This is a genomic window from Vicinamibacterales bacterium (assembly GCA_036504215.1).
Taxonomy (GTDB): Bacteria; Acidobacteriota; Vicinamibacteria; order Vicinamibacterales; family Fen-181; genus FEN-299.
In genome coordinates this window covers 1-53,040 of the sequence record DASXVO010000087.1, presented here as the reverse complement: position 1 = coordinate 53,040, position 53,040 = coordinate 1, and the positions used below count along the sequence as shown (strand labels likewise).

37 protein-coding genes and 1 other RNA gene are annotated in these 53,040 nt (G+C 65.9%); 9 read left to right on the top strand and 29 right to left on the bottom strand.

The genetic code is table 11. The annotated features are described in order from the left end of the window. The coding region (locus VGK32_23550; protein ID HEY3384748.1) for a nucleotidyltransferase domain-containing protein at positions 1 to 195 on the bottom strand (195 nt) is incomplete at its 3' end. Between the two features lie 205 nt (positions 196 to 400). Between VGK32_23550 and VGK32_23545 the strand changes: the two genes are divergently transcribed. Further along, entirely contained in the window at positions 401 to 829 is a 429-nt protein-coding gene (locus VGK32_23545) for a hypothetical protein (protein HEY3384747.1), read from the top strand. A gap of 11 nt (positions 830 to 840) precedes the next feature. On the opposite strand, the gene VGK32_23540 is transcribed toward VGK32_23545, so the two are convergent. The 4 genes from VGK32_23540 to VGK32_23525 all read right to left on the bottom strand — a co-directional run bounded on the left by VGK32_23540 (position 841) and on the right by VGK32_23525 (position 18,712). Continuing rightward, entirely contained in the window at positions 841 to 10,710 is a 9,870-nt protein-coding gene (locus VGK32_23540) for a tectonin domain-containing protein (GenBank protein ID HEY3384746.1), read from the bottom strand. A gap of 10 nt (positions 10,711 to 10,720) precedes the next feature. After that, positions 10,721 to 13,273 (bottom strand): phospholipase D-like domain-containing protein, encoded by a 2,553-nt coding sequence (locus tag VGK32_23535; GenBank protein ID HEY3384745.1) that lies wholly within the window; start codon positions 13,271 to 13,273, stop codon positions 10,721 to 10,723. 2 nt (positions 13,274 to 13,275) lie between these two features. Further along, positions 13,276 to 17,289 carry a hypothetical protein gene (locus VGK32_23530; GenBank protein ID HEY3384744.1) on the bottom strand — a complete coding sequence of 1,338 codons (4,014 nt, stop codon included), beginning with the start codon at positions 17,287 to 17,289 and terminating at the stop codon, positions 13,276 to 13,278. 346 nt (positions 17,290 to 17,635) lie between these two features. Continuing rightward, positions 17,636 to 18,712, bottom strand: coding sequence for an integrase core domain-containing protein (locus VGK32_23525; protein ID HEY3384743.1), 1,077 nt, complete (start codon positions 18,710 to 18,712; stop codon positions 17,636 to 17,638). A gap of 484 nt (positions 18,713 to 19,196) precedes the next feature. Between VGK32_23525 and VGK32_23520 the strand changes: the two genes are divergently transcribed. After that, complete coding sequence (locus tag VGK32_23520; GenBank protein ID HEY3384742.1) at positions 19,197 to 22,022, top strand: DEAD/DEAH box helicase family protein; 2,826 nt, start codon at positions 19,197 to 19,199, stop codon at positions 22,020 to 22,022. Positions 22,023 to 22,031: 9 nt separating this feature from the next. Here VGK32_23520 and VGK32_23515 read toward each other — a convergent pair whose 3' ends face one another. The 6 genes from VGK32_23515 to VGK32_23490 form a co-directional block, all read right to left on the bottom strand. Beyond that, positions 22,032 to 22,271, bottom strand: coding sequence for a type II toxin-antitoxin system HicA family toxin (locus VGK32_23515; protein ID HEY3384741.1), 240 nt, complete (start codon positions 22,269 to 22,271; stop codon positions 22,032 to 22,034). Beyond that, positions 22,255 to 22,500 carry a hypothetical protein gene (locus VGK32_23510; protein ID HEY3384740.1) on the bottom strand — a complete coding sequence of 82 codons (246 nt, stop codon included), beginning with the start codon at positions 22,498 to 22,500 and terminating at the stop codon, positions 22,255 to 22,257. The genes VGK32_23515 and VGK32_23510 overlap by 17 nt, the downstream gene beginning before the upstream one ends. A gap of 653 nt (positions 22,501 to 23,153) precedes the next feature. Beyond that, positions 23,154 to 23,516: a hypothetical protein gene (locus tag VGK32_23505; GenBank protein HEY3384739.1), complete on the bottom strand. Its 363-nt coding sequence runs from the start codon at positions 23,514 to 23,516 to the stop codon at positions 23,154 to 23,156. Positions 23,517 to 24,075: 559 nt separating this feature from the next. Next, on the bottom strand, positions 24,076 to 25,320 hold the full coding sequence (locus VGK32_23500) for a type II toxin-antitoxin system HipA family toxin (protein ID HEY3384738.1): 1,245 nt from the start codon (positions 25,318 to 25,320) through the stop codon (positions 24,076 to 24,078). A gap of 781 nt (positions 25,321 to 26,101) precedes the next feature. Continuing rightward, the gene (locus VGK32_23495; GenBank protein ID HEY3384737.1) at positions 26,102 to 26,800 is read right to left on the bottom strand and encodes a hypothetical protein; all 699 of its coding nucleotides are present in this window, start codon (positions 26,798 to 26,800) and stop codon (positions 26,102 to 26,104) included. Continuing rightward, the gene (locus tag VGK32_23490; GenBank protein HEY3384736.1) at positions 26,760 to 27,236 is read right to left on the bottom strand and encodes a hypothetical protein; all 477 of its coding nucleotides are present in this window, start codon (positions 27,234 to 27,236) and stop codon (positions 26,760 to 26,762) included. The genes VGK32_23495 and VGK32_23490 overlap by 41 nt, the downstream gene beginning before the upstream one ends. A 674-nt stretch (positions 27,237 to 27,910) precedes the next feature. Between VGK32_23490 and VGK32_23485 the strand changes: the two genes are divergently transcribed. Together VGK32_23485 and VGK32_23480 are read left to right on the top strand one after the other, a co-directional pair. Next, positions 27,911 to 28,606 (top strand): neutral zinc metallopeptidase, encoded by a 696-nt coding sequence (locus VGK32_23485; GenBank protein ID HEY3384735.1) that lies wholly within the window; start codon positions 27,911 to 27,913, stop codon positions 28,604 to 28,606. 52 nt (positions 28,607 to 28,658) lie between these two features. Then, the gene (locus VGK32_23480; GenBank protein HEY3384734.1) at positions 28,659 to 30,125 is read left to right on the top strand and encodes a M48 family metalloprotease; all 1,467 of its coding nucleotides are present in this window, start codon (positions 28,659 to 28,661) and stop codon (positions 30,123 to 30,125) included. A 225-nt stretch (positions 30,126 to 30,350) separates the two neighbouring features. On the opposite strand, the gene VGK32_23475 is transcribed toward VGK32_23480, so the two are convergent. From VGK32_23475 to VGK32_23450, 6 genes are all read right to left on the bottom strand, one after another. Next, positions 30,351 to 30,731, bottom strand: coding sequence for a hypothetical protein (locus VGK32_23475; protein ID HEY3384733.1), 381 nt, complete (start codon positions 30,729 to 30,731; stop codon positions 30,351 to 30,353). A gap of 10 nt (positions 30,732 to 30,741) precedes the next feature. Then, positions 30,742 to 31,098, bottom strand: a complete 357-nt coding sequence (locus VGK32_23470; protein HEY3384732.1) for a hypothetical protein — start codon at positions 31,096 to 31,098, stop codon at positions 30,742 to 30,744. A 178-nt stretch (positions 31,099 to 31,276) separates the two neighbouring features. Further along, positions 31,277 to 32,140: a hypothetical protein gene (locus tag VGK32_23465; protein ID HEY3384731.1), complete on the bottom strand. Its 864-nt coding sequence runs from the start codon at positions 32,138 to 32,140 to the stop codon at positions 31,277 to 31,279. A gap of 103 nt (positions 32,141 to 32,243) precedes the next feature. After that, entirely contained in the window at positions 32,244 to 32,891 is a 648-nt protein-coding gene (locus VGK32_23460; GenBank protein ID HEY3384730.1) for a hypothetical protein, read from the bottom strand. Between the two features lie 529 nt (positions 32,892 to 33,420). Continuing rightward, positions 33,421 to 34,518 (bottom strand): hypothetical protein, encoded by a 1,098-nt coding sequence (locus tag VGK32_23455; GenBank protein ID HEY3384729.1) that lies wholly within the window; start codon positions 34,516 to 34,518, stop codon positions 33,421 to 33,423. Next, the gene (locus VGK32_23450; GenBank protein ID HEY3384728.1) at positions 34,481 to 35,932 is read right to left on the bottom strand and encodes a DNA-primase RepB domain-containing protein; all 1,452 of its coding nucleotides are present in this window, start codon (positions 35,930 to 35,932) and stop codon (positions 34,481 to 34,483) included. Before VGK32_23450 ends, VGK32_23455 begins: the two co-directional genes overlap by 38 nt. Positions 35,933 to 36,081: 149 nt before the next feature. Here VGK32_23450 and VGK32_23445 point away from each other — a divergent pair, with 149 nt between their 5' ends. Continuing rightward, positions 36,082 to 37,023 (top strand): HNH endonuclease signature motif containing protein, encoded by a 942-nt coding sequence (locus VGK32_23445; protein HEY3384727.1) that lies wholly within the window; start codon positions 36,082 to 36,084, stop codon positions 37,021 to 37,023. Continuing rightward, positions 37,020 to 37,172, top strand: coding sequence for a hypothetical protein (locus VGK32_23440; protein ID HEY3384726.1), 153 nt, complete (start codon positions 37,020 to 37,022; stop codon positions 37,170 to 37,172). Before VGK32_23445 ends, VGK32_23440 begins: the two co-directional genes overlap by 4 nt. Positions 37,173 to 37,183: 11 nt before the next feature. Here VGK32_23440 and VGK32_23435 read toward each other — a convergent pair whose 3' ends face one another. The 6 genes from VGK32_23435 to VGK32_23410 form a co-directional block, all read right to left on the bottom strand. Further along, positions 37,184 to 37,432 carry a GIY-YIG nuclease family protein gene (locus VGK32_23435; protein HEY3384725.1) on the bottom strand — a complete coding sequence of 83 codons (249 nt, stop codon included), beginning with the start codon at positions 37,430 to 37,432 and terminating at the stop codon, positions 37,184 to 37,186. A gap of 376 nt (positions 37,433 to 37,808) precedes the next feature. Further along, positions 37,809 to 38,163, bottom strand: a transfer-messenger RNA (tmRNA) gene (gene ssrA / locus VGK32_23430). Between the two features lie 31 nt (positions 38,164 to 38,194). Then, positions 38,195 to 39,007 carry a type III pantothenate kinase gene (locus VGK32_23425; GenBank protein HEY3384724.1) on the bottom strand — a complete coding sequence of 271 codons (813 nt, stop codon included), beginning with the start codon at positions 39,005 to 39,007 and terminating at the stop codon, positions 38,195 to 38,197. Further along, positions 39,004 to 39,780, bottom strand: coding sequence for a pantoate--beta-alanine ligase (gene panC, locus VGK32_23420; GenBank protein HEY3384723.1), 777 nt, complete (start codon positions 39,778 to 39,780; stop codon positions 39,004 to 39,006). The genes VGK32_23425 and panC overlap by 4 nt, the downstream gene beginning before the upstream one ends. Next, complete coding sequence (gene panB / locus VGK32_23415; protein HEY3384722.1) at positions 39,777 to 40,571, bottom strand: 3-methyl-2-oxobutanoate hydroxymethyltransferase; 795 nt, start codon at positions 40,569 to 40,571, stop codon at positions 39,777 to 39,779. Before panB ends, panC begins: the two co-directional genes overlap by 4 nt. Further along, positions 40,555 to 41,295, bottom strand: coding sequence for a DUF2520 domain-containing protein (locus VGK32_23410; GenBank protein ID HEY3384721.1), 741 nt, complete (start codon positions 41,293 to 41,295; stop codon positions 40,555 to 40,557). The genes panB and VGK32_23410 overlap by 17 nt, the downstream gene beginning before the upstream one ends. A 189-nt stretch (positions 41,296 to 41,484) precedes the next feature. Here VGK32_23410 and VGK32_23405 point away from each other — a divergent pair, with 189 nt between their 5' ends. Continuing rightward, positions 41,485 to 41,976: a hypothetical protein gene (locus tag VGK32_23405; GenBank protein ID HEY3384720.1), complete on the top strand. Its 492-nt coding sequence runs from the start codon at positions 41,485 to 41,487 to the stop codon at positions 41,974 to 41,976. A 217-nt stretch (positions 41,977 to 42,193) separates the two neighbouring features. Here the strand turns inward: VGK32_23405 and cysK are convergent, their stop codons facing one another. Beyond that, complete coding sequence (cysK, locus tag VGK32_23400) at positions 42,194 to 43,162, bottom strand: cysteine synthase A (GenBank protein ID HEY3384719.1); 969 nt, start codon at positions 43,160 to 43,162, stop codon at positions 42,194 to 42,196. A gap of 336 nt (positions 43,163 to 43,498) precedes the next feature. On the opposite strand from cysK, the gene VGK32_23395 reads away from it, so the two are divergent. Further along, on the top strand, positions 43,499 to 45,226 hold the full coding sequence (locus VGK32_23395; GenBank protein HEY3384718.1) for a GAF domain-containing protein: 1,728 nt from the start codon (positions 43,499 to 43,501) through the stop codon (positions 45,224 to 45,226). After that, positions 45,223 to 47,553, top strand: a complete 2,331-nt coding sequence (locus VGK32_23390; protein ID HEY3384717.1) for a transglycosylase SLT domain-containing protein — start codon at positions 45,223 to 45,225, stop codon at positions 47,551 to 47,553. Before VGK32_23395 ends, VGK32_23390 begins: the two co-directional genes overlap by 4 nt. On the opposite strand, the gene VGK32_23385 is transcribed toward VGK32_23390, so the two are convergent. From VGK32_23385 to VGK32_23365, 5 genes are all read right to left on the bottom strand, one after another. After that, positions 47,534 to 48,910, bottom strand: a complete 1,377-nt coding sequence (locus VGK32_23385; GenBank protein ID HEY3384716.1) for a hypothetical protein — start codon at positions 48,908 to 48,910, stop codon at positions 47,534 to 47,536. The genes VGK32_23390 and VGK32_23385 overlap by 20 nt on opposite strands. After that, a complete protein-coding gene (locus tag VGK32_23380; GenBank protein HEY3384715.1) occupies positions 48,894 to 49,361 on the bottom strand; it encodes a hypothetical protein in 468 nt (155 codons plus the stop codon). The genes VGK32_23385 and VGK32_23380 overlap by 17 nt, the downstream gene beginning before the upstream one ends. A gap of 25 nt (positions 49,362 to 49,386) precedes the next feature. Further along, a complete protein-coding gene (locus tag VGK32_23375; GenBank protein HEY3384714.1) occupies positions 49,387 to 51,081 on the bottom strand; it encodes a hypothetical protein in 1,695 nt (564 codons plus the stop codon). Positions 51,082 to 51,103: 22 nt separating this feature from the next. Then, entirely contained in the window at positions 51,104 to 52,744 is a 1,641-nt protein-coding gene (locus VGK32_23370) for a DUF6044 family protein (GenBank protein HEY3384713.1), read from the bottom strand. Between the two features lie 44 nt (positions 52,745 to 52,788). Then, positions 52,789 to 53,040 (bottom strand): hypothetical protein (locus VGK32_23365; protein ID HEY3384712.1); only part of this gene is annotated, 252 nt, incomplete at its 5' end.

The window sequence follows — 53,040 nt, the reverse complement described above, 5'->3', positions numbered from 1 at the left end:
CAGGTCTTCAGCCCCCACGCGATCACCGGTGACGACCACGAGTACGTCGAGATCAGAGTCCGGCCGAGAGTCGCCCCTGGCCTTGGAGCCAAACAGCCGAAGTTCCAGGAGATTTGAGCCGAGCGCCGCGCGGATGCGTGTAGAGAACTCGCGAACGGCTTCCATTTCGCGCTGCGAGAGGGGCCTATGTTTCATCGCCAACCTCCGATTCGGTTCATGATACGGCGCCGCCGTCTGCGCGGCCCACGCACCTCAGCCCTGCGGCGACAGAGAACACGAATTGGTCGGCGGAGCCCCTTGAATCGTCCCCCGTCGTGGAGACATTGTCGCTCGCAGCGGGAACCGTGGCCCATGCGTCCTGAACGGGCTACAGTGGGCGTGCTACGGAGGCTTGGCGGGCATGGAGGGTTGGGTCGCCGTCACCCACAACGGGTGGTTTGACTTCCTGTCCCGGAAGAGAACGTGGGAGGAGGTCAACTTTTGGACACCGTCGGACCACTATGCTTTCCTCGGCACGCCTGGCGCGCCGTTCCTGTTCAAGCTCAAGTCGCCGCGCAACGCGATCGCCGGGTTCGGATCTTTCTCCAGATTCGACAGGCTCCCAGAGTGGCTCGCGTGGGAGTGCTTCAAGGAAGGCAACGGGGCTGCGACGGTGGACGACATGCAGGCGCGTCTGGGCCACATCCGCGAACAACATCACATGGCCGTGCGTTCAGGAATCAGTCAGATTGGATGCATTCTCCTGGCCGACTCCGTCTTTCTTCCACCAGACATGTGGATCCCGCAGCCAAGCGATTGGCCGCCGCAGAACCTTCGGAACAAGCGGTAGGCCTTCAGGGTTCAGTTCACGCTCGTCCAGGGCACGTCGAGCGTCACCGTTTCGTCGCTCGTGTCGCCGCTCTGAGAGAGTCGCAGCAGCCCGGTTCCCTGGCGGCGATAGACGACACACCACCGATACTCGCCTGCGCCGAGCTGTGTTGATGTGCGCGGCAGCACGAACACACCCGTGCCATCGACCTTGCGCACGACCTGTGCGTCAACAGACACGGCGAACTCGGTGTCGGGAAGGAAGACGCGCGTGTGACCCGGCTGGCCATTTCGCGCGACGAATCGAAGCTGAACGCCACGCGCGGGGAACCGCGCCACCTGCGCAGCGTCGGAATCGATCTGCCGTTCGATCACGCCTGGTCGAGGCGTCGTGCCGGCGGCCGGCGCGGCCTGCGAAACGCGGACGCATGTGCCGGAGGGCAGTTGCCGCTCCGAACCAAACTGGTAGTGCGGCACCCAGACAGCCGGTGCAACCGAAAGCGAGGAGAACACCGCCCCCGCGCTCGCGTAGCAGAAGAGGCCGACACACCCGATGGCCACCGAGTGGTCCATCCCTCGAAACACTTCGACGCCATCCACGAATGCTGCCGCCTGATCGCCTTGAACATCGACGGTGACGAGGTACTCGCGACCCGCCGCCAGCGTCACACGATCTTCCCAGAGCGACGAGAACACCCCGTCGACGGCCTTGATGAGCCGCCGGACACCCGCGGCGAAATCGAGTTCGAATCGCAGGAAAGTGCGATCGTCCTTTCGTCGCACCTCGAGCCCCAGTGTGCCCGCAACCCTCGATCGGATGCCGACGCTGGCCCGGTAGTCGGTCCAAAGAGTGTCGCCGGCCACTGCGGTTGTGCCCAGTTTGTCCAGATGCGCCGGATTCGTGATGCCGTCGCCAATCGCCTCCGACTGGCCGAGCGCACCAGCGCCCGCGGTCCACTGAGAAGGCGCATTTGTCGTGCCCTCGTCCACGAACGTCCAGCGTCCCGGCACCAGCCTGTCGAAGGCGTCGCTCAGCAGCCAGGTATTGAACGCGCGATCGACGGGATAGACCGCCACTCTCGCAAACTCCGCCGTCGTGTCCGCGTCGCTGAAGAGGCCGATTCGTCCAGGGCCGGCCGCGATCGGCGTCGGACCAAATGCCGGTACGCCGTCGATGAAGCTCCGGACAGATTCGCCGTTCAGCAGCAGTTGAAGTACCAGTTCGCGACCTGGAGCAATCGTGATCGCCGTCGTCCATGTCGTCACGGCGACGCCGGACGTCACCTCAATCAACTCCGCGCGGCCCTGAGCGGAACTCAGCCTGAACAGCACGTAGTTCTTCTCGTCCTGATGCCGCACGACCACGCCCGCGCTTCCCGCGGTGTGCAGCGTCACGCCGGCGACAACCATCACGTCGCTCCGAAGATCACGGTCGATGATCGCGAACGATCGGGTGCGCGCGATCTCCGCCGCTGTGAGCCTGCGGCTCGAGCGTTTATCGAGCGTTCGCGTCAGCACGGACTGGCGTGCGACCCAGCGCGACACCCTGAGCGCGCCGCCACCGTCCACGAAGGTCCACGTCGACGTATCCTTTTCGGCGAACCGATCCCTGAAGAGCGCGGACGCAGCGAGCGGAAGCTCGCGGACTTCGAACGAATCAAGTTCGAACGAGTCGTTCCGGCAGCACGAAACGCCCGCCGCGCCTGCGGCAAACGTCGGGTCTGCGACGTCGAACAGACGCTCGCCGTTCAGGTACCCCACCAGGTTCGAGCCCGACGCCTCGACCATCAGCACCACCGGACCGCCGGGCGTGTATCCCCCCGGCGCCTGCCACAACGTGGAGGGCACGCCGGCCACGTGCCGGGTGAGCGTCCGCAGGTTGTGCTGCGCATCGACGGTCAAGCGATAGCAGTTGCCGTCGCTCCGATAGCAGAACACGAGTCCCAGAGCTTCGCCGGTGACGCACGACATCTTCGCGCTCACGCGATAGGCGGACCACGCGGGATCGCCCACGATGGCATCGGTTCCGATATTCGCGTTGGCGTCGGCTTCGCCGATGCGCGTGATCTGCGCAAGCGCGCCGCGGCGCACCCGCCACCAGGACGGAGCGCCGGTCGCGGTTTCGTCACGAATGGTCCACGGCCCGGCGGTTCTCCTGGAGTTGGTCACCACGACATTCTCGAACCTGGCGCTCGGGTTCGCGTACGCATAGAAGCCGACGCGGCCTGCGTCGTGATCGAAGTCCTGAACCGTGAAGAGCGCCACGCTGTCGATCGACACGGACAGCCAGCGGCCCTGCGCACAAATAGAGACGTCGTACGACCGTCCGGTCATGTACTGCGTGTGGTCTTCCCACAAAACTGTCACCGTCCCGTTGACCGCCTTGACGAGACGACGGTAGACGCCATCGTGGTCCATCGAGAACCGGTAGTAGTTGCCCTCGTCTCGATAGCGGAAGTAGAGGCCGATCGCACCGCCGGAGTCGGAACGAAGGCGCGCACGCAGATGAATGTCGCTCAGGCTCTGTGGCCCGCCGAGGGCGCTCGCGCCTGGCTTGGTGGCACGATTGCCAACCCACCGCGCGAGGCGTCGCGTGTTCGTCACCACCCAGGGATTTCCGTCGGGACCGGCCGCAATCGCGGTCGCGCCCTGGCCGGGCACCGCTTCCCAGGCGAACTGGTTCCATCGCGAAACGACGAACCCCCCGCCAGGTGCGGGTGTCGTTCCTGCAATCCAGACCGAGCCGTCAGCGCCGACGGCGATGTCTGTTGCCTCACCCGGCAGTTGCCGCCACGCCTGGGTCGCCCACTCGAATACCCATACTTGATGTCTGTCGTTCACCACCCACGGGTCGCCGGTGGGTCCCACCGCAATTCGGACCCCAGCCCCCGAGAAGGCGTGCCACGCGGGGTCGTTCCAGTAGAGCAGTTCGTAGCCATCGAGCTCCGGCTTTGTGCCGACGATGTAAGCGGGAGCACCCGGATCGCCGAGCCCGATGTCAACGGCGCGGCCGGCCAGTCGCTGCAACGCCGTGCCATTCCACCGGGCGATAGATCCTGTCGCGTCCACAATCCACGGCTTGCCTTCGCCGTCGACGGCCACGCGCACACCGCCGCCGCGCTTGCTCTCCCAGGCCAGCCCGTTCCATCGAGCGAGAACCGATCGGTTTCTCTGCGAGCGTGTTGACCACACCGATCCATCAGCGCCTACCGCGACGTCGTCGGCCGTTCCGGCGACCACCTCCCACGCGCCGTCATCGCCTGCCGTCGGCGCCGATTGAAGGACGACACCGCCGGCAACGGTCCAGATCGACGGCCCGCCGTGTGTCTGTGGCGCATCGAAGAACTGAAGTTCGTCGCTGGCCGCGAGCGGCGGCTCCCACAGTACCGGATCGGCTTCGAGCGATTCGACCTCGAGCTCCTCGAAGAACGCCTGGGTATTGCCCCAGCAGTAGTAGCCAGGCCGCCCGGCTGGCAGCTCGCTGTCGCGCACGTTGAACACCAGCGAGCCATCGACGTAGCCGATCAAGCGATCGTCGAAGGTCTCGATCGTCACGCGCACCGGCCGGCTCGTATCCGTCATCACGGTGTCTTCCCAGAGCACAGTGACAACGCCGTTGACGCGTTTGACGAGGCGACGGAAGCCACCGTTGAAGGACGGATCGAACCGGGAGAATGAGAAGCGATAGAAGTGCTCGCTGTCCGTGCAGCGGAACACCACGCCGACGTCACGCAGGCTTTGCGTCTGCAGAGTGAAGGCAATGCGAGCGTTGTCGAACGAGGTCTCGAGAACGGCCATGGTGCCCGGCCGTCTGGGCAGCACGTCGGCCATCGGCGAACCGCCCCGGTAGTCGTTACGCTCCTCGATTCGGCCGTTCGCGACGATCCAGCGCGAAGCGTACGAGGTCGGCGGAGGCTGCGGCGGCTCCAGGTCGATGACTTCGTATCGATCCAGTGCGTTGGGACCGAACGTCTCCTGGAACAACAACCCCGCATCGCTGCCGGTCGCGCGAATGATGAGGAGCACGTGAGGGCTCGCCGCGTCGGTGTCTGGTCCGGGAAGAGTGGAACGTTCGATTCGGCAGCCCGAGAGGTCCGCGGTGTTCAACAGAACGAGCGAGACGGAGTGCTGCGCGAGGTCGGTCGTCGCGAACGTGACGTCCGTAAGCTTGACGTCCAGCGGAGGCAACGGCGCGGCCACTCGACGATCCGCTGTCTTGAGCGTGAAGGATGTCCGAGTCCAGTCGAGAGGCTCCGGGCTTTCAACGAGGAAGCCCTGGGCCTGTCCGCCAGATTCAATCCGTGTGATCTGGATTCCGTGAGGCGCCTGGTTGGCCCGATCCCCAAGAACCGACTGCGCCGCGGCGGCATAGGCCCGGTGCTCGGCTTCCGTGGCCGTGTCGGCTGGCAGAGCGGCGTTCGTCCGAAGCGTTGCGAGATCGAGCGGGGCTCGCCACGTCTCGTCCGAGTAACTGTGCAGGTGGTGGAAGAAGTTGGCGAAGTCGGACGTGGTGAACTTGAAGCGGTACGCGGCCACGGCTCTCGGTCCGAAATCCTCGATGGCGACGTCGGCGAAGCACGGCGCAAGGCTCCCCCACGAATACAGGCCGAGCCGCCCCGCCGCGATCGTCGTGTCGGTGACCGAGAACACGAGGTCGCCGTCCTGATACACACGCAAGCTCGCGCCGATCGCCTCGATGGTGATTCGGTAGTCGACGGCCGTCTGCATCGCGAAGTCATCTTCGGCGAGCACGGTATGCGTGCCGTTGACGACTTTCACCAGCCGGCGATATTTCCGCTGCCCGTCCATGGAGAACCGGTAGAAGGTGCCGGCGCCCTGATACCGGAAGAGGATCCCGACCGCCCCGTCGCGGGCGGTTGCGCGAAGTATGACCATCGTCTGGTAATCCGACCAGTTGCCCGGCTGGGTCGGATCGCTCGACGGACGGCCGCTGTCGTCGCTCGCGAGCAAGAGCGCGCCCGGCTTCACGGGATCCTTGCCGTCGTCGGTGCCGCCGCGCACGTTGGCGGTCTGCGTCACCACGTGGGTCGGTGGCGTGCCGGTCTCCCGAATCGTCCAGCTCGACGCAGGACTCGCCGAGCTTTCGTTGACGGCAACCCACTTACCGATGGCACCAGTGCCGGGATTAGGTACGGCCCCGGCGTCGAGCGCCCCGAAATCCTCGTGCATGAGCCGCGGCGCCAGCCGCGCCTCGTACACCGTGTCGGCGTTGAGCACGACGCCCGAGATCGGCGCAACGAGCACGCCGGTATGAGGGATGCCAGATTCGTTGATAGTGGCGCACCCGGCGTCGTTGAGTGTCTTGACCAGGCGTTGGTCCGTTTCGCTCAGAGACAGTTGCTCGGTCCGGCCCCATCGATTGACGAGGGTGACGAGACGCCCGAGCGAGTCGCGAACCGGCTGCACGTTGGCGTCGTACAGCTGAAGGACGAGATCGCGGCGCGCAATCCGGTACATCAGATCGACGTAGTCCTCGTTGAACTCCACGCCCACGTCGTACGCCCGATAGACGGGCCTCGCCAGGAACGGCGCCTGTCCTGCTGCGGGCACCGTCGCTGGAATCGTCTGCTTGACGTACAGCGTGAGATTGTCGAGGCCGCAGGCAAACGGCACGTCGGCCGGCACTCCCTCCGGAGTGGAGAGGTCCGCCAAGCCTGGCGGGCCCATTGTCCGGAAGAAAGCGTATTGCTCCTGTTTTGGCGACGGGAGCAACTGATAGGCCGTGTTCGATCCCGAGGGTGCCGTGAATCCATTCAAGGAGAGATCGCTTTCGACTTGGACCTCGGTCACGATCTTCAGCCGATAGATGGTGGATGGTTCGAGCACGTCGCCTGTCTGAGACCAGCGAGCCGTTTCGTCGCGGAGATGATCGCTCATCGTCGCGCGGCGGTTCACGTCGTTCGGATCGGGCGGCCGCCTGATGCACACCCGTCCCGCGTCGGTTCCCGCTTCTACGGTGATGGTCACCGAACCGATGCCATTGCTTCCACCCGTCACAACGACACCTTCGTTGTTTCCTCCTCCGGTTCCTCCTCCGTTTCCTCCCGCGGTTGTCCCCAGCCTCGTGCCACGACCGTCGACGGCGTCGGTGACGCTCAACGACGAATACGTTTCGCAAATCTGATGCAACACGCCCTCGCCGCCCGAGCGGACGACCAGACGAACGATGCCGTCGCCGTTCAGTCGTACGTGCTGTTTCGAACCCGAGGAGATCCCGACGCGTCCGGCTGACGTCCCGTCGGCCTTGAAGCCGGCAAGCGAGGCGTTCGATCCCGCGCGACTAATCAGCGCTTCGATCGTCATCGCCGGACGCGGCAGCATGACTATCATCTCGGGTCCCAGCGCCAAGCCGGTGTCCACGCCGGGCACGGCGACGATCTGGCTGGAAGCGGCCGGGATCGGCACCCCGCCCGCCCCCGTGTGAACTTCGAATCGGAACCGATACTCGACGCGAGGGTTGGAGCCGACTCCCGGCAGCCGACCGCGGAAGTCGGCGCAGCAGCGGAGCAGGACGGCGTCGGTCTGCGAGGATGGGCGCACGCGGACGCCAGTGACATCGCCCGGCGTCGTGATGGAGATGACGGTTGCACCGTCGACCGTCGCGAACTGAACGGTGACGTCGGGGAATCCAGGCGGGTGCCACGGCGCGGACCCGATTCTCCCAGGATCGACATCTGAGAGATCGAAACAATCCTCCCGATCCGGAGCAGCCGGCACGCACGGGTAGTCGGGAAGAGCCGTCGCAGTCCATTCGTCCCAGGCGCGTCCTGCGTGTCGGGTGTAGTCGAACGGATTCTTCGACCAGAGCCACAACTTCACCTGGTCTACGCCGCCGGGCGCGCCGTTCGCCGTCGGCACCGGTGCCCACGAGCCGTACATCTGCTGCTGCGGGGTGGCGGGGGTTGGGTTCGGCGCCCACGCCACTTTCGTCCACCCCGACGCGGTGCGCTTCGCGAGAGTGATCTCCTGCAGGCTGAAGCGTGCTCTCGCGGGCCCCGTTCCACTGCTGGTATCGCCGATCTGATCCCACTCGGGCGTCGTCGGCTGCGGGTTCACACCCACCCTGGCATCGTCGTTCATCGGCCGGCCGAACGTCAGGTGCATCCTCGCGTCGAGCGGGATGATCGGCAGCACGCTGAAGTCGCTCGGCTCGGAGTAAACCGGCGGTGTATCGACGAGGAAGTCGTCGCCACGGTTGTAGTCGGGCCGCAGCAGTGGCACGGTCGCGTCGCGTTTCAAAGGCCACGTCGTGGTGACCTTCAAGTGCTCGGCGGCCACATCCTGAAGCGGGAGCGGGATCGGCGGCGGATCGGGGAACGGTCCCCATTCGGCGGAGAAGTCAACGCTGAAGTCTGGCAGCGGCCAAGGCAGATCGAGCGCGACGTGGAAGTCGAAGCGAATGTGTAGCGGGTCGAAGACGTCGGCGGCCGCGTGCGCGTGGACGATGAGGCGGAACCCCAGGCCGAACAGGCTGAGGCTCAAGCCGCCGTGCAACGTCAGTTCGCCGAAGAAGTGCACCGGCTTGCGGCTGACGACCGCGTCGGCTTCGATGAAGGCGCTGATCTCGAGCGCGGCCGGTCCGAACTTGTACTTGGCTTCGTATCCGATCCAGGCGCCGGTCTGGAAGAACGGATTCTTTCCATCCAGCATGAAGTACGAATTGGCCAGGAAGATCTGGAACAGGGTCGCGACGATGCGGCGCTCGCGTGGGTCTTTGCGCCCAATGTAGATGTGCCAGGCGCTCGCGTCCTGAAAACTGAAGAACGCTTCGGCGCTCCCGCGGATGTCGAGCAGTTCGCCCTTGGCGCCGTACTTGTAGCGTGCGTCGAGACCAATCGTCATCGTGCCAGCGCGCCCGTCGAGCACGGCGATGGCGCGGAAGAGCGGCTCGCTGGCGGTGCCGCCGCCCTCCTGCTGGCTGCGCTTCTTGAGCAGATCTCCCCGCCCCTCGAGCATGAGAATCGGCCCGGGCAGGATGAGCACGAACAGCAGCTTGCCGTGAAAGCTCTGACCGTTGTCGGGGAGTGTGCCGATCGTGGTGCCCGCACCGAGTGCGAGGCTGCCCGGCATCGGATCCCACTTCGTCTTCAGGTCCACGATGCCCGGTGTGCCGCGCTTGTACCAGCCCGGACCGCCGTCGGCGTTCTCGTACCAACCTTCCTCCGGTTTCCGGTTGGGTTCCATCTGCGTTGCAAACAGCCCGGCGAAGCCGTAGAACGCGAGGCCGGTCGCGCCCAGCGGAATGCCCGCCGGCAATTCGACGGCGACATAGATGGCGAAGAAGCCGTAGTTGCCGCGATCGCCCGTGGCCTGCCCGACGACCAACGTGGCGTCGAGGCTCATGTTGATGGCGAGCAGGTCGAGACTGATTGCACCGTCGAAGCGCTGAATCGTCTCGGTGCCGCCACTCGGCAGCGTGGCGGAAACGGGAAGCGTTCTGGTTTGAGGACCGCTGAAGTTGACGGCTCCTTTGAACCGGAGCACTTCCGGGATCTCGAACTCGATTCCGACGCCTTGAAGGGTGAGTCGGATCGGCGGCGTCCGTCCGTCTTCGTACCAGATGACGCGAAGACCATCGACCGACGCGCCGGCCGGTAGCCCCTCCACCAGCTTCAGGCCGCCGGAGAAGCCCACCCATTTTCCGCCGTCGTCCGTCTTCCCGAATCCGAGCTTGGTGATTTCGATGCGGAACCCGTGGAAGTCGAGGGCGTATTGGCTCGGCAGAGCCATCCACCCGCCGGCGAGCCGGACGTGACCCTTCGAGTCGATGGATAGCTCGTTGACAGTAAAGGTCGGCCACTTGATGCCGGCGATCAATGGCGTAAGCGATCCCGAAATCCTGGCGGTGAGCAACCCGTCGGCGATGTCGAAGCCGAGGCTGCTGAGCGTCATCGACAGCAGGTCGGCTCTCTCCAGGGTGAACAGGCCATTGGGCGCCGCCAGCTTGACGGTCAGTCGCCCGTCGAGGTTCAGGGCGATTTCAACGTCGGTGGGATGGTCGAAGAACGGCAGCAGCAGTTTGCCCGCGATCTTCGATTCGACGAGAGCACCGTGTTTGAGCTCGATCGCGATTTCGGTGAGCGCAAACGGAACCGTGAACAATTCGCCGGCGCCGCGGCCGCTGAACTGTTTCGCGTTCTCGTCGTACGTCGGCGTGTAGACGGCGGAGAGGCGGCCGCTGACACCGCCCGATCCGACCGCGCACTTCTGCAGGACGAGATCCTCCGGCGCGAGGGCGGGCAGGCCCTCCGGCAGCTCGACGCGGGCATTCCCGATGAAGACACCGATGAAGCTTTCGTCGAATCCCGCGGCCACCACCTCGGGAATGGTCTCTGTCGGCGACAGGTCGAGACGTACGTCGTCGGCCGAAATGACAATGCCGGTGTCGCCGATGGTGACCGGACTCAACGACAGCCGATCGAATCCCTGGAACCGTAGATTGAGCGCTTGGTCGATCGAGAAGCCGCCCCGCACGGCGATCTCTGCGTACGGCGCAGCCGTCCCACTGGGACCGGGAGCAGGCTTGAGAATATCCGGGGGGAGCCGCAGCGCGATTTCAACGTCGTCAACCTGGAACTCGAACGTGCCGGGCCCGAGTGCGATCGACGCCTCGAAAGCGGTGAGGCCGGCGCCGCTCGCGCCGCCAAACACCAGCGCCAGCCCGTCCACCCAAGGGATCGGAATCGCGAGTTCGCCCTCGATCAAGACCGTCAGCGACAGCCCCAGGCCTTGGGGCGTGGACCTCGAGGTGAAATCGACGTACGACACCGCCGCATCGATCGCCGCCAGCGTGTCGGCGTCGAGCGGAAGCACCTGATCGAGCCCAAACCCGGGCGGAAGCAGGGTGCTGAGCGGCGATGGATAGGAGTAGTCGGGGGCCATGATCGGTCGCTCAGGGTGCCGGAGGCGCGCTGCCGTCGGGCTCCCAGAGCGAGTCCCACGTCAGCATGTAGCCCGTGCCGGCGCCTGCGTTCAGATCGAATGGCAGAAGGCGCGACACGGAAGTCGGGGTCGTCAGATAACGAACCGCCTCGTCTATGTTGGCCAGGCGCTGATAGGAGTTCGCCGAGTCCGGCCAGCCAAGATGCTCGGCCCACAGGCGCACGCGAAGGTCGCGCGCGAACTTTCGTGCCCCATCCTCGATCTTGCCGTCGATGATGTTGGCGTTCGTTTCGGTGTCGTGCGTGTAGCTGCGGCGGCCCATGTTGGCCGATCCGACGGTCGCAAACACGTCGTCGACGATCACGGCCTTGGTGTGAATCTTGTACTCGGAGCCGTGGTTGCCGAGGCTGAAGACGTGCAGCTTCTCAGGAAAGGCCCGGTGGAGCGGGTCGAGGAACAGGTAGTGTGCCCGGTTCGATGGCGCGGCATTCGACTCGCCGCCGCTGTGATCCACGACGACGATCAGGTGATCGATGTTGGGAAGTGCGCCCTGCAGTGCGGCGCTGACATCGGCTGCCCAGAGGTACTGGTCTTCGATGTACACGTATCGTCGCGCCCGTCCGATGGCCTGCTTGATCGTCGCGACGATTGTGCGGTCGCCATTGGGCGCGTAGTTCGTGACGCCTGCCGGGATCGTTCGCGCGATCTGTACGAAGCATGTGGACCGGGAGGTTGGAGAGTTGATCGTCGGTTCGATCTTCGTGCCCGTGGCGCCGCTCGCGGGCGCGCCGATAGCCAACTGCCGCGCCGCCGGCTGATTGTCGGGATGATCGGCCCAGCGATCCACGAACACCTTTGTCAAATCACTCGCGGCGGGACCCCTGACGCGGCAGTGCACGTCGTGAAAGCGCGTGGCACTCGCGGCGTGCTCGCGGCTGTCCAGTCGATTGGAATTGAAATCCATCCCGCCGACATAGGCCACGGTGCCCTGCCGATTGCGGATGACGGCCGACTTCGTGTGATGGGTTCCCAAATGGTTCGGGCCGGTGGAGCCGGTCATAAGGTCGGCCAGGTGGGCGACCGCGCCTGCCGGGTCGTACAGAGCCCACGTCTGGGCCGCGACATACACGCCCGCGGGCGGAAAGAAGAAATGGTGGGTACGGCCGTCGAGGACCGCTTGTCCGTTCGCCAACGCATTCATGTACACGCATGCGCGGGCGTTGTCTGGCGAAAATGGCGTGGGCACAATGAGATCGGCGAAGTGGTTGAAGATCAGCGCTCGCGTCGGCGCGCCCGCGAGGTCTGCCTGTCTCATCAGCTTTTCGAGAGTCGAGTCCGCATCACCCGGCACCAGCTCGAACTGGTGCTCGGTCCACCAGTTGGTGAAGAGGAAGAAACCCGTCGAGGCATCGATCTTCTTCAAGTCGCTGACGATGAGCGGAAACGCCTCCAGGCCGTCGATGAGCGATTCCACTTCGTTGTCTTCCGTGAACAACGGGAGCTCGGTCGCCGATGTCGCGTGCGACGGCGTGGTTGGATGAAACCAGTCTTCCGGACGGACCGTGCCGATCACGTGGTGGGCGCCGGTCGTCGGGGTGATGAGCACGCTGTCCGAGGCAGTGAAGTCGCTCGTGGCCAGCGTCAGCTTGCGGCCCGCCAGCGTGATGCTATACGGGCCCGCGCCACCCGCCGGAAGCACGAACGTGCCCTGACGATCGACGGTGAGTGCGATCGACTGGGAGGTGACGCCATCCGACACGACGACCTGCTGCGTGGCGTCGATGAGCGGCGTGTTCCATTCATCGCGAATGGTGACGCTGGTGCGATCGGTCGTGGCGATGTCGAGCCACGAATCAGTCCGGTCGGCCGCATCGATGGCGTCCGCGCCGCCGGAGAGCTTCAACGCGGCGAGACGCGTGAAGAGGAGGGCGGGATCGAGAAAGTTGAGAGGCTCGGTTGTGGTGTCGAGTGCACCGCCTGAATTCGTTCGTACCGCGAATCCGACGCTTCGGTACCCCGAGTCCAGGCTCTTGGCGCTCACTTCGCCTATCGAGTCGCCGGCCGCGAGCGGAATCTGGAGCTTGCCGTCGCAGAAGGCAGCCCACTTGGTGTCGACCGGGATGTTGCTGCTGATCTGAATCAGACGTCCGGATCGTCGATCGAAGATCTTCCGATCGATCTGAGTCGCCAGGGTGGCCTTGACACTCGCGGCATCGATCCCGGCGTACACGAAGGCCGTCGGCATCTCGAACGCGGACTGATGGCTGACATCGTGAAGCGCCAGCGTGGGAGGCGGCAGGGGAATGAGCGTAAGGACGAACGACGCATCCGGATCCGTCGCGCTCGTTCCAGCCTGCGTGCCGCTCACTTTCAGCCAGCCCCCGCAGCACGCGCGAACCGTCCGCTGCGCGGACGGGGCCGTCTCCGCGATTTCGATCACGACGCCAACCGAAAAGCCCGCGCCGGTCGAAATGGTATAGGGCCCGTACGGCGTCTTCTCGCGAAAGACGGACGCGGCACTGGTCGCGGCCGGCGGCAGGAACATGGAGAACATCGTCGCCATGGCTACACCCTCGACTCGACGAAGAGGCGATTGACCCGCTGGCGATCGTCCTGCACGCGAACGCGGTACAGATAGTCGCGGCCGGGCACGCGCGTCGAGTCGGTCCACTCGCCGGTGCCGGCGGGCAGCCACGACGTCAGGTTGTTCCAGGCCGGAAGGTAGGCATCCGCGTCGCAACGTTGGACGAGGGGACGATGCGTTGGATCGGCGAGCACGAACGTCAGCCGCACATCGTTGCCGACCGTCGTGGTGGCACCCCACTGCGGAGGATCCGGCCGCTCGTCGTCATAGGCGCGGGCCAGGAGGCTCGCCGACGCCTCCGAGGCGTTGCCACTAGTGTCAGCGGCGACGACGCGATAGTAGAAGTTCTTGCCGCCGGCGACTGGTGTGTCGGTCCAAATCATCTCGGCGGGCTGCGCGGCAGGGCCGCCGGTGACAGGCGACACGATGCCAACGCTCGTCATCAGCCGAATGTCGCGCGCGTCGTGCTCGGTGTCGGAGCGATAGACGCGGTACTCGGCGAGGTCGCGCTCGCGGTTCGAGGCCCACTGCAGCGTGATGTGCCGATCGCCCCCGATCGCTTTCGTGATCGACGGCGTCAACGGTGCCGTGACGTCCGGGCACGCGACTGGTGGTGTGGACGGACTCAGCTGCGCGCTGCGGTTGTGCGCGGCGTCAACCGAGCCCGCGCGGTAGAAGTACCGGCTGCTCGAGCGCCCGTCGAGCGTGTCTTCGAACGCACGCAGCGCCGGATTCGCCGTGTAGCCGTCGGGGGAATCAGGTCCGCGACGATCGGAGACGGCCGGATCCGTCGAGTCGAGCGGCCGAATCGTGATCTGGCTGAACGCCCGCTCGTTGCCCGGAAGTCCGGCGAGGACGCGCTGGGCATCGTTGCTGAGGGCGCGATACGCCGCCAGAGCTGCGGCGCGAGTGGCCCCGGCGGCCTTCATGCCGGTGATCGCGTTCAGTTCGTCCGCCACTGCCTGACACTTCACGTCATCCCACCGAGGCTCGGCGGACGCACCCGGGAAGAGCGCGCGGTGAAGCGAATTCTGAACGGGATCGAGCTGGAGGCGCTCGGCAACCGGTTTCTCCCAGTCGGCGTCGAAGACCGATTCGTCGAGAGCCCGGAACACGTCGGTCTGCGTGTTCGCGATCGGGAGCCATCGGAAGGTGAAGAACGAATGTGCCAGGTAGTCGGCTCGAGTGGCGAGCAGTACGTCAGAGTCCGCTGGCGGCAGAGTCGGCGCTGGCGGAGGCTCGCGACGAACACGGAAGACAGTGGCCTTGTTGCCCACCGGGCTCTCGTTGCCGTTGCGATTGGCGAGGCGACCCGTCGTGCGTGCATCGCGCGCGTACGACTTCTGATCGGCGGCGCTCACGCTCACCTGGCCGTACGCCACAGGTCTTGCGAGGGGAGTGGCGAGCGAAATGCCGCTGTGCTCTGCGTCTGTCGCCAGCGGAAGCAGGACATCGTAGCTGCGCAAGGGGTAGACGATGCGCCACGCCGACAGCGCGCCAGCGGTATTCGGCGATCCGTCGACCTCAACCTGCTTGTTGGTATCGTCTACCGCGACAATCAGGTATGTGCGGTTCGTGCGATTCGTGTCGGCATCGAGCACGAGTTGCTCGCCGACGCCGGCCAGGCCCGACAAGTCCGGCAATCCGTCCAGACTGACGCGAGTGCCTGCGACGGCGGCTCCAACGCCGTCCAGGAGTACGCCGAGCGCGTCCGCTGCCGGAATCTGTACGGCCACTCCCCGCGAATCGGCGTACGGGACGATCGCAAAACGCTCCTCCCATGCCGTTGGATCGGTGTAATCCACGAACTCAACATGCCCCTCGGGGATGGCGATCGAACAGCTCTTGTTCGACTGCGGCGCAACATCTCTCAACGGGCCGATGTTGGTGACGCGCAGGCGAAGAGGTGAGCCTGCCTGCGTCGACTCGATCTTGAAGGCGTCGAGTCCCACGCGAATCGACGCGCCCGCAAACGTGTCGGCCGGTCGGTTGCCGGCAATATCGGTCACCAGATCCGATTCGGTCGCGGTGGCGGCGGTCACAGCGACGACCGTCCCCTGCAACACATCCACCTGGCCCGACTGGAAGTAGATGCGGAACTCCTGCACGTCGGGCGCCTGGCGCATGTGTGCGTGCGTCCACAGCCAGCGGACGCGGAGCCCGGTGAACGTGCGCTGCCCGTCGCTCGTCAGCGCCTGGAACCAGGCCGCGCCCACGATGGTTGCGCGCCACGTCGCATAGGCGGCGTCCTTCACCAGCGTGGGATCGGCATCGTCCAGCGCGAGCGCCTGGATGCCGGTCGGCGGCGGCGGCAGCGAGCGGTCGAGGAGTTGGATGGCGGTCGGGTGCACCACCATGTCGGCCGCAGCCGGCTGCTTGAAGTACCACGGCGCCGGGATGGGCGCCGGCGACCACTGGCGCCAAGGTGCAGGCGCGCTCGCCGCGCTGTGCCGGCCGAACAGGTCGACACCGCTCACCGTGTAGCCGTACCAGCCGTCCGCCAGCCGGAGATCGAAGTACAAGAGCGGATCTGGCGGCCAGTCGGGAGGTGGGGCGGGCAGTTGTGCCGGCGCGTCGGGCGCGACGATGACGACGGGGCTTTGAGCCGTGAGCGGCGTGTAGGTGCCGGGCGTCGCGGGTTGATCCGCAGTGCCGAGATCCGTCCGCCACACGTGATACATCACCGCGCGCGGATCGATGGCGCGTTGCCCCGGGCCTTTGAGATCCCACCGCAGCCCGACGTGGTTGCGATGAGACAAACCGGCGTCGATTGGCAGCAGGCCGCCGCTCGGCAGGGCGTAACATTCGCTGCCCGTCGGCGGAACGAGCTGAGGCGCGGGAGTGAGGAGACTCTTGTTCGAGATGACGCACGAATCAACGGTGCTGAGGCCATTCAGCCGCAGCCAGCGAAGCGCGTCAGCGGCGGTCGTGCCGAGCGATTGCTGGTGGGCGGCCACCAACATGTAGTCGTACACCGTTGTTGCGAACATCGGATCCTGGCCGGACGCCTTGGCCTGGTCGATCCAATAGACGCCGACGATCTGGGCCAGTGCGGGATTCAGTGCGCCAACGAGCACGAGATCGAGGGGGTAGTACGTGGGAACGGCGGGTTGCGCCGGCGGCGTCAGGATCGAGACGGACTTGCTGGCCATCGACGGACCTGTTGGACCGCCCTGGACGAGTGTGACCAACTGCGTGTGCAGATCCTGAAATCGAGTGCCGGCCCACGCGGTTGGCAAGCCGTACTCGACGCGAGCGAGTCCTTGTGCCTCGGCGGCGGAGAGGTTCACCGGTCCAGGCGACGCCGGGTAATCGGGGTGTGAGAGCGGAAGCGTAAACGGATACGAGATGCCCGGCACTTCCTTCCAGCCCACCAATGCGCCGTCACTCATCGGCACGAAACTGAGCTGTACCAGCACGCCGTCGCCCGTCGTGATCTGGATGGCGACGATTCCGTCCGCTTCGACAGAGGCTTCCACCACCGAGTTCGCCGGACCAGCGCTGTTGGCGGTGACGATCGGGATGCCGCCCTTGGATGGATCCTGCGCCCAGGCCGAAAGCACGATGGCGGAGGGCGGTGCTATCGTCGTGCGCAGGCCCACGCGGACAACCACGCGGCTCACGAGTTCTGACGGCGCGAAGCGCAGATAGGTGCGGCCGGATAGATCCAACCCGCGGGCCGCAGGAACACCCGGAGCCGTATAGTTCACGACTGCGAGGCTGCTGTCGCTCGAGAACTCGCCGTCGCTCGTGACTACGTTGGTGGCGCCCGGCTGAATCGCAAGGCTTTCCAGTGCCGGATGTCGAGCCTGCCGGTCCGCCGCATTATGGGAGCGGCGGAACAAGTAGTAGCCGTACCACGGGAAGCCCGCCGTGCGGTCGAATGACCACCGCAGATGGATCCCGTCAGGTAGCGGAGGTTGAAGTGTGTTTGCCGGCTGGTCCTTGACGATGGCCAGGGCATCGACGGCGAGCCGTGACGTTTGGAGCGCCATGGGGGTGTGAGGACATGATAGCGTGGATGGGTGGCCGCCATTGCACGTAAAGGCGGAGCGAAGTCGAGCGCGCCAGTCAGTAGGCCCTCGCCCCAGCCCATCTGGTCAGCCGCCTGAAAGCCGGCGACAGCTTCTCTCACAAGGAGAAACTGATGGACCAGGACCTGTTGCGATTCCGTCAAGCCGGCGCGCGCGAGAACGCGGGCCGTCCCGCCATTCGACGACGCTATTCACCCGAGCTGCAGCATCAACCCGTGGCCTGCTGCCAGGCGCGGTGCCAGCACGGCGACAGCCTCGGCCACGTAGCCGCGACCTTGGGCCGTGTGCGAAGACTCGGCCCATCGGGCTACGCGGCCTCGCGGTCATAGAACTTGAGCACGCCGCCAAGCCGGGCCCGGCACGTGACCGGGCCGGTGCCGATCGACGGTGTCTTGGGGGCGATGATCTCATTGCCCAGACCTTGGTGCGGCCGCTCCGCACGATAATGCTCGACAAACGCGCGGACGGCCGCCCGGAGGTGCCCTTCGCCAAGTGGCACGATCCGCTCCAGGCACTCGGATTTGACGGACCGCACAAATTGCTCGGCAAACGCGTTCAAATTGGGCCTCCAGGCCGGCAGGACCAGGGGCGTCACGCCACTGCGCCGGAGCAGGCGCCGAAAGGCGGCGGGGTAGAGCGGGTCGCGGTCCAGGATGAGGTGCGTCACGCCGCGCAGGAAGCCGTCGTGCGCGTCGGTCAGGTTCCGGGCGACCTGCATCATCCAGGCCTCGTCCGGCTGACGCGTGATCCCGGCGATCTTCACCGTGCGGGTCTTGAGCTTCATGACGAAGCAGACGACGTAGCGGACCAGTCCGCGCATGGTCAGCACCTCGACGGTGAAGAAGTCGGCCGCCGCGAGACCGTCCCAATGGGCGGCCAGGAATGTCTTCCAGGGCGTCTTCGTGCCGCGCTCCGGTGCGGGCTCGATGCCGTGGTCGTTGAGGATCGCCTTGATGGTGTTGCGCGCCACGGCGTGGCCGAGCCGCTTCAGCCCGCCGCGGATACGGGTGTAGCCCCAGGTCGGGTTCTCGGTCGCCATGCGGACGACGAGCGCGGCGATGTCCGGCGTGGTGGGCGGGCGCCCCGGGCGGCGCGTTTGTGAGCCGTCGTACTTCGCGGCGACGAGCCGCCGATACCACCGGAGGATGGTGTCGGGCGTGACGATGCCGGCGATGTCGGCGAGGCGGCGCCGGCCGAGAACCTGGCCTTTCACGGCCAGGCGGCGCCGCTGGTCGTCGGTGAGACGAAACCGTCGGGAACCGTGCGCGGCAGGGAGGACACGGTTCTCCTCGAGCAGGTAGTCAATGACGGCCTGCTGCTGCCGGTTGACCCAGCCGGCGAAGAGCAGGACGAAGAAGGCGAGCGGGGGAGGCAGCGTGTCCATGGCCCAAGCGTGCCCGCGGGGGCCGCCCCAAAATCAAGGGATGCAAGCCTGGGGTATCGTAGGCCCGCAGATCGGGCCGAGGTTCCCGAGGCGCAAGCTCCCTCGAAGCAGTCGACACGCCTATTTGTCGGAGATCCGTCCTCGGCCGAGTTTTCGCACCTGACGCGGACTGAGAGTGGAGATCTTGCCCTTCGACTCGCTCCCTTCGGTCGCTCGCTCAGGGCATTTTCCCACCGGGGGCCTGCCATGAGCGAGCCTGCGGCTCGCCGAAGGCAGGTGGCAGGCGAGTCGAATGGAGGCGGCGGGAGTCGGTCTTGACAGGGTTTTCAAGAACCGGGCTGTTTCTATGTCTTCTCCGAAAGTCGTGACCTCGCAACACGCGTGATCCGCTGATCCCGCGTTCCAACCCCCCAAATCAGCCCCAGCACGACGCCCCGGTCCTTGGAGCGGCACGCGGCAGCTGATCCCGGCTAGACTGATCCTCGTGCCGAGCAGACCGATACCGTTGCTCGCCTCGCGGACTTCACCGCCCCAGGAGAAGATCGCGCTCTTCCGTTCGCTCTTCCGCGGTCGAGAGGACGTGTATCCGCGCCGGTTCGAGAGTCGGCGGACAGGGAAGGCAGGCTATCAGCCCGCCTGTGGCAACGAGTGGGTGAGGGGCCTGTGCGAGAAGCCCCGGATCAAGTGCACGGACTGTCCACAGCGTCGCTTTCTTCCGGTGACCGACGACGTCATCAGTTGGCATCTGACAGGGAAGGACGCCGCAGGACTGCCATTCGTTGCGGGCGTGTACCCGCTGCTGCTGGACGAGACCTGCCACTTCCTCGCGATCGACTTCGACAAGGAGGGCTGGCAGGAGGATGCCGTCGCCTTCCTCGCGACCTGCCGGCGGTTCGATTTGCCGGCGGCCCTCGAGCGGTCTCGCTCCGGGCGAGGCGGACATGTCTGGATGTTCTTCGACCGGGCCATACCGGCGGCGCTCGCCCGCAGACTGGGATCCTTCCTGCTCACCGAGACGATGGAAGGGCGGCCGGACATCGGGTTGGATTCGTACGACCGGCTGTTTCCGAATCAGGACACGATGCCGCAAGGTGGCTTCGGGAACCTCATCGCCCTGCCCCTGCAGAAGCGAGCCCGCGACCAGGGACACAGTGTGTTTCTCAACGACAATCTGTCGCCCTGGTTGGACCAGTGGGCCTTTCTGGCAGGTGTCCGGCGAGTCAGTCGGGACCACGCCGAGCGGCTGGCGCAGGAGGCCGAACACAACGGTCGCATCCTCGGCGTACGGCTGCCGCCGGACGAGGACGATGACGACGCTCCGTGGATCGCACCGCCCTCACGTGGTCACAAAGACCCGCCGGTCACCGGGCTTCTTCCGAAGTCGATTGAGATCGTCCAGGCGAACCAGCTCTACATCCCGAAGGACGGCCTGAACCCCGGTCTGCGGAATCGGTTGCTGCGGGTGGCGGCCTTTCAGAACCCCGAGTTCTACGCGGCACAGGCGATGCGGTTCTCCACGTTCGGCAAGCCTCGCGTGGTGGCCTGTGCGGAGGACCATCCCCATCACATCGGTCTGCCACGAGGCTGCCTGGACGATGTGCGCGCGGTGCTGCACAACGCGGGCGTACGGACAGTGCTCCGCGACGAACGCCAGGCGGGCACGAATCTGGACGTGCGTTTCCAGGGAGAGCTGCGAGTCGACCAGCAGCGAGCCGCTGAAGCCATGCTGAGGCACGATACCGGCGTGTTGGCGGCCACGACGGCGTTCGGGAAGACGGTCATCGCGGCATGGCTTATCGCCAGACGCGGCGTGAACGCGCTTGTGCTGGTCCACCGCCGGCAACTCATGGATCAGTGGGTGGATCGATTGTCAACGTTTCTCGGCGTACCGTCGAAAGCGATCGGTCGGATTGGCGGCGGACGCGATCGAGCCACGGGCCGACTCGATGTCGCCATCATCCAGAGCCTGGTCCGAAAGGGCGTCGTTGACGATCGCGTTGCCGACTACGGTCACCTCATCGTCGATGAGTGCCACCACCTGTCGGCGCAGAGCTTCGAGAATGTCGCCCGCCAGTCGAAGGCCCGGTTCGTCCTCGGCCTCTCCGCCACGGTGATCCGCAAGGACGGGCACCACCCCATCATCTTCATGCAGTGCGGGCCGGTTCGGCATAGAGTCGACCCACGGACTCAAGCCGCCGCCCACCCGTTCGAGCACATCGTGCTTGTGCAGCCGACCGCCTTTCTGCCTCTGCGCGAGCCTGAGTCGGACAGACGCCTGGAGTTCCAGGCGTTGTACCAGGGCCTGGTGGAGGACGACCAGCGTAATCATCGCATCTGCGCCGACGTGGTGGAGGCGGTGAGCACCGGCCGGTCTCCGCTCGTCCTGACGGAACGGAACGAGCACCTCGACCGGCTCGAGGCCGGGATCGTCGGTCAGGTCGCTCACGTGATCATCCTCAGGGCCGGGCTCGGCAAGAAGCAGCGACTCGCGATGGCGGAACGCCTGACGTCGGTGCCGCCAGGCGAAGGGCGCGTCATCTTGGCAACAGGGAAGTACATCGGAGAAGGGTTTGACGACCCGAGGCTCGACACGCTGTTCCTGACGCTGCCCGTGTCGTGGCGGGGTACCGTCGCCCAGTACGCGGGTCGGCTGCACCGCCTGCACGATGGCAAGCGGGACGTGCGCGTGTTCGACTACGCCGATCTGAATGTGCCGATGCTGGCACGGATGTTCGACCGCCGGTGCCGGGGTTACGAAGCGATCGGGTATCAGATTCTCCTGCCGGCGAGTGCGATACCGGGCTGGCCCGCCGACGTGATCCTGCCGTCAGACCCCGTGTGGAAGCGAGACTACTCGGGGAGCGTCCGGCGCCTTGTCCGCGATGGCGTCGACGTGCCGCTGGCTAGTCTGTTCGTGCATGCGGCGCGTGCCGTGCCACCGGATGCCGAAGGAGCCGAGCGCGCCCGCAGCGCCACGGAGGAGTTCCTGTTCCGACGGTTGGAAACGCTGGTCGAGACCAAGGGGCGGTTCACGCTGAACGAGTGCTTACCGATTCCGTTCGACGGGCACGGGCGGCTGGAAGTCGACTTGCTCAGCGCTGAGACCCGCGTCGCTGTTGAGCTGGATGGAGGCCAGCACCTGGCAGATCCGGCGGCCTACCGGCGAGACCGCAGGAAGGACCAATTGCTGCAGGAGAACGGCTATTTCGTGCTGCGATTCCTGGCGGAGGATGTCGGGATGTGGCTCGACCAAGTCTTGGATGCGATCCTACGCACACTGTCTGGCCGGCGCAGGTCGAGCTCTATCTGAGGCGGACGGTCAACGGCGGAAATGCGGCTCGAGTTCGTCGGCGGCCACGAACCGGCTCGCCTGCCGAATGATGGCGCGGAGCGTGCCGGTATCCAGTTCCCGATGCGCGGGAATCGTCAGCACGTGACGCCCGGACGGCGAATCTCGGACGAGCTTGATGTGGCTGCCGTGCTGCGCGACGACACGAAACCCGAAACCGCGGAAGATACTAACGACCTCGTCGCCGGAAAGCCTACGAAGCTTTGGCATACGACGGCTGCACCTCGATCGTCACGAGCAGCGTCGGACAGTCTCGCAGGCCGAAGTCAGCGGGGTTTTCGCCATCAAGGTGGAGAGCGACCGCCCCGCGCAGGTTCTCGATGGTCTCATCGACGGTAGCGCCTTGCGTGACTACCGCAACTTCCAGGCACTCACCAATGAAACCGGACTGATCGCCGCGGCGAATTGTCGCGGTGATGTTCTGGCGCAGCTCAGGCATCGCTTCCCTCTGGACAATTGTAGCCCGCACGCCGGACGGCCGAACGCACATTCTGCCGAGTGCGTGGCATCATTGTGGGAGCCGGCGGAGTTGGGACCCTCGCCAGAGCTCGCTGGCGGGCATCGCGCGACGGTCGGGTTTGTTCAGCGATTGCAGCAGGACAGGCCAAACCCGTTCGGGTTCTGCGGAACATGCGGGTTTGGCGTCAGAAACTGGTGGAGGCGGCGGGAGTCGAAATCTCAGGAGCACCTTTTTCGCAACCCATTGATGGCGTGCGACTTCTGGTCTAAGTGCTTGCTAGAACAGCGACTTCCAGCCCGTCTCGACGTCCACCGGCGTCCTCTCCGGTCCTCTGAAGTCGACCCCCGTTGTGGAGATATCGTGGAGACGGTCGGCGGCGGCGGGTTCCCGCCGCCGGCCGTTTCTGGCGGCGGGCTCGGGACCCGATCCGGGATTTGGGGCTGATTGGGGCGGCGGGACACGGTGCTCTCCGCCGGCGCCGTCTCCAGGCTTCGGCCGCGAAACGACGTGTCAGGCCCGAAAACACTGGTCCAAACCTGAATCACCGTCTCCATATTCTCCACTCCCCCTAAAGCACGCCTGAGAAGTTCCAGTAGATCGCCCGCACGGACGGCGTGACGCGCGTTTGTCTGTTATGAAGGACCCAGCCCGGCAAGGGCCGCCAGGCGGCCCAGCAGAAGGGGCAGCCGTTGCTGAGTGGCAGGATCGGGCAGGAGGAATCCAGGGAGGGCGTCGACAAAGCGACTCGTGGCCAGCAACTGCCGGATGTCGGACGCAACATAGACGCGGACGTCAAACGGGGCCGTATGAACGTCATCGACGATCTCGGGACGGCCGTCGATCACCGCGATCACGTCTTCCAGATCGTGGCTGCCGCTGTAGTCGTCGTTACCGCGACCTCTGAAGGCATCCAGTTTCGTCGCAAGGAAGGAGACCGACGTGATGATCCGAATCCGGAGGTCCGCGATCTGTATGCGCTGCGCCGTCGCAATCATCGCTCGCTTGATGCCGCCGGCGGGCCGCGCGGGCCGAGGCCGTGCGGGCATCGACGCGGCAGGCCGGCGAGCAGTACACGTGCCCGCGGTCGCAGCGGCGACAGATCGTGAAGGGCTGAGTGCGCCGGGGATAGGTGCGGAGGCAGAGTGCGTCGTCCATGGAGCCGCACGCGGCCGCAGCTCCCACTGGCCGCCGGTGCCGATTCGTGGCACAAAGAAGGCGACTGCCTTGGGCCCATGGAGTCCGGGGGGGGCACCGGGGCCCGGAGGATCAGTCCGGGTCCCCACCTCATCACGGTCGGTTCAGCGTGCCGCAGCCTGCCGCTCCCGTCCATGCGCGGCGACAATTAGACCGGCAGAAGTAGTTGACGGCGCGCAGTCCACGCATGCCCGCTCTCCGCCGACACGCCAAGACTGTTTCACGGCGGGGCGCCGCGGCCCCTGCGGGGCCACGACGCCTGTCGGGGTCTTCAGAACGGATCGCGTCGTCTCGGTGAGATCGGTCGAGGGAAGTTCAGATTCGCGCGGTTCTACGCTCGCCCACACGTGGACCGGGCACTCAGAGACGTATTGTCTTCATGTGGCTTTCGATAGCTTCACGAATGCTGTCTGGTAGCGCTCGGACAGGTTCGTGTTGTGGCCAGAGATCACGAACAGCGTGTGCGGTTTCGCTTGCGATCTTCAACACAGCGCGAGTTGGCAAGCCAGCCTTCTCCGCGAAGCTCCGAAGCCGATCGATGTCTACTTCGCCGAACTCCTTCGTACCGCCGAGCGATAGAGCGAGGCGATCGTGTTGGATGAACGCGACGGTTCCGACGAGATCGTAGGCTGGTGCCAGAGCGGGCGTGCGGCGATCTGGGTAGATGAGAGACCAGTTCTTTAAGTGAGCGTCTCCGTTCCCAATGAGTACGTTGAACACCAGCCGGCGCACGAACTCGGATGCCCCTACTTCGCCGGTTTCCGCCCAAAGTACTTCGGCGATGTTGCTGTAGCTCGCCTTGCCGTACTTGTCGTCCGGATAGCGGTTGAACACCTGCGCGAAGTCCTCGATGTGGATTCGCTCTCCGCCCTCCGTTCGGTCGAAGCGGCGAACGGCAAGCGTCTGGCCAAAACGCTCTGGCAGACCGCTCGGCAGATCGCCGATCTCAGCAGTTGGCACAAGGCGGACTTCTGGCACTTGGACGCCGACTGCGGCGGCAAGTGTCATCATCGCGTACTCGGTCTCAGGGACGGAGTTGTACCGCGGCGAGGGCAATTTGGCTATCCAATCTCCGCCCACGCCTCCGACAGGGAGCGTCAGTCCTCCGGAGGTTTCCATCACCGCCGAGAACTTGAGCTGGACGCCTGCCAGCGAGAATCGAAGTGGCCGTTCTTCCTCGGCATGCGTCGGCTCTTCACCCTCAGCTCGAGGGGGCAAGGCACCGTCACTTGCTGCTGCGACGACCGCTCCGGGGAGATCGGCGCCGACGAGCCAGAGCAAGAAGAACTCTCGGTCTGGGTGGACTGCGCCGCGAGCCGCGAGATATTGGCGTAGATGTCCTTCGGGAAGGAGATTGGAGAAGAACGTGGGCAGCTTCGTGCGCGTCGGACGCACATTTTGTACAAGGTTGCCGTCGCGACCTTTGTAGCCGAGACTCAGGGTCGGGCGATTGTTGTCTTCGACGTATTCAGGGTCGAAGACAAACAGCGTAGCGTCATTCTGCAGGCGGGCAAGTGTGCCAACCGTGGTTTGCCCAAGACGCACTTCGAGGGTGCCCACAGGTGTGGAGATCTGACGGCGAGGTTCGCGTGCGACAGCCGTCATAGCAATCCTCAACTCGTTCAGCTGGTCTCCGAGTCACGGTCTTTGGTCTGCTGGCGGTCGTCATCCTCGTCCAGCGTATAGAGAGCCCGTTCTTCTGTCACGTTACCTCTGTTCCCCTCAACTAGCCCCTTGACGACTGGCACCAGCTGCCGCGGCACTAGCATCAGCTCTAGGTCCAAGACGCGAGCGACATCTTCGACCGTCGACAAGCGCGGGCTGACTAGTCCGCGTTCTAGGGTCGAGATCTGGCTTTGTCGCATGCCGAGTTTGTTGGCCACTTCCGCCTGCTTGAGGGCGTGGAGCAGGCGGCTCTGACGTAGCGTCTCAGCGATGGTCCTGTGAGGCATTGGATTATCTATTCGTGATGTGCACTGTAGCATATCACTAAAACGTGATTGTGGCAGCCCATTTGTTCCATGTAGGAATCATGTATACATAATACACTGCCAACGATATCACGTAAAAAGGATGTTGCCATTGCCGAGCCTATCTCGCTGTCGCCAGCTTGGAGGTTGAGCGTAAACTACGTCGAAGAGTCTGACAAGAGACCTCGGGAGCGCGTCGCAACTTCTAGTCCATCAAGCTGTTACGCAGATGATGGTCTGCTCGAGGTCCGCCGACCATCTCGGGCGTTTACGCTTCGGAGAAGAGCTGGGAGCGAACGAGCGCGAACAGAAGTAGTGCGGGTGTTCTTGTGGGAACGCGAAGAAGTGGGACCGATGTGCGATCCCGTCACGGGAGCCCGATCACCCACGCGGACGGCGGGGCGCGCGTTCGTCTGTTATGAAGGACCCAGCCCGGCAAGGGCCGCCAGTCGATCCAGCAGAAGGGGCAGCCGTTGCTGAGTGGCAGGATCGGGCAGGAGGAATCCAGGGAGGGCGTCGACGAAGCGCCCCGTGGCCAGTAACTGCCGGATTTCAGACGCAACATAGACGCGGACGTCAAACGGGGCCGTATGAACGTCATCGACGATCTCGGGACGGCCGTCGATCACCGCAATCACGTCCTCGAGATCGTGGCTGCCGCTGTAGTCGTCGTTGCCGCGAGCTCTGAAGGCATCCAGCTTCGTCGCAAGAAAGTAGACCGGCGTGATGAGCCGAATCCGCAGGCCGGCGATCTGAATGCGCTGCGCGGATGCAATCGCAGGTTTGTAGAAGCGATTGCTGAAGCCGAGAATGCGCTCATCCGTCGGCATCACATCGATCGCCAGGTCTCCATGTCGCCACCGGCAGGTCGGCGCGTTCTCGCTGTGATCTTCGCGCAGCTTCAAGGCGCGCAACCGTTCTGACAAGGTGACGTACTCGCCATACGACGGGACCTCGACGATGGTGTCCACATCGGTCGTGGGCCGAACACCCTCCGCTGCCGGATCGGTGATGAGGAGACCCGTTGCACAGCCGCCGACGAACACCAGGTCGTCAAGGAGCGGCTCGAGGAGCCTAACCGCGGCTTCGAGCAGACTCAGGTTCGGGTTGTTCATGGTCTCGAAGCCGGTGGACCAGTTCGCGTTCAGCGAGCGTTCGTTCCCGAGCGCGACCGTCTCGAAGCGCATCGATGAGAGACAACAGCTCGTACAGGAACGGATCGCGGAGCGCCGCAGCAGGAACCGTTCGGTACAGTGGTTCGAGCGTGACGCCTCGATGCTGTCCTTCGGGAAACGGCCAGACGGGCGGCAGGTCGGAGCCGGACTGGATCTGTTTGTTCAGCGGCGGTGCGGCATATGAGGTGGCCACGCCGCGCGTCACCTCTCCTCGCTTCGCGGGAAACGCGTATCTCAGGCCATGGACGAGGAACTCCTGGACGGGCTCGAGCAGCGGTCGGTTGCCGGTGTCACCACTCGACACGAGACGCGACAGCACGAGGCGCTTCAGAGCGGCATGAACTTCGGAGGAGCTGATCGACAGGTCGATGCCCATCTGGGCCATCGGCGGGCGAGGCCCGCGGTAACTCAGCAATTTCGCGAGAACCAGGACATCTTGCGGACGAAGAGTGGGTTGTGACATTCAGTATTCGCGATTCGCAAATACAGAATAGCACAACTCGAGGCGCGTGTCTCGCACCCTTCAAGGCGAGCGACGATCCGCGCATGGCCGTTTCCCGCAATGACCTTTATCAGGAAATCTGGGCCGAGCCGATGACGACGGTAGCCCGGAAGTACTGAGGTGTCGTCCAACTACCTGAAGCGCGTATGTGACGCGTTGGCGATCCCGTGTCCACCGCGCGGCTATTGGGCGAAGGTCGCCGCTGGGCAGGACCCAGCTGTTCCTCGACTTCTCCCTGCGCATCCGGGCCTGCCAGCCGCGTGGACGAATGGCGACACGGTCGCTGGCCAACTTCCCGTTCGCACGAGTGACGTCGCTGAGCGAAACGCGGCGGAACTAGGATCGCGCCCGCTTCACCACCCGCTGCCGCGAGCAGTCGCTGAACTCTACGAAGGCGGCAGGGTCAGCTTGACCTCACCTGTCCTGCCTGGCCGGTATCCTTCAGGTAGAATCTGCGGGATCGCGGGCGCGCCGACGTTTGGCGTTCCCCGCACGAGCCTGTCGATCGTGGTTGCGCCACAAAGTCTTGGAACAGGGAGGGCATTTCAGTGCACGCGATTGAGTTGATCTACGGTTCGCGAGTCTCCGAGGACATCGTTCTGCACGCGCCACAACACTGCACTGAATCGGTGAGTCACAGAGAGCCGCAGACGGCGACGCGTGCGGTCTCCTCTGGTACCGAATTGCCAGTGCAGGAAGACAGGACAAGGGGATGTCGGCACGTGGTGCCCCAGTTCGTGCGCCACCACGTAGGCCTGGGCGAATTCGCCCGGCGCTCCGAACCGCTGCCGCAATTCGTCGAAGAAACCGAGGTACAGGTAGACGAAGTGATCGGCGGGGCAATAGAACGGCCCCGTCGCCGACTCCACCGTGCCACAGGGCAGATGCTGCTCGGCATCGACCGGCGCGTGCGGGCGGCGCAACAGGCGCGCTCGTCCCAGGCCAACGCACTCTCGGTGGCGCTCGAGCTGCAGGCGGATTGCTTCGCGGGCGTCTGGGGGCACGCCGCGTCGCAGCCCGGTCGCGCCCAGCGGGGAGAAGTGGAACTGGACGGCGGCGATGCGGAGGCGCGACTACGGGCCGCGGCGGCCATCGGCGACGACCGTATCCAGCGGATGGCCACGGGCCGCGTGTTCCCGGAACGCTTCACACACGGCAGTTCCGAACAGCGGGTGACGTGGTTCAACCGGGGCTTGACCTCGGGGAGCTTGCAGGCCTGCAACACGCTGGGCGGCGGACAGTAGCCGGCCGCCGCCTCCGTTCGTTCCACGACGAAAGCACACTGGAGGCTTGATCATGGCTCGAGTGGGACTTGGGATCCGACGAGGCGTGATGACCGCTGCCCTGGCCGGTCTGGCGCTGTCGTGCGCCACGAATCCGGTGACCGGGAAGAAGCAGCTGGCCATGATCAGTGAATCGCAGGAAATCGCGATGGGCCGCGAAGCCGACAAGGCGGTTGCGGCCAGCTACGGGCTCTACCCGGACGACCGGCTGCAGCACTACGTCCAGACCCTCGGTACCTCGATCGCCTCGCGCACCGAGCGGCCGAGCCTGCCCTGGACGTTTCGGGTCGTGGACGACGCCGCGGTCAACGCGTTCGCGATTCCCGGCGGCTTCGTCTACGTCACGCGCGGCATCCTCACGCACCTCAACTCCGAGGCGGAACTTGCCGCCATCCTTGGCCACGAGATCGGCCACGTCACCGCGCGCCATTCAGTCAGCCAGATGAGCCAGCAACAGCTGGCGCAAGTGGGGCTGGTCGCGGGCATGATCGTGTCGCCGAAGGTCGCGCAGTTCGGCGGCCTCGCGCAGACGGGCCTTGGCCTGCTGTTCCTCAAGTTCAGTCGGGCGGACGAATCCGAGGCGGATAGCCTCGGCTTCCGCTACATGTTGAACGACGGTTACGACCCTCGGAAGATGGTTGACGTCTTCCGGATGCTGGAGGGCGTCAGCCAGCAGGCTGAGAGCCAGGGGCGGATGCCGCAGTGGCTGTCCAGTCACCCCAATCCCGAGAATCGCGAAGCCTGGGCGGCTCGCTCGGTCGCGTCGCTGAACCGCGACCCTTCGGGTCTCGCCGTCAACCGTCCCGCGTACCTGCGCCGGGTGGACGGTATCGTGTTCGGCGAGAATCCACGCGAGGGCTTCTTCCAGGGCAACCTGTTCCGCCATCCCGAGATGGCCTTCCGCATCCAGTTCCCGAACGGATGGAAGGGCAGCAACGAGAAGCAGGCGGTTGGCGCCGTGAGCCCGAACGAGGACGCGCTCGTCGTGCTGCGACTCGCCGCGGGGTCGAGCGCGCGACAGGCGGCGCAGAAGTTCTTCTCGCAGGAAGGTATCCAGGCGGGCAGCGAGTGGCGGCGCGAGATTGGCGGACTCCCCTCGGTGTCGACCACGTTCGAGGCGCAGAGCGACACAACCACGCTGCGCGGCCTCGCGGCCTGGGTGGAGTACCGGGAGCAGGTGTTCCAGATCCTCGGCTACACCTCCAGCCAGCGGTGGTCGAGCTACCAGGAGGCGTTCGCACAGGCCATCGGCAGCTTCGCGCGGGAGACGGACCAGAACGTCCTGAACGTGCAGCCGCGGCGCCTGAACCTCGTCTCGGTCGCTCGTCCAGCCACGCTCGACGCGCTGAACCGCGAGTACCCATCAACCGTTTCTCCGCAACTGGTGGGCCTGATCAACAATCTCCAGGGCAACGCGACGCTGCCCGCCGGCGAGAGGTTCAAACGCGTGGTCGGAGGACCGTCATGGCAGCCTCGGTGAGCCAGTAGCGCGCCTCGGACGTTCAACGGTGGCCAGCACGGCGGCCAGCATCGCCTTTGGGGAGGCAGTCACCCGCTGACGGAGCTCTCCGCACGCGCCAGCTGGAGCCGGCCGCTCGCCCGACACGGGCATCGACCTGCGCACACTATCACTGTCCTGACGAATGAGCGACCGACCAGCGCGTCGCGGCGCAAACCTCTCCGTGCCGGAACGGTCGGGGAGTCTTCAAGGCAGCGCGATGAAATCGTCTCCTCGAACAACCACTTCGTGCCGGCAACGCCCGCACGTGAAGGATGACTTTGAAGAGAGCAGGACAATCGGGTCCGTGCAATACGGGCAAGGGCCTTCCAGTTTTGTCTTCTTCGAGAGATAGCTCACGAACGGATTGAGGCCGGCAAGCCGAAGGGCACCGAGGACGAGCCCGGCAACGAGGGCGGGAACGCCAATCACCATTCCAAAGAACGTGGCCGAAACGAGTGCCCCTCCGAAGACCAGGATCAGGCACAGCGAGGTCACCCAGTCATCTGTCTCCGTCTTGGTCCAATGCGTCCGATTTGCGTGAATCGCCTGCATAGCCACCGAAACCCGACAGCTGCCGTCGCTCACCGAGTCCTTTTCAACTGCCGCCCGATGCGCGTTTGGCCTGGTCCGGAGACCGACCCAACAGGCGCTCGAGCTGGGCGAGGTCCGTCGGACGCCAGGTCGCCCCAAGGTCCCGCCGGATGAAACCCGCGACCACGTCGTACGGAAGCCTCGCGGCCGCCTCCAGCAGCCCCGCTGATTCCCGCGTGAACCGCTCCTGCTCCTCCTCGTCGGCGTCGGCCCGAAACGCTCGAAGCGCCTCCTCCAGCGAGCCGTGATCTTCCACAAAGTCCTCGTGTAGGTACCCGGCGAAGAAAGAGCCGGGCGTGGGATAGTCAGCCGCGGAGAGCGTCGGACGGCTCCCGCGTGCCAGCGTGCGTCGAGGAGCCATCGCGTAGCCTCCGGGTACGAGGTCAGGACGAAGAAGGTATTGCGGAGGTCGTCCCACCGAAGGACGACCAGGGCACCCGTGCAGGGGTGCGGTCGCGAGTCGCCACGCTCGACCGAGGAGCCGATCGTGCGGCCGTCCGGACTCCGATAGTGAAGCGCCAGGTTGGGCCGCGGGAATGTCAGTCGCCGAGCTCCGTTCGCTCGCGACGTCCAGAAACAATGGCCGCGATTCGTACCACGGAGACCGTGGCCTCCGCACACAGCGCTGCATCTCGGAATCCGGCTGTTCGATCGTGTTGGAGGCCGTTGGCGAGGTCGAACGCCGCCCTCGCGTGCTTGCGGGCGTCGGCATTCGCCGGTCCGGCGAGTTCCGCCGCAATGAAGGCCTCGAGCATTCGCTTCGCATCAGTGGCGCTGGGTTCCGACCCGTCCAGAGGCGGGTGACGGTTGCGGTTGTATACCGCCTGGGCGAGGGATATCAGCGTTTCTCGACACATGTGGCCCACCGCTTGGAACTGCTCCTCGGTCTGGCCCTCCCGCAGACGGAGACGAATCTCGTCCACTTGGCGGTCGACTTTCGGCCATCCGGTTGGCTCTTCGAACACCTCGGGCTGTGCGTCGGCACGACGTGCGGAGAAGACCGGGCGCCCTGATATCTCGTCGGTTTGAACCAGCTCCCAACCGTCGCGGCGGAGCTCGCCGTTGTACATCTCGACGAGTTGCCAGGCCTGGTCGCTATGCGGGCGAACCGCCGGATGTACAGTCCCGGACAAGAACTGCACGAACGCCTCGTCCGTTCCACGGAGCAGCTCGAACCGGTGGTCGTAGAAGACCCAGTCCGGCTCGCCGTCCTGGTTGTTGACGCGGTGTTGGCGGATGTCGCCGGCCGCAGTCTCATACCGTCCGTCGTCGGAGGGAAGAGCGGTTAGGTCGTACAGACGAGAGAGGAAGTCGATCTCGTTGAAGCGCCCGGCCCAGTCGTATGGTCCCTCAGCGAGACCGTCGGCAATCGCCCGCCTCGTGATCTCTGAGATCGTCTTCATGTCCGTCGCCTTCCCGTTCGCCTACCGATCGCTGTTCACCCCAGGCCGCATTGAGCCAGCTCCGGAGGCCGTCTGGGCGCAACCGCTGGCTAATCGGCCGCCGTCAGAGCGGGATCCGTCGCGCGAAATCGCGGATTCCTAGTATCACGAGTTGCACCTGGCGCGCGTCGTACGCCACGTACTCTCCGTGCGCGGCCTTGTTCCTCAAGTCCTGCCACGACGTGACGCTTTTTTGGTCCAACTTGTTGTACGCGCCGACGCGGGCCAGCTCTGAATTCAAGCTGTCGGCGCTCTTGGGTTTCCCATCTACGTCGGTCGCGATATTGCGGCTGCGACACAGTGTCCTGAGGTGTTGTTCCAAAACGCCACTGGCGAGAACGGCCGCCGGGTCCTTGTAGCCTAACGCAAGGAGGTGATCCGCCATGTCCAGAAAGTCGTCGAACACCTCGGCACGTATCAACTCCTGGATCGGTAGCAGGCCGCCGACTTCGAGGTCGTGACGGAGAGCGGCGACAACGCCCATCAGTAGTTCCAAGCGGTACTCGTCTGCCCCATTCGCCTTCAGGGCCTCAGAACCGCGTGAGAGGTAGGCGGAACCCGGAGGTGCAAGTCGTTGGATAGCCGCCTCAGCGCTGGTGAGCAGCTCATTGATCCTCGACGCAGGAATGGGATCGGCGTCCGAGTTAACGGCCTGGAAATGACGTTGCAGAATCGAGTCCAGTTGTTTGAGTATTGCGTCCGTGTCCATCATTGAGTGGTCCCTCGTGTCCGAGTAACCGATCATTCATTTGGAATGCGCCATTTTGCCGGTCCGGAGCCGGGAAACGCCCATGCGCTCGGACGGGGCGATGCCTACCGGTCGCATTCTTGCGCCGTTCGATGGCAGAGGCAAGTGGGTGTGGTGCGTTGGGTTGCGCGGAATCGATACGGATTCGACCGGAAGTTGCCGCCGGCCGTCTATCAGCCAGATTCCCGTGATAGATGGAAGGCGGCCCATCCCGGCGAGAACGTGCTCGCCAGCTCCCCCTTGCCTGTAGGAATCCTGCGTGCCCGGGAATGCTCGCGATGTGGCCAACGATGGCGCGGTCCCAGCAATCACATGTCTCATGATACGCCGGGCGACGCGCGCGTCAGGCGAGGTGTCAGGACCATTTCAAGTGGGCGCCATAGGATTCTTGAGACACCGAACCCATCAGCAAAAGAGCCCGACTGCCCATACTGCTCAGCGTGGGGCGCTTCGTGGTTGTGCGCTGGCAGGGCGGGGAGCCGTGAACCGCGCCTCAGGTCACGGCGAACTCTCGCCGGAGGGTGAACGGCCCCGTTTCCTGAATCACGAGGACGCCCGTGAGGGTGAGTGATGGGGCCTGCTGCCGGCGCTTCCAGGAGAGCCGGTGCGATCGAATCGTGACGTTAGCGTCCGGCATCGCCGTCTGTACCGCCCGGACCGTCGCCCACCGCTCTGATGTGGCATTGACGGCGGAGGTACTTGTGACAACGAGGTCGCGGGGCGAGACGACGACGTCGGCGTACTCCGGAAAAGTACGCAGGTGAGCCTGAAGCCGTGCGGCGCCGTCGTGCTTGTAGACCGGAAGGTTGCCGACGGCTGCGAACGCTTGGTCGGCGATCGCCTCAATCGCGTCCGCCATCGGCAGGACGCCGGCGGCGTGGCGGGACCGAAGTTCGGGTGTGCCGTGCTGGGCGACCCAGTCCGCGACATAGCGCACCTTCTCTTCGTGTAACGCCAGGTGGACGGCGCGCGCCTGCTGGTTGCGGGCCCTCCGCGCCTGCTCGTCGGCGCGGAAGCGGCGAAAGGCCTCAGGCGGGACCTCGCGGGCGACGCCCTCATCCTTGCGCACGTCGAAGACCGCGCGGCCTTGGCCGGCGACCAGGAGGCAGCAGTGCACTGGCGACGGCACCGGCGGCGTTGAGAGGGCCCGCTGGGCCTTGTCGGCCAGGAACGCCTGGGCGATTGTGGCGCGGCGTTCCCGCTCGGTTTCGCGCTTCGTTGCCCGTGTGACGGTTCGCTCGGCCTGGTAGACGCGCTCCAGTTCATGGTTTCGTGCCGCATCTCGGAACAGATCGTCGAGAGTGGGCGGGGCGTCGTAGGTCGGGTGAGCGTCGGCCCGGACGACGTGCTGGTTCACGTCCATCTCGAAGCGGGGACGGAGTTTCAGTCGCGCGACGCCTTGGGCATCCACGCTCACGAGGTGGAGACGATTGGGCGGCACCTGGATCTTGGGCTGCTGGAGAGCCCGGCCATCACCGCCGGCCAGAAGCGACGCCTTCCGTCCCGCCTCCGACAGCTGGTACACGGCCGTCACGGTGAGGAAACGGGCGGGTTCAGGGGCCGGCGCGGACGTCGTGGAGGCGTCGGTCACGAGCTCGGGACGGCGAAGGGCAGAGCGAGGGGCTGCGGAGTCCATTACCGGTCCTTCTTGAAGCGCCATGATCGTTTCCAGGTGGACGATTGCCACGATGAGCGACGCGGACGAACGAGCCCGAGGCAGGGGCCCTGAGGGCGGCTGCCTCGGGAGTCGAGGAACGGGTCAGGACTGAAGCTCGAGGCGGCTGTACGCGTCGAGAATCGAGAATCGCGGGCCGGGCGGGGAACGTCACGTTTTTCCCGCCATCGCGACGCTCCCAAACGGCGAAGCCGATGAGCCGGAGTCCGCTGAGCGGACCCGCACCGGCTTCGAAGATCAATTCCGCGTCGGCAAGCTTCCCTGAGGGACCGCCTTGCTCGGCGCGGACGGCCTTCACGGACACCACATTGCCTTTCTCCTTGGCCACGGTATCCTCCAAGACTGCCGAGGGCCTGGGCCGACGGCAGCGGCTATGTTCACCAGGGTCCTGGGGACGCTGGCGAACCGGGTGAACGCACGGCCGTGTGGCACGTGCGTGGTCGACGAAACTCAGGGTGAATGGCCGCGCCTCGTCCCGCTCCCCAGCAGGCCGCCGATCGGCTCCCGCCCGTAGCGGCGCGCGTGCTCCAGCTTCGCGATCAACTCCCGCTCGGACCAGGGCGGCTCGCAGCGCGCGTTCCAGTCGACAGCAGACCCGGAACGTCTGGGTGTCGCCGTGCTGGCCGGCCACGGCCGGCGGAACCGCCGCCAGGTACCGCCTGGCTCGCTCCACGATGTTGGGGTCGACAGCGGACGCGAGTCTCGCCGGGGCGAGCCGCTCGCGGGCTCGGCCAGGCGGTTCGGCCGGGGTGGGGAAGTCGCCAGGCCCGTAGACGGCGCTCGCGGCCCGGTATTCGACGGTGACGATGGGGGCTGGCGCGTGCTTGCGATTGAGGAATCCAGGCACCCTCATCGTCTGGGAGCTGGCGGTCGCGTTGAGGTCCGCGCCCAGCTCCTTGGCGAGCTGCTTCTGCAGCCGTTCGACGGTGTCACCCGTGAAACCGCGCACGCGCCAAGCCATCTGCAGGCGGCCCGCCGATGAGTGGACGACGTAAGACGGCGCGGGCAGGTCGTGCCTCGTGGCCAGCCGCTCGACCAGGCCCTCCGCGTCCTCATCCACATCCAGGAACACGTGGCGGACCGATCTCACCGCGTGCTTGGTCCGTTCTCGGAGTCCCGGCGTCATCGCATTGACGCTGACATAGACGTTGAACCGGTACGCGTTCATCACGCGCAACCACGTCTGCCGGCGAGGCTCGCAGACCGTCGCCAGCGGCGCGACTCGCTGCATGACGCGGCCGGTGTCGTACGCCTTCAGGAACACGGCCACCCAGTCTCCGGGCTCGAACGCCAGCCTGAGGAAGTGGCGCGCCGTCTCCCGGTCCGTCATGCGTCGCCCTCCCGCCCGCCCTCGGCGTCAAACCTCCGGTCGAAGACAAATCGGTCGGCGTCGCCGTCGTACCTCGGTTTCGCCGACCGTGCCATGCTCGTTGCCTGTGTGGCCGCGCTAGGTCTATAGTGGGCGCGAGCCGTTGGGCGATGCGCTACTGGTGGGTCAATCAGAACCAGACGTACCGGGCTGAGGTTCGCGGGAACTTCATGTGGTCCCCGAAACAGAACGCGAACGGGGCTCGCAACCAGTTCTACGAGAACATGCGACAAGTGTTGCCCGGCGACGTCGTGTTCTCGTTCTGCGATACGCGCATCAAGGCAATCGGGTTGGCCACCGGGGGAGCCGAGACCGGCCCAAAGCCCGACTTCGGTGCGGCGGGTTCGAACTGGTCGCGAGAAGGCTGGTTCGTCCCGGTCGACTACTGCGTCCTGAACAACCAGATCCGACCCAAGGACCACGCAACGATCCTGCGTCCCCTCCTGCCGCCCAAATACTCGCCCCTTCAAGACAGCGGTGACGGCCTGCAATCCGTCTACCTCGCTCAGTTGCCGCAGGCACTTGCGGACGCATTGATCGGTCTGATCGGCCAAGCCTACTGGGACGCGTATGCCACGATCTCAGTGGTCCAGAGCGCGCCCGAGCCGCCGGACCTGGATGTCACCGTTCTCGATCGCGGGATGCCCGGGCCGACGTTCAGGGACCAACTTGTAAGGGCCAGGCGAGGGCAAGGTGTGTTCCGGTCGAATGTCCTCTTGCGAGAAGAGGCGTGTCGGGTCACCGGCGTGAACGAGCCGAGGCACTTGAAGGCGAGTCATATCAAGCCGTGGCGGAACGCCACCGATGTCGAACGACTCGACGGCGCCAACGGACTTCTGCTCTCACCGCACATCGATCACCTGTTCGACGAGGGATACGTGACGTTTTCCAGCGGCCACCAGTTCGTCGTTGTCCCGGAAGTGAGAGACACACTCCTTGATGCGTGGGGAATCGACGCTGGGGTCGACGTGGGCGAGTTTTCGAGAGAGCAGAGCGCTTACCTCGACTATCACCGCGCGAACGTGTTCAAGCACGCGCTGCTGGGGCGGTGAGCAGGGTCTCAGGTCTGACGGTGTTGAACACCGCGTTGAGAAAGGCCGTCGAGTGGAACGTGCTCGAGCGGATGCCGTGCACGATCCGCCTGCTGTCGACGCCGAAATCGGAGGCCGGGTTCTTCGACGCAACGAGGACGTGGGATTGAGCGCGGGTGGCTCAGAGGTGGCGGCGGGCGAATGCGCGGCCGGAACCGGACTTGAGGTACTTCTCGAAGCGGGCCGCCGCGTCAGGATCTGTGAACTCGATGGCGGCGCGTAGCCGCCACGGACGGTGCTTTGAGGTGTACCGAGCCTTTCCGGCGTTGTGCTCGGCCAGCCTGGCCGCGACATCAGCCGCGAGCCCCACGTACTGGCGGGCGGCGTCGTGGATGCTCTCCAGAACGTAGACGAACCGCGGCGATTCCATGCTGGCAGGTCATGCAAGAGTCGGCGCGATGGCGAATACGGTGGGATTACGAGGGGCCGGTCGATTAGTGCGCCGATCCTGCGATCAGCGAAGACGTCGGGCGAGGAAGAACCTGCGACAGGGGGAGGATCGGCCGAGGACGGAGAGCGTCCGCCTTCGCGCCTTCGCTCTCCGAGCTTCGGCGGCGCAAGCGCATGGTTTGGCGTGCCCATACCAAGCTCACCCGAAGGTGAGGCAAGCTGCAGTACGAGAGTCTGGCTTGCCCAGACGAAGCTCGTTCGCTTGGCGAAGGGGGTCCGCCTTCGCAATGCCTCCGGCTTTCAACTCCTTCGGCATTGCTACGGCGGGACAGACTTCGCCTGCATTCATGAGCGAAGTCTGGAGGCGGCGGGAGTCGAACCCGCGTCCGAGAGCACGTTACCGCAGGACTCTACATGCGTGTCCTCTTCTGTTGATTCGCGACCAGCCTGGGGAAGAGGCTAAGACCGCCAGTCGCTAGTCCCGATGTCGTCTCGCCATCCAAGGTCCGGAACGCCCTCGAACGGCCAGCCTGCCTGTTTGACATCCCGTCCCCCGCGCGCAGGCAACTTGGAGGTGGACGTCGCTGTTAGTTAAGCAGCGAGAGCGAGCTGCGGTTCCGCAGTTATGTTGTTTTCCACCGGATTTACGAGTCGATGGGGCTCGGCATGCATCCCACGGCCCTATACCCCCGTCGAAGCCAAGTCGCCCCCACAAGGTGAGCCGTCGTCGAACAACTCCTGATTATAACACCCCCGCCTCCGCCGCCCGCCACGGCCGGCTCGCCCCCTCGTTGAGCCGCAACGCACGCTCGAGGCCGATGAGCACGAGGTCGGGCAGCAACGCGTCGAACACGTGCTCGCCCTCGAAGAGGCGCGAAAAGCCGCCGGTGCCGATGACGATCGCCGGCTCGCCGCCAAACGCCTGCTGGCGAATCTCGCGCGTCAGCTCCTTCACCATCGCCCGGTTGCCGAAGTACAAGCCCGACTGAATGCTCTCCACGGTCGACCGCCCGACAAGCTCGCTCGGCGGCACGATCTCGACGGTCGGCAGCCGCGCGGTGTTTCTCTCGAGCGCCTCCATCGCGATGCGCAGGCCCGGCAGGATGATCCCGCCGACGTGCTCGCGCCCGGCCCGGACGACGTCGAACGTGGTGGCGGTGCCGAAGTCGATGATGATGAGATTGCGATCGGGATAGAGATGAGTGGCGCCGATCGAGTTGGCAATGCGATCGGGCCCGACTTCGATCGGATTCCGATACCGCAGCTTCAACCCGGTCTTCACGCCCGCCTGCAGGATGAACGGATCGATCCCGAAGTACTTGCGGCAGCAACTGCGCAGCGAGTACACCAGCTCAGGAACGACCGAGCAAATCGCGATCTGCCCGACGCTTGCCGGGTCGCGCTGGTTCTCGCGCAGCACGCTCTTCAGGAAGAGACCCAGTTCGTCAGACGACGTGCCGGGCCGCGACGCCTGGCGAAACCGAACGGTCAGGTCACCCGCTTCGAACACGCCGCCGAATACCTGGCTGTTGCCGACATCGAGGGTGAGAATCATCGACGACCTCCAAGGGGCACATTGTCGATCAGCCGGACAGCTCCAAGCCGAACGGCGCCAAGCCGCCGCCCATCGCGGTCCTCCACGTAGTCCACCTCGAAGCCCGCGCCCTGCAGCTCGCGCGCCGCGTCCTCGGCGGTGTCGGCCGACGACAGCACCTGGAAAAAGCGCGGAGCGAGCCGGCGATCGTCCGGAAGCAGCCGCCTGTTTCGCGAGCTGAGGGCGAGGCCGTCGTGCTCGCGAACGGTCGTGCCGGCGACGATGGCCGTCGGCACGAAGAACGCCTCCACCAGCCCGCGCACCAGGCAGAGTTGCTGCCAGTCCTTCTCGCCGAAATAGGCGCGGTCAGCCCCCGCAACCAGGAGGAGCTTCAGGACCACGGTCAATACGCCATCGAAGTGTCCGGGCCGGTGGGCGCCCTCGAGCACGGTGGACAGGCTCTGCTCGGTCAGCCGGTAGCGATAGCCGTCAGGGTAGAGAGTCCCCTCGCGCGGCATCAGGACGAAGTCCACGCCCTCCGCCCGCAGCATCGCGAGGTCTTCCTCCACCGTTCGCGGATAGGCCGACAGGTCGGCCGCGTCGTCGAACTGCGTGGGATTGACGAAGATGCTGACGAGCGTCGCGTCGTTCTCGGCGCGACTCTGCCGGACCAGCGACAGGTGCCCCTCGTGCAGCGCCCCCATCGTCGGCACGAGGCCGAGCGTGCGCCCGTCGCGGAGTAGCGCCAACCGTTCGGTGCGCCAGGCGGCGGGAGCGTCGAAGACGGTCGTCATCGGTAACTCTCCTCGGGTCCTGGAAAACGAGCCTCCTTCACGTCGGCGTCGTAGCGGTCGAGCGCGTCGGTCAGCAGGCGATCGCCGTCGATGTAGCGGCGGACGAATCGCGGCACGTGGTCGGTCGTGCCGATGCCCCACAGGTCGTGCAGGACGAGCACCTGCCCGTCGGTGCCGATCCCGGCGCCGATGCCGATGGTCGGGATCGCCAGCTCGGTCGTGATGCGCGTGGCCAGGTCCGCGGGAACACACTCGAGCACGATCGCGAAGCAGCCGAGGTCTTCGAGCGCGTGCGCCTGTCGAAGGAGCGCGGCGGCCTCGCGGTCGTTCGTGCCCTGCACCCGAAAGCCCCCGATGTGGTTGATCGACTGCGGCGTCAGGCCGATGTGCCCCATGACGGGCACGCCGGATCCGACGATCTGCCGCACGACGTCTTCGTGGCCGTCCACGCCCTCGAGTTTCACCGCCTGGGCACCGCCCGCCACGAGCGACCGGACGGCGCCGATCGCGGCCGGAATGCCCTGGCGAAACGAGAGGAACGGCAGGTCGGCGATGAGGAGCTTGTCGCCGATCGCGCGAGCCACGGCGCGCGTGTGGAGCGCCATCAGCGCCACGGTGGCGGACAGCGTCGTGTCGTGGCCGTGCATCACCATGGCCGCGGAGTCGCCGACCAGGACGGCGTCCACGCGCGAACGGGAGACAAGGCGCGCCGACCACGCGTCGTACGCGGTGACCATCGAGATCCGGCGGCCGTCGGCCTTGAACTTCGCGAAGTCACGGACGCTGTGCATACGCCCTCACGAACGCGGCATAGACGCCGTGCAACTGGTCGCCCTCGAGTGCATGGAGATCGGCGGCCATCGTCCCGGTGTCGCCGCGGGCGAGCGGCCCGGTGAGCGCTCCGCCTGCATCAGCCACGAGGTTCGCCGCGACCCGCTGGAGATACGGGTGCGCGGCTGACGCGGGGATGCCGAAGCGTCGCTCCAACTCGTCGAACAGCTTCCGCCACAGCAACGTCGAGAAGTTGCCGGCCATGACGCAGAGCGCGTGGTAGTACGGGCGCTCGGCGGCTGGAATCGTGAACGACGGATTCGGCAGGCCGGGCAGGAGTTCGGTGAACGGCGTCCGGCCAGCGTCGAGCAGGAACGGGATCGCGCGATACGTGTCGGCGTCGTAGAGGTCCGGCCCGAACGTCATCAGGGGGTGCGCGGCCTCGGCGACGGCCGTAACAAGGCTGCCTGAGCAATGGACGAGGCGCTTGTGGCGAAGGTCGGGCCACGCGTGGACGAACGGCTCGATGGCCGAGTCGTCGATCAAGAGCAGCACGGTGTGGCACGAAGCGAGCGCCTCGTGCGGCGCGGCCACGTCGTGGCGTGACGAGCCGTCGGGCTTGTCGCGCGACCACGTGCGAACCGACAGGCCGATCAGGCTGAAGTAATGGCGGAAGTGGCGGGCGACGCGCCCGTTGCCGACGATGCCGAAGGGAGCAGGCGGAAGCACAGGTACCTGTCGCATGGATCAGGTCCTCCAGAAGATGAGCCGTGACAACGACCGAGGTCGCCGTTCTCTCGAATCGACGCCTCGACGCGATCTTACTCCTTCCGCAGGCCCGACGCCGCACCGATCGGCTTGCACGGTTGCGCGACTGGTGGGGAAGATCGTTCGGGGTTGCGCCGCCGGCGCCCGCTCGGCTAGCGTGTCACCATGACTCAACCGGCTATTGATCCCGGCCTGACGATGCTTCGCCACATCGTCGCCACGCTTGCTTATCGCGGCGGCAAGACCGTCCGCGACGCGCCATCGTCGTTCGCCACGTTCCGCGCCGGCAACACCACGCGCACACCGGGCGAGATCCTGGCACACATAGGCGACCTCCTCGACTGGGCCGCCGGGCAGGTCGAGGGGCGTTACGAGTGGCACGACGCGGTGCCGCGCGAATGGCCCCTTGAGGTGGACCGCTTCTTTGCGGCCCTGGAAGCCCTCGATCGCAAGCTGGCCGAAGCGAGGACGCTCGAGTTCCCGGCTGGCCAGATCTTCCAGGGCGCGATCGCCGACGCGCTCACGCACGTCGGGCAGATCGCGCTGCTGCGCCGCATGGCGGGGTGCCCGGTCCGCGGCGAGAACTACTTCCGCGCCCACATCGCGATCGGGCGAGTGGGGCGCGATCAGGCCGCGCCCGTGCGGGAGTTCGAGTAGCTGCGATCCAGCCGGCACGGGCGGGACGCCCGTGCCACTCGGGCCTGCCCGTGCCACTCGGGCCTGCCCGTGCCACTCGGGCCTGCCGGTGCCACTCGGGCCTGCCGGTGCCACTCGGGCCTGCCGGTGCCACTCGGGCCTGCCGGTGTCACTCGGGCCTGCCGGTATCACTCGGGCCTGCCGGTGCCACTCGGGCCTGCCGGTATCACTCAGCGCGCTACACCGTGATTCCCTGGAACAACACCGACGAGTGATACCGGTCGCCTGCGTCGGGCAGCACGACCACGATCAGCTTGCCCTTGTTCTCGGGCTTGGCCGCCACGCGGACAGCCGCGAGGGCGGCTGCACCGGACGAGATGCCTCCTGTAATCCCTTCCTCCTTGTGCAGGCGGAGCGCCATCTCGATCGACTCCTCGGTCGTCACCGTCTGCACCTCGTCCACGAGATCCATGTCGAGGACGTTCGGCTTGAATCCCGCGCCGAGACCCTGGATCTTGTGGGGCCCGGGCTTGAGCGGCTGACCGCTCCTGATCTGGGTCAGGATGGGCGATTCGGCCGGCTCGACGGCGACGCTCCACAACGGCCGGTGCTTCTCCTGCTCGAAGTAGCGGCTCACGCCGGTGATCGTCCCGCCGGTCCCGACCCCGGACACGAGGATGTCGGCCTTCCCGTCGGTGTCGTTCCAGATCTCCGGCCCCGTCGTCCTGAAGTGGACGTCCGGGTTCGCAGGATTGTTGAACTGCTGCGGCATCCAGTACTTCTTCGGATCGGACGCGACGATTTCCTCGGCCCTCGCGATGGCACCGGGCATGCCCTTCGGGCCCTCGGTCAGGACGAGCTCGGCGCCAAACGCCTTCAGCAGCCGCCGCCGCTCGATCGACATCGTCTCGGGCATGGTGAGCGTGATCGGGTAGCCGCGCGATGCGGCGACGAATGCCAGCGCGATGCCGGTGTTGCCGCTCGTCGGTTCGACGATCGTGACGGCCTTCGAGCCGCGCGTGAGGATGCCGCGGCGTTCCGCGTCTTCGATCATCGAGGCGCCGATCCGGCACTTCACGGAGTACGCGGGGTTGCGGCCCTCGATCTTGGCGACGACGGTCGCCGGCAGTCCCGCCGTGATCGAGTTGAGCCTGACAAGAGGCGTGTTGCCAATCGAGAGAGAGTTGTCGTCGAAGATCCTCGCCATGGGGGCTCCTTCTACAATGAAAAAGGCCCGGGAGTCGTTCTCCTGGGCCTCGAGTATCGCGTGTCGCGGTCGATGTCGTTCAGCGGCGTTCGATCATCGGATCACTCGTCACGCGGACGCTCCCGGCCCGGCTTCGACAACAACACGAGCAGGTGAGCATCAGGGGCATACCTCCATGTAAGCCGATGGCTGGGCCGTTGTCAACCCCAGCTCGGTTGCCGCCCCTGGCTCTTCTGCTCCCGGAAGTGGCCCCCTGCAGTCCGGACCGCGATCGACCGAAACTCCTGGTGATACGCTTGGAGTCTGTCCACATCGCCGTCACTGAACGAGTTCCCTATGTCGCTCGAGGATCGCATCAACCAGTTGTCCGACTCGATCATGCAGGAGATCCGTGGCCCGGTTGACGCCGCGCTGCGCGGGATCCTGGCCGATGTCCTGCGGGTGGCGGCCGAGGAGCGAGAGACGGCCGTTCGCGACGCGGTGCAGCAGGCGGACGCCGCCCGTGACGCGGCGGTCCATGCCGAACGGGTGGCGGTGACGTCGGCGCACGAGCAGGCGCTCGAGACGCATCGGCAGGAATTCAACCAGAGCCACGACGAGGCGCTGGCTGCCCTTCGCGAGACACTCGGCCGCCAGCACGAAGAGGCGCTCAGCGCGCTTCGCACCGAGGTGGGCAGCGAACACGAGACGGCGCTGGCCACGCTTCGCGGTCAACTCGAAGCGGAACGTGACGCGGCGGTCCATGCCGAACGGGTGGCGCTGACCTCGGCGCACGATCAGGCGCTCGAAACGCATCGGCAGGAGTTCAGCCAAAGCCACGACGAGGCGCTGGCCGCGCTCCGCGGTCAATTCGAAGCCGAACGCGACCAGGCCGTCCACGACGCGCGAGCGGCGCTGGCGCGAGACCACCAGGCGGTGGTGGCGGAGCTCGAGGCGCGCGTTGCCAGCACGGGCGAGGACGCGGCCGGACTGGCGGCGATGACCGCGGCGATGGCCAAGACGGAACACGACAGGCACGAAGCCAGGCAGGAAGCGGCCCAACTCGCGCAGGATCTGACTGCCGCGCGGACCGAACTCTCGGCCGCTCGCGAAGAAGCGGTGCGGGCCGACCGCGCCCGCATCCTCGCCGAGGACGCGACCGAGCAGGCGCGCGCCGCTGCCGCGCACGAACACGAGCAGGTTCAACTCGCGGCGGCACAGGAACTCGACGCCCACGCGGTCGAGCGGCAGGCTGAGTTGGCCTGCAGCGAGCGGATCGTGGAGGCGTTTCGGCGCCTCGACGCCGCGCAGTCACTCACCGAAGTGCTCGACATCCTGACCACCCAGACGGGGGTCGAGGTCGCCCGCGTGGCAGTGCTCCTGGTCCGGGGCACGCGCCTGCGCGGCTGGAAGCTGGCAGGCATGCCGACTCTTCAGCCCGAGGAGCTCGATCTGCCGGTCGACGGCGACACCGCACTCTCGCGCGCCATCGCCACGGGGTATCCGGTGGCCACGTCGGACGCCCCGCTCGCATTGCCAGACGGCCACGGCGCGGCAATCGTCGTGCCTCCCGGGCGCGTCGGCCTCGCGATGCCGCTCCTGGTCGGCGGCCGGGCCATCGGGGTCCTGTACGCCGACGACGGTGACGAAGACGCGCCAGTGGTGCCGAGCCATTGGCCGGAGACTGCCGAGATCCTGGTACGGCATGCCGCGCACCGGCTGGAAGTGCTGACGATTTCGCGGGCTGCCACACTGGCAACGCGTGTGCAACACCAGCAGAGGATGCCGGAACTCCGGCCGCCGGGCCCGTCGCCGTTTGCCGACGAACGGCGCGAGGAGGAATCGGCACGCCGGTATGCCAGGTTGCTCATTTCCGAGATTAAGTTGTACAACGAGACGTTGGTGGAGCAGGGACGCCAAGACCGGGACCTGCTGAAGCGACTCGGCCCCGAGATCGAGCGCGCCCGCCGCCTGTATGAAGAGAAGATCCCGGCGGCGGTCCGGCACCGGGCGGACTGCTTCGACGAAGAGATGGTCCGCACGCTGGCCGGCGGTGACCCGGGGTTGCTGGGGCAAGTTCCGTGATTGGTACGATCGAGTCTCGAGTTCCACGACCCGTTGAAGCTTCACGTTCCCTGCGTTGGGGTCTCGTCGCGCTGATCGTTGCCGGCTTTGCCGTTTCGGGCGGCGCGCAGGCGCCGTCGGTCACGGACTCGCCGGTCGGCGTCGCACCGGTGTCCCCCGCGCTCGCGCCGTCGGCGCGGCCGCTCGTGCCAACCGATCCCGCGGAAATCTGGCTGGTGCCAGACGTCGCGGCACACGTGCCGCCGAAGGCCCTCCTCGACCTCGCCCAGGGCGTGCGGCTGTTCCAGGACGCGAAGTTCAAGGAGGCGCTGCCGCTCGTCAGTGCCCCGTCCCTGGCCACGACGCCACTGGCCGCGTACGCCAGCTACTTCACCGGGCTGACGTATCTCAACCTGGCGCGTGTGGCCGAGGCCCGGGCGGTCTTTGGAAAGCTGCGCGAAGCGCAGGTGCCGGGCTTCCTCACCGAGGCCGCCGTCCAGCGTGAGGCGGAAGCCGCCGTCGCGCAGGAGGACCACGCAGGCGCGGCGAAGCTCTACGAGGCTCTGGCGAATCGGCGGACCGCGGCGCCAGACGCCGTCCTTCTCGCGCTCGCGCACGCCTACCAGGCCTCCGGTGACCGGCCACATGCTGCCGAGACGTTCGCGCGCCTCTACTACGAGTTCCCGACGAGCGACCTGTTGACGGTCGCGGCCACCGAACTCGACGCGCTCAAGGACCTGCAGCCGGCCAAGGATTCGCCCCAACGGTATCGACTCGAACTCGGCCGCGCCGAGCGGCTCTTCGGATCCAAGCGCTATCAGCAGGCCCGTCCGGCACTCGAGGCGCTGCAGCCGATCGCCGGAGGCGACCAGGCAGAGCTGATCGCGCTGCGGATCGCCGAATGCGATCACTACCTCCACCGCTATCGCCAGGCGCAGGATGGACTCCGGCCGTATCTCGACCACGCGTCGCGCAAGGTCGAGGCGCAGTTCTTCTACCTGACCGCCACCCGGGAACTCGGGGACCACGACGAGTACGTTCGCCTCGCACGCGCGCTCGTGGCTTCGGCGCCAGACAGCTCCTGGGCCGAAGAGGCGCTCAACAACCTCGCCACGCACTACATCGTGTCTGACGACGACGATCAGGCGGATGCGGTGTTCCGCGAGCTGCTCTCGAAGTTCCCGAAGGGGCGTCACGCGGAGCGGGCGGGCTGGAAGGCCGGCTGGTTCGCGTACAAGCACAGCAGGTATCGGGACGCGATGGCGTTGTTCGAGACGGCCGCGGCCAACTTCCCGCACTCGGACTACCGGCCCGCCTATCTCTACTGGTCGGCGAGGGCACGCGAGCAGGTGGGTGACAGGAACGGCGCCGCGACGGTCTACCAGGTGGTGACGGCCGATTATCTGAATTCGTACTATGGACGCCTGGCCAGAAGGCGCGTGGCTGGCGCCGGCGTGCGGCTGGCCGCGAACACATCCGTGCAGGCGGCTGCGCCCGCGACGGATTCGACCGGGACGCCTGCGCTGCCGCCCACCAGCGACCTGGTGCGACTGCTGCTGTCCCTCGGGTTGTACGACCAGGCGCGTGACGAGTTGCTCTACGCGCAGCGGACGTGGGGCGACAGCCCGCCGGTGAGCGCAACCCTCGGCTGGGTCTACAACAAGCAGGGCGATCTGCGCCGGGGCATCGTCGCGATGAAACGGGCGTACCCGCAATACATGGCGGCGCACGCGACGCACCTGCCGAACGAGGTCCTGCGCATCATCTTCCCGGTGGACTACTGGCCGCTCATCAAGCGGTACGCGCACGCGCACAGCCTCGACCCGTATCTGGTGGCGGCGCTCATCAACCAGGAATCGTCGTTCGATGCGGTTGCGAAGTCGGCCGCCAACGCGATCGGCCTGATGCAGGTGCTGCCGTCCACCGGTCGGCACTACGCGCGGACACTGCGCATGCGGCGATTCTCGGCTGGTTCGCTCACCACACCCGAGGTGAACATCCAGCTCGGCACCGCGTACTTCGCCGAGCTCGTGCACCGGTTCGGCGGCGCGCACTACGCGCTCGCCAGTTACAACGCCGGCGAGAATCGCGTGGCCGCCTGGAGGTCCGACAGACCCGGACTCGAGGCGGACGAGTTCATCGACGACATTCCCTTTCCCGAGACGCAAGGCTACGTGAAGAAGATCATCGGGTCGGCCGAAGACTATCGGCGTCTCTACGGCGAGGACAAGGCCGGTGCGGCGGCCGGAGGCGCATCGAAGGCGTCGTCGGCGGCCAAGGGCAGCGGCAAGCCGAAGCCGAAGCCCGCCGCCCCGCCCAGGAAGAAGATCAGTTCGAAGAAGAAGTAGCCGTCTCCGCCGGCCGCTCACCCGCCTCGAGATCCGACAGCAGGAAGAACAGGCAGACGAGCAGTCCCATGCTCGCTGTCGCCATCGTTCTTCCGGCCGACGTCGACAGATGGAAATCCAGGTCCAACGGTGTGCCCATGTACGCGATGGATATCCCGCAGACGTACAGCACCGAGGTCGTCGCCGCCAGGATAGCCCCGTGATGCAGCGTCAACCGCTGGTGGATCGAGAACGCAGCGGTGAGGGCGAGAAGTCCAGCCACCATCCAAATCGCGGTCGCCCGCAGGACCAGATAGTCGAGAACGTGCAGGAGAGAGACGCCGTCAGCGACGCGGCTCGACAGGCGCCACAGGCTACCCGGCACATCGGCCGTGAGATCGTTCTGAAGGGTCCAGGCATGCCGCCAGATTGTCCACATCACCGTCGGCGCCATGGCGAGGAGCAGCACCGTCACGAGGTGTGAGTCTCTCCGGAGGCGCCTGGCCACCTGCCGGACGAAGAGCCGGGGACGCCCTACGTTCATCCAGAGAAGCGCGAGCCCGAAGCACGAGACGAACAGCAGCCCCTCGTTCTTGAGGCAGGCGGCAATCCCCAGCGCGCACATCGCGGAGTACAGGTCCGTATCTCTCCCTTCGGACAGGTAACGGCCGAACAGGAGGAGCCCGATCCCGCAGTACATCGCCAGGTAGCCGTCCATGTAACCGTTCCACAGCCAGGCATCCAGGCTGAAGAAGCAGACCAGGACCAGCAGCAGGAAGCTCACGCTGTTCTTGTGGAAACTGAACACCCAGAAGACCAGCGGAACGAGCATCACGACAAGGCTGCTCTTCGGGAAGAACTCGTTCCAGAAACCTCTCACGTGCGCCAGTTGAGCGGCGAGGGCCGGGACAAGCTCCGGATAGTCAGGATGCGAGAATGCGAGTGATGGATGGGCCAGGCCGGTGTGTTGACGGAGCGCGCCCTCGAGCCAGATCATCCTGGCATGGAAGAACCAGATCGAACGGGCATCCCAGCGGAGCAGGGGCTCCGACACGATCTGAAGATAGTAGACGGTCAGAAGGGCGCCGATGAGACCGGCCGTGGCCACGGTCATCCAGCCGCGGCCGAGCCCGTCTTTTCGCCGAATGGCGAGGTCACGGAGAAGTCTCACCGCGCCCCACGACGCCAGGACGATTCCGGCAGCGAGGACGAGGGTCAGCCTCTGTCCCGTCAACACGAGGCAGTAGTCGATGAGGATGCCGAGCCCGACAGCCAAACCCACCTGCTCGAGGACACGGCCTCGGGCTCTGGAGAACGAAGCCGGGACGCAGCCGGCCAGGAACAGGCCGAGCGAGAAGAGACTAAGGACAATAAACAAGAGCCACTTCCCCTTGCCGGCCCATCACACTGCAACCGGGCATCGCCGGATCGCGATCGAGGACGAACCGTGCGTGCGCACCGCTCTCGAGTGTTCGCGGCCAGGAAGACGCCACGATCTGCTGCATCACCCAGTCGTTGGCGGCGATCGACTCGGAGAGCTGATAGCGCTTCACGCCACGACCGGGGCCACGGAGGATCGCCAGCATGTCCCGGACCCGTCCGGGGAGCACGTATTCGCCTGCCTGGGGCGTGTTCAGGTTGGCCTGAAAGGCATCGAACCCACGCAGCAGCCTCAGAGGGCTCGTGGCGAGATTGAGAGTTGTAGTCGCCACGCACCTGAAGAAGAACCGTCCGCCGCCGTCAGGCCATGGCAGGAACAGGATGGCGATGAACACGAACACCGGGAAGGCCCGGCCCGATCGATGGCGGCAGGCGGTCGTGAGGCTCATGGTGGCGCTGCTCCTCTTTCCCTGACTAGGGCCACGCCGCGATCTCGTACAACCACACGTCGTCGGCCTGTGTCAGCGGGCGCAGGTAGTCGCGGTAGCGATAGATCGCATCCATCAGCTTCTCGCGGCTCCGCCGGTCGTAGAACCGGAGGTGGAATACGACGTACCGGGCGCCACGCTGCCGCAGCAGGCCGAAGGCCGTTCTGGACGGGAAGGTGCTGATGTCGATGGCCTTGAAGTCCTCCGGCGTGTAATCGCTGTAGCCGTTCACGATCGGGTGCCAGTGCACGGTCGTGTACAGCATGTAGAGGCAGTGCCGGTGGAAGTCTGTCGGAAGGTAGAAGAACGGGAACTCGGCGACGGCCCCGGCGGGCAGGCGGGACAGCATCGGGTAGGCTGGCGGAACGGGCAGCGCCTGCCGGGCATCCAGGGGGAACGCGGCCAGTTCCGCAACCGCCACGAGCGCGACGGCCACCGCCGTCATCGCCGGCCTGGTGCGGCCACGAAGAAATGCCGCGAGCCCCAGCCCGGCCAGGACGGCCAGCGACAACGTCACCAGCGTGCCGAACCGGGCCGGCGCTCGCATCATCGTCCACGCCGGGACGAATCGGTACGCCAGCGTGTACAACCCTCCCGCCGGTCCGAACGAGGCCCACGCCGCGAACGCGGCGAGCAGCGCGTAGAAGCCCACCGCCTCGCGCTCACTCGAGGTGAACCGCGTCTGACTGGAGGGCGGCGCCGTGTTCGAGACCTTCCGCCGGGCGACTGCGAATGCGGCGAGGGCAAGCGATCCCGCAACGAAGCCCGGGAAGAGGATGCGTTCCGGGATCCGCTCCGAATCGAAGCCGACCACGGCATCCAGCACCGCGCGGTGCAGGTGCGTGGTCGAGCTGAGATACGCGGGCACGGTCGCAGAGTATTGCCGAGATTCTTCGACCGTCCGGAACGGCGCCTGGCTGCCGAGCAGGGGCAGATATGCGGAGAAGACCGGCAGCACCATCAATGCCGACGTGACCACCGCTCCGGCCCCCAGCGCCCAGTATCGCCAATTGCGCCAGGTTCCCCGCGCCACCGCGTAGTAGATGAACCCCAGCCCAACGGCCAGGCCGGCCATGAACCCGAAGTAGCCGCAGGCCAGGGCTGCCGCGGCGAGGGCCAACGCGAGCGCGATCGCGGCGCCCGGCGTCTGGCGGTCGATGAACCAGTGGAACGCCAGCAGCGTCACCGGCAGGACCGCGGTCATCATCAGCTGGATGTGCGCGTAGCGAACCAGCACGAAGGGAGCGAACGCGAAGCAGATGGCTGCTACGACGGCGGCCTCGCGGCTTCCGGTCAGCCGGCGGACGAGCGCAAACGTGGCCAGGGCGGAGAAGAAGAACGACAGGCAGACGGTGACGTTGTACGTCAGGTACGGGTTGCGTGAAATCCACCACGCCGGAATGCCGATCACGCCGGCGAGAAGGTTGGTTTCGCTGTAGGCCAGCGTGCCCGAGTGCGGATGGAAGATGTTGGCGTCGAGGACGTGCAGCGGATCGAGCACGAGCGCGCGCGCCACCCATGACACGTTCCAGATGCTCATCTGCCCGTCGCCGGTGTTGATCGGTCCCACGCTCGCCGCGCGATAGCTGAGCGGCGCGGTCATGATGACCGTGAGCACGGCGAAACCGAGAACGATCAGCACGAATTCCCGGACGCGAGGGGTGACCCGCATGTGACGCATGATAGCAGGGATTTGTGGGGCCTCAGGACGGCCAGCCGACGATCTCGAACAGCCAGATGTCGCCGCCGGTGACGAGCGGGCGCAGGTATGGCCGGTACTGCTCGATGCGCGCCAGCACCTTCGGCCAACTCCGGCGGTCGTAGTAGTTGAGATGGAACACCGCGTACCGAGCGCGGCGGTCACGCAGGATCCGGAACGACTCCTCGTTCGGGAACGAGCTGATCGGGATCACCGTTTGGAGGAAATCGGGCGGGAAGTAATCGCTGTACCCGTTCACGAGCGGCAGCCAGTGCGCGGTCGATGCGAGCATGTAGACCGTGTGGCGATGGAAGTCCTGCTCCCTGTAGAAGAATGGGAACTCGACGACGGGTCCGGGCGGGAGATGGGCGAGCAGCACGTATGGCTCGGGTGGCGGTGGAACGTCGCGGTAGTTGAGCGGGATCGGCGCCAGTTCGACGAGCGCGGCGAGACCGATCACGGCGGCGACTGCCCACGAGCGACGTCGTCGGGCCAGCAGCGCGGCGAGGCCGTGGGCTGCGATGACGACCAGGGCCAGTGTCACCATGATCCCAAACCGTCCGGGCGCCCGCATCAGCGTGAAGGCCGGCACCCACCGGTACGCCAGCGAGTACAGGCCGGCGGCCGGCCCGAACGAGAGCCAGAACGTGACGGCCCCGAGGAGGAGGTAGAACCCGACCGTCTCGCGGTGGCCTCGTTCCGCCCGGCGCGTGAGCGCCATCCACGTTCCGGCAGCCGCGAGGACCAGCGTGATGATGCCCGGGAAGAGCACCTCCTGCCATCTGCCGGCGAACGCCTGCAGCCACCGGTCGCCCAGGCCCGCGGCGGCAAGGTACGCGCCCCAGTTCGCCGAGTGCTGACTGCTTTCCTCGAGCGCACGGAAGGGACCGCTCCTGCCGGTCAGCGAGAAATACGGTCTGAGGAATGGCCACGTCAGGAGTGCGGCCACGGTCGTTCCGCCTGCCAGCGCGGCCAGGGTGCGCCAGTCGCGCCAGCGACGCCGCGCCGTCAGGTAATAGAGGCTGCCGCACGAAACCATCAACCCTGCGAAGATGCCGTAGTAACCGCACGCGAGCGCGGTCAACCACAGGGCGATCCCGAGCACGACCGCGCGCCACGTCTCGGGCCGATCGACGACGCGATGGAATGCCAGCAGCGTGAACGGCAGGCCCGCCGTCATGAGCAGTTGAATGTGCGCTGTCCTCGCGAAGATGAATGGGCAGAAGGCGAACAAGATGGCGGCCACGCCAGCCGCGGCCCTGCTGCGGGTCAGATAGCGGGCGAGATAGTACATGCCGACCGACGACAGCACGAACGCCCACAGCACGGCGGTGTTGTGCGCGGCATACGCGTTGCCGGTCAGCGCGTATGCGGGCGCGCCGAGCGCGCCGGCCACCAGGTTGGCCTCGCTATAGGCCAGCGTGCCGGTGTGCGGATAGAAGATGTTGGCGTCGAAGACGTGCACCGGGTCGTGGAGCAGCGCCCTCGAGACCCAGGCCACGTTCCAGATGCTGAAACGCCCGTCTCCGGTGTCGAGCCGGCCGAGCCGGCCGAGGCCGAAGGCCAGCGGGTAGGTCATCACGACCGCGAGCGCTGCCGCCGCGGTCCAGACGACGGTCGTTTCCCTGAACCTTTCCCAGCGCATCGGGCGGGTATGGTAGCACACGCCGCAGGAGCGGGCGCCGGCGCTCAGTGATTCGGCGGATCCGGCACGACCGACACGCACCAGAGCGAGACGCGCGTCTGTCCCTCACACGGCTGTCGCTCGATCGACACGAGTCCCTTGGGGTGTTCCGCGACGAGTTGCTGGTACTCGGGCACCCGGATCTTGCCGGTGGACGCGACGATCACCCGCTCTCGGGTGAGGAAGTCCAGGACGTACGCGTCCCAGTAGTCGGCCGTAACGTAGCGGATGCGGTTGCCGATCAGGTAGTCGGCCAG

Excerpts from the sequence above, each read along its gene's own strand:
- VGK32_23545 (HEY3384747.1), top strand. The coding sequence starts at position 401 with ATGGAGGGTTGGGTCGCCGTCACCCACAACGGGTGGTTTGACTTCCTG.
- VGK32_23540 (HEY3384746.1), bottom strand. The coding sequence starts at position 10,710 with ATGGCCCCCGACTACTCCTATCCATCGCCGCTCAGCACCCTGCTTCCG.
- VGK32_23535 (HEY3384745.1), bottom strand. The coding sequence starts at position 13,273 with ATGGCGACGATGTTCTCCATGTTCCTGCCGCCGGCCGCGACCAGTGCC.
- VGK32_23530 (HEY3384744.1), bottom strand. The coding sequence starts at position 17,289 with ATGGCGCTCCAAACGTCACGGCTCGCCGTCGATGCCCTGGCCATCGTC.
- VGK32_23525 (HEY3384743.1), bottom strand. The coding sequence starts at position 18,712 with ATGGACACGCTGCCTCCCCCGCTCGCCTTCTTCGTCCTGCTCTTCGCC.
- VGK32_23515 (HEY3384741.1), bottom strand. The coding sequence starts at position 22,271 with ATGCCAAAGCTTCGTAGGCTTTCCGGCGACGAGGTCGTTAGTATCTTC.
- VGK32_23510 (HEY3384740.1), bottom strand. The coding sequence starts at position 22,500 with ATGCCTGAGCTGCGCCAGAACATCACCGCGACAATTCGCCGCGGCGAT.
- VGK32_23505 (HEY3384739.1), bottom strand. The coding sequence starts at position 23,516 with ATGATTGCGACGGCGCAGCGCATACAGATCGCGGACCTCCGGATTCGG.
- VGK32_23500 (HEY3384738.1), bottom strand. The coding sequence starts at position 25,320 with ATGACGGCTGTCGCACGCGAACCTCGCCGTCAGATCTCCACACCTGTG.
- VGK32_23495 (HEY3384737.1), bottom strand. The coding sequence starts at position 26,800 with ATGAACAACCCGAACCTGAGTCTGCTCGAAGCCGCGGTTAGGCTCCTC.
- VGK32_23490 (HEY3384736.1), bottom strand. The coding sequence starts at position 27,236 with ATGGGCATCGACCTGTCGATCAGCTCCTCCGAAGTTCATGCCGCTCTG.
- VGK32_23480 (HEY3384734.1), top strand. The coding sequence starts at position 28,659 with ATGGCTCGAGTGGGACTTGGGATCCGACGAGGCGTGATGACCGCTGCC.
- VGK32_23470 (HEY3384732.1), bottom strand. The coding sequence starts at position 31,098 with ATGGCTCCTCGACGCACGCTGGCACGCGGGAGCCGTCCGACGCTCTCC.
- VGK32_23465 (HEY3384731.1), bottom strand. The coding sequence starts at position 32,140 with ATGAAGACGATCTCAGAGATCACGAGGCGGGCGATTGCCGACGGTCTC.
- VGK32_23460 (HEY3384730.1), bottom strand. The coding sequence starts at position 32,891 with ATGATGGACACGGACGCAATACTCAAACAACTGGACTCGATTCTGCAA.
- VGK32_23450 (HEY3384728.1), bottom strand. The coding sequence starts at position 35,932 with ATGACGGACCGGGAGACGGCGCGCCACTTCCTCAGGCTGGCGTTCGAG.
- VGK32_23445 (HEY3384727.1), top strand. The coding sequence starts at position 36,082 with ATGCGCTACTGGTGGGTCAATCAGAACCAGACGTACCGGGCTGAGGTT.
- VGK32_23435 (HEY3384725.1), bottom strand. The coding sequence starts at position 37,432 with ATGGAATCGCCGCGGTTCGTCTACGTTCTGGAGAGCATCCACGACGCC.
- VGK32_23425 (HEY3384724.1), bottom strand. The coding sequence starts at position 39,007 with ATGATTCTCACCCTCGATGTCGGCAACAGCCAGGTATTCGGCGGCGTG.
- panC (HEY3384723.1), bottom strand. The coding sequence starts at position 39,780 with ATGACGACCGTCTTCGACGCTCCCGCCGCCTGGCGCACCGAACGGTTG.
- panB (HEY3384722.1), bottom strand. The coding sequence starts at position 40,571 with ATGCACAGCGTCCGTGACTTCGCGAAGTTCAAGGCCGACGGCCGCCGG.
- VGK32_23410 (HEY3384721.1), bottom strand. The coding sequence starts at position 41,295 with ATGCGACAGGTACCTGTGCTTCCGCCTGCTCCCTTCGGCATCGTCGGC.
- VGK32_23405 (HEY3384720.1), top strand. The coding sequence starts at position 41,485 with ATGACTCAACCGGCTATTGATCCCGGCCTGACGATGCTTCGCCACATC.
- cysK (HEY3384719.1), bottom strand. The coding sequence starts at position 43,162 with ATGGCGAGGATCTTCGACGACAACTCTCTCTCGATTGGCAACACGCCT.
- VGK32_23395 (HEY3384718.1), top strand. The coding sequence starts at position 43,499 with ATGTCGCTCGAGGATCGCATCAACCAGTTGTCCGACTCGATCATGCAG.
- VGK32_23380 (HEY3384715.1), bottom strand. The coding sequence starts at position 49,361 with ATGAGCCTCACGACCGCCTGCCGCCATCGATCGGGCCGGGCCTTCCCG.
- VGK32_23375 (HEY3384714.1), bottom strand. The coding sequence starts at position 51,081 with ATGCGTCACATGCGGGTCACCCCTCGCGTCCGGGAATTCGTGCTGATC.
- VGK32_23370 (HEY3384713.1), bottom strand. The coding sequence starts at position 52,744 with ATGCGCTGGGAAAGGTTCAGGGAAACGACCGTCGTCTGGACCGCGGCG.